Origin of the sequence: Dysgonomonas sp., from assembly GCF_035323175.1 — a bacterium.
Classification (GTDB): Bacteria; Bacteroidota; Bacteroidia; order Bacteroidales; family Dysgonomonadaceae; genus Dysgonomonas.
Genome location: NZ_DAOKYH010000014.1, coordinates 1 through 57,671, shown reverse-complemented (window position 1 = coordinate 57,671; position 57,671 = coordinate 1). Strand labels below are relative to the sequence as shown.

At 38.2% G+C, this 57,671-nt stretch carries 43 protein-coding genes and 2 pseudogenes (1 of these 45 running past the window's edge); 27 read left to right on the top strand and 18 right to left on the bottom strand.

Features of this window, described 5'->3' with window-relative positions; translation table 11 throughout:
* The 4 genes in view from PKC55_RS14340 to rbsK are tightly spaced (at most 44 nt apart) and all read right to left on the bottom strand, a layout consistent with a single transcriptional unit that may run on beyond the window.
* On the bottom strand, positions 1 to 1,219 hold the 5' portion of the coding sequence (locus tag PKC55_RS14340; protein WP_324373529.1) for an ADP-ribosylglycohydrolase family protein. It extends 758 nt beyond the left edge of the window; 1,219 of the gene's 1,977 nt are visible here — the first part of the coding sequence; it begins with the start codon at positions 1,217 to 1,219; its stop codon lies beyond the left edge, outside the window.
* Between the two features lie 11 nt (positions 1,220 to 1,230).
* Positions 1,231 to 2,742: a RagB/SusD family nutrient uptake outer membrane protein gene (locus PKC55_RS14335; protein WP_291125807.1), complete on the bottom strand. Its 1,512-nt coding sequence runs from the start codon at positions 2,740 to 2,742 to the stop codon at positions 1,231 to 1,233.
* A gap of 19 nt (positions 2,743 to 2,761) precedes the next feature.
* Positions 2,762 to 5,695, bottom strand: a complete 2,934-nt coding sequence (locus tag PKC55_RS14330; RefSeq protein ID WP_291125804.1) for a SusC/RagA family TonB-linked outer membrane protein — start codon at positions 5,693 to 5,695, stop codon at positions 2,762 to 2,764.
* 44 nt (positions 5,696 to 5,739) lie between these two features.
* Positions 5,740 to 6,648: a ribokinase gene (gene rbsK, locus PKC55_RS14325; protein WP_291125801.1), complete on the bottom strand. Its 909-nt coding sequence runs from the start codon at positions 6,646 to 6,648 to the stop codon at positions 5,740 to 5,742.
* An 809-nt stretch (positions 6,649 to 7,457) separates the two neighbouring features.
* Here rbsK and PKC55_RS14320 point away from each other — a divergent pair.
* Positions 7,458 to 8,981: a BT2802 family ribose utilization protein gene (locus PKC55_RS14320; protein WP_291125798.1), complete on the top strand. Its 1,524-nt coding sequence runs from the start codon at positions 7,458 to 7,460 to the stop codon at positions 8,979 to 8,981.
* 355 nt (positions 8,982 to 9,336) lie between these two features.
* Here the strand turns inward: PKC55_RS14320 and PKC55_RS14315 are convergent, their stop codons facing one another.
* The 4 genes from PKC55_RS14315 to PKC55_RS14300 form a co-directional block, all read right to left on the bottom strand.
* Positions 9,337 to 9,891, bottom strand: a complete 555-nt coding sequence (locus PKC55_RS14315) for a hypothetical protein (protein WP_291125795.1) — start codon at positions 9,889 to 9,891, stop codon at positions 9,337 to 9,339.
* Between the two features lie 34 nt (positions 9,892 to 9,925).
* Entirely contained in the window at positions 9,926 to 10,864 is a 939-nt protein-coding gene (locus PKC55_RS14310) for a relaxase/mobilization nuclease domain-containing protein (RefSeq protein ID WP_291125793.1), read from the bottom strand.
* Entirely contained in the window at positions 10,830 to 11,315 is a 486-nt protein-coding gene (locus PKC55_RS14305; RefSeq protein ID WP_291125791.1) for a plasmid mobilization protein, read from the bottom strand. The genes PKC55_RS14310 and PKC55_RS14305 overlap by 35 nt, the downstream gene beginning before the upstream one ends.
* A gap of 107 nt (positions 11,316 to 11,422) precedes the next feature.
* Positions 11,423 to 11,953 (bottom strand): DUF3408 domain-containing protein, encoded by a 531-nt coding sequence (locus PKC55_RS14300; RefSeq protein WP_291125789.1) that lies wholly within the window; start codon positions 11,951 to 11,953, stop codon positions 11,423 to 11,425.
* Between the two features lie 657 nt (positions 11,954 to 12,610).
* Here PKC55_RS14300 and PKC55_RS14295 point away from each other — a divergent pair.
* From PKC55_RS14295 to PKC55_RS14285, 3 genes are read left to right on the top strand one after another with little or no spacing between them, the layout of a single operon-like run.
* Positions 12,611 to 12,919 (top strand): helix-turn-helix domain-containing protein, encoded by a 309-nt coding sequence (locus tag PKC55_RS14295; protein WP_291125786.1) that lies wholly within the window; start codon positions 12,611 to 12,613, stop codon positions 12,917 to 12,919.
* 2 nt (positions 12,920 to 12,921) lie between these two features.
* Positions 12,922 to 13,212 carry a DUF3876 domain-containing protein gene (locus tag PKC55_RS14290; RefSeq protein ID WP_291125783.1) on the top strand — a complete coding sequence of 97 codons (291 nt, stop codon included), beginning with the start codon at positions 12,922 to 12,924 and terminating at the stop codon, positions 13,210 to 13,212.
* Positions 13,213 to 13,247: 35 nt separating this feature from the next.
* Entirely contained in the window at positions 13,248 to 13,550 is a 303-nt protein-coding gene (locus PKC55_RS14285; RefSeq protein ID WP_291125779.1) for a helix-turn-helix domain-containing protein, read from the top strand.
* Positions 13,551 to 13,822: 272 nt separating this feature from the next.
* Here PKC55_RS14285 and PKC55_RS14280 read toward each other — a convergent pair whose 3' ends face one another.
* The 3 genes from PKC55_RS14280 to PKC55_RS14270 are packed head-to-tail and all read right to left on the bottom strand — an operon-like array spanning position 13,823 to position 16,761.
* The gene (locus PKC55_RS14280; RefSeq protein ID WP_291125776.1) at positions 13,823 to 14,179 is read right to left on the bottom strand and encodes a virulence RhuM family protein; all 357 of its coding nucleotides are present in this window, start codon (positions 14,177 to 14,179) and stop codon (positions 13,823 to 13,825) included.
* A complete protein-coding gene (locus PKC55_RS14275) occupies positions 14,169 to 15,497 on the bottom strand; it encodes a site-specific integrase (RefSeq protein ID WP_291125773.1) in 1,329 nt (442 codons plus the stop codon). The genes PKC55_RS14280 and PKC55_RS14275 overlap by 11 nt, the downstream gene beginning before the upstream one ends.
* Positions 15,498 to 15,513: 16 nt before the next feature.
* Complete coding sequence (locus PKC55_RS14270; protein ID WP_291125770.1) at positions 15,514 to 16,761, bottom strand: site-specific integrase; 1,248 nt, start codon at positions 16,759 to 16,761, stop codon at positions 15,514 to 15,516.
* Between the two features lie 724 nt (positions 16,762 to 17,485).
* On the opposite strand from PKC55_RS14270, the gene PKC55_RS14265 reads away from it, so the two are divergent.
* From PKC55_RS14265 to PKC55_RS14180, 18 genes and pseudogenes are all read left to right on the top strand, one after another.
* Positions 17,486 to 21,541 carry a hybrid sensor histidine kinase/response regulator transcription factor gene (locus tag PKC55_RS14265; RefSeq protein WP_291125767.1) on the top strand — a complete coding sequence of 1,352 codons (4,056 nt, stop codon included), beginning with the start codon at positions 17,486 to 17,488 and terminating at the stop codon, positions 21,539 to 21,541.
* 119 nt (positions 21,542 to 21,660) lie between these two features.
* Positions 21,661 to 22,560 (top strand): AraC family transcriptional regulator, encoded by a 900-nt coding sequence (locus tag PKC55_RS14260; protein ID WP_291125764.1) that lies wholly within the window; start codon positions 21,661 to 21,663, stop codon positions 22,558 to 22,560.
* A 231-nt stretch (positions 22,561 to 22,791) separates the two neighbouring features.
* Positions 22,792 to 25,827 (top strand): SusC/RagA family TonB-linked outer membrane protein, encoded by a 3,036-nt coding sequence (locus tag PKC55_RS14255; RefSeq protein ID WP_291125761.1) that lies wholly within the window; start codon positions 22,792 to 22,794, stop codon positions 25,825 to 25,827.
* 20 nt (positions 25,828 to 25,847) lie between these two features.
* Positions 25,848 to 27,512: a RagB/SusD family nutrient uptake outer membrane protein gene (locus PKC55_RS14250; protein ID WP_291125758.1), complete on the top strand. Its 1,665-nt coding sequence runs from the start codon at positions 25,848 to 25,850 to the stop codon at positions 27,510 to 27,512.
* A gap of 22 nt (positions 27,513 to 27,534) precedes the next feature.
* Positions 27,535 to 29,244, top strand: coding sequence for an IPT/TIG domain-containing protein (locus tag PKC55_RS14245; protein WP_291125754.1), 1,710 nt, complete (start codon positions 27,535 to 27,537; stop codon positions 29,242 to 29,244).
* Between the two features lie 71 nt (positions 29,245 to 29,315).
* Complete coding sequence (locus PKC55_RS14240) at positions 29,316 to 31,889, top strand: beta-mannosidase (RefSeq protein WP_291125751.1); 2,574 nt, start codon at positions 29,316 to 29,318, stop codon at positions 31,887 to 31,889.
* A 33-nt stretch (positions 31,890 to 31,922) separates the two neighbouring features.
* Complete coding sequence (locus tag PKC55_RS14235) at positions 31,923 to 33,428, top strand: calcineurin-like phosphoesterase C-terminal domain-containing protein (protein WP_291125748.1); 1,506 nt, start codon at positions 31,923 to 31,925, stop codon at positions 33,426 to 33,428.
* Positions 33,425 to 34,540 (top strand): glycoside hydrolase family 26 protein, encoded by a 1,116-nt coding sequence (locus PKC55_RS14230; protein ID WP_291125745.1) that lies wholly within the window; start codon positions 33,425 to 33,427, stop codon positions 34,538 to 34,540. The genes PKC55_RS14235 and PKC55_RS14230 overlap by 4 nt, the downstream gene beginning before the upstream one ends.
* Before the next feature lie 10 nt (positions 34,541 to 34,550).
* Entirely contained in the window at positions 34,551 to 35,849 is a 1,299-nt protein-coding gene (locus PKC55_RS14225; RefSeq protein ID WP_291125742.1) for a family 43 glycosylhydrolase, read from the top strand.
* A gap of 18 nt (positions 35,850 to 35,867) precedes the next feature.
* The gene (locus PKC55_RS14220) at positions 35,868 to 37,562 is read left to right on the top strand and encodes a glycosyl hydrolase (protein WP_291125739.1); all 1,695 of its coding nucleotides are present in this window, start codon (positions 35,868 to 35,870) and stop codon (positions 37,560 to 37,562) included.
* Positions 37,563 to 37,571: 9 nt separating this feature from the next.
* Entirely contained in the window at positions 37,572 to 39,365 is a 1,794-nt protein-coding gene (locus PKC55_RS14215) for a glycosyl hydrolase (protein ID WP_291125736.1), read from the top strand.
* 126 nt (positions 39,366 to 39,491) lie between these two features.
* Positions 39,492 to 40,664 (top strand): annotated as a pseudogene (locus PKC55_RS14210) (glycoside hydrolase family 130 protein).
* A gap of 20 nt (positions 40,665 to 40,684) precedes the next feature.
* Entirely contained in the window at positions 40,685 to 42,088 is a 1,404-nt protein-coding gene (locus PKC55_RS14205) for an MFS transporter (protein ID WP_291125733.1), read from the top strand.
* Between the two features lie 12 nt (positions 42,089 to 42,100).
* The gene (locus PKC55_RS14200) at positions 42,101 to 43,267 is read left to right on the top strand and encodes an AGE family epimerase/isomerase (protein WP_291125730.1); all 1,167 of its coding nucleotides are present in this window, start codon (positions 42,101 to 42,103) and stop codon (positions 43,265 to 43,267) included.
* 17 nt (positions 43,268 to 43,284) lie between these two features.
* On the top strand, positions 43,285 to 44,433 hold the full coding sequence (locus PKC55_RS14195) for a sialidase family protein (protein WP_291125727.1): 1,149 nt from the start codon (positions 43,285 to 43,287) through the stop codon (positions 44,431 to 44,433).
* A 45-nt stretch (positions 44,434 to 44,478) separates the two neighbouring features.
* Positions 44,479 to 45,276 (top strand): annotated as a pseudogene (locus PKC55_RS14190) (glycoside hydrolase family 26 protein); the annotation flags it as partial.
* A gap of 315 nt (positions 45,277 to 45,591) precedes the next feature.
* Entirely contained in the window at positions 45,592 to 46,524 is a 933-nt protein-coding gene (locus PKC55_RS14185) for a glycoside hydrolase family 43 protein (protein ID WP_291125866.1), read from the top strand.
* Between the two features lie 8 nt (positions 46,525 to 46,532).
* Complete coding sequence (locus tag PKC55_RS14180; RefSeq protein ID WP_291125724.1) at positions 46,533 to 47,672, top strand: aldose epimerase family protein; 1,140 nt, start codon at positions 46,533 to 46,535, stop codon at positions 47,670 to 47,672.
* 64 nt (positions 47,673 to 47,736) lie between these two features.
* On the opposite strand, the gene PKC55_RS14175 is transcribed toward PKC55_RS14180, so the two are convergent.
* The 3 genes from PKC55_RS14175 to PKC55_RS14165 are packed head-to-tail and all read right to left on the bottom strand — an operon-like array spanning position 47,737 to position 49,787.
* On the bottom strand, positions 47,737 to 48,984 hold the full coding sequence (locus PKC55_RS14175) for a relaxase/mobilization nuclease domain-containing protein (protein WP_291125721.1): 1,248 nt from the start codon (positions 48,982 to 48,984) through the stop codon (positions 47,737 to 47,739).
* A complete protein-coding gene (locus PKC55_RS14170) occupies positions 48,974 to 49,330 on the bottom strand; it encodes a MobC family plasmid mobilization relaxosome protein (protein ID WP_291125718.1) in 357 nt (118 codons plus the stop codon). Before PKC55_RS14170 ends, PKC55_RS14175 begins: the two co-directional genes overlap by 11 nt.
* Positions 49,320 to 49,787 carry a hypothetical protein gene (locus tag PKC55_RS14165; protein ID WP_291125716.1) on the bottom strand — a complete coding sequence of 156 codons (468 nt, stop codon included), beginning with the start codon at positions 49,785 to 49,787 and terminating at the stop codon, positions 49,320 to 49,322. Before PKC55_RS14165 ends, PKC55_RS14170 begins: the two co-directional genes overlap by 11 nt.
* Before the next feature lie 669 nt (positions 49,788 to 50,456).
* Here PKC55_RS14165 and PKC55_RS14160 point away from each other — a divergent pair.
* The 5 genes from PKC55_RS14160 to PKC55_RS14140 all read left to right on the top strand — a co-directional run bounded on the left by PKC55_RS14160 (position 50,457) and on the right by PKC55_RS14140 (position 53,185).
* Positions 50,457 to 51,233 carry a ParA family protein gene (locus tag PKC55_RS14160; RefSeq protein WP_291125713.1) on the top strand — a complete coding sequence of 259 codons (777 nt, stop codon included), beginning with the start codon at positions 50,457 to 50,459 and terminating at the stop codon, positions 51,231 to 51,233.
* The gene (locus PKC55_RS14155; RefSeq protein WP_291125710.1) at positions 51,233 to 51,706 is read left to right on the top strand and encodes a DUF3408 domain-containing protein; all 474 of its coding nucleotides are present in this window, start codon (positions 51,233 to 51,235) and stop codon (positions 51,704 to 51,706) included. Before PKC55_RS14160 ends, PKC55_RS14155 begins: the two co-directional genes overlap by 1 nt.
* The gene (locus tag PKC55_RS14150) at positions 51,706 to 52,293 is read left to right on the top strand and encodes a hypothetical protein (RefSeq protein ID WP_291125707.1); all 588 of its coding nucleotides are present in this window, start codon (positions 51,706 to 51,708) and stop codon (positions 52,291 to 52,293) included. Before PKC55_RS14155 ends, PKC55_RS14150 begins: the two co-directional genes overlap by 1 nt.
* 297 nt (positions 52,294 to 52,590) lie before the next feature.
* Positions 52,591 to 52,899 (top strand): helix-turn-helix domain-containing protein, encoded by a 309-nt coding sequence (locus tag PKC55_RS14145; protein WP_291125705.1) that lies wholly within the window; start codon positions 52,591 to 52,593, stop codon positions 52,897 to 52,899.
* Complete coding sequence (locus tag PKC55_RS14140; protein ID WP_291125703.1) at positions 52,889 to 53,185, top strand: helix-turn-helix domain-containing protein; 297 nt, start codon at positions 52,889 to 52,891, stop codon at positions 53,183 to 53,185. Before PKC55_RS14145 ends, PKC55_RS14140 begins: the two co-directional genes overlap by 11 nt.
* Positions 53,186 to 53,496: 311 nt before the next feature.
* On the opposite strand, the gene PKC55_RS14135 is transcribed toward PKC55_RS14140, so the two are convergent.
* The 4 genes from PKC55_RS14135 to PKC55_RS14120 form a co-directional block, all read right to left on the bottom strand.
* Complete coding sequence (locus PKC55_RS14135; protein WP_291125701.1) at positions 53,497 to 54,318, bottom strand: KilA-N domain-containing protein; 822 nt, start codon at positions 54,316 to 54,318, stop codon at positions 53,497 to 53,499.
* A 136-nt stretch (positions 54,319 to 54,454) separates the two neighbouring features.
* Positions 54,455 to 54,811, bottom strand: a complete 357-nt coding sequence (locus tag PKC55_RS14130) for a virulence RhuM family protein (protein WP_291125699.1) — start codon at positions 54,809 to 54,811, stop codon at positions 54,455 to 54,457.
* On the bottom strand, positions 54,811 to 56,031 hold the full coding sequence (locus PKC55_RS14125; protein ID WP_291125698.1) for a site-specific integrase: 1,221 nt from the start codon (positions 56,029 to 56,031) through the stop codon (positions 54,811 to 54,813). The genes PKC55_RS14130 and PKC55_RS14125 overlap by 1 nt, the downstream gene beginning before the upstream one ends.
* A 40-nt stretch (positions 56,032 to 56,071) precedes the next feature.
* Positions 56,072 to 57,301, bottom strand: a complete 1,230-nt coding sequence (locus PKC55_RS14120; RefSeq protein ID WP_291125695.1) for a site-specific integrase — start codon at positions 57,299 to 57,301, stop codon at positions 56,072 to 56,074.
* Positions 57,302 to 57,671: the final 370 nt, after the last annotated feature.

Here is a 57,671-nt window from a genome sequence, read left to right as displayed (position 1 = left end):
GAGGATTAGGTCCTACACAAAACTCCAAAGGAGGATTAAACGTAGCTTCAGTTTTTATTATCAATTTTGCTTTGTCGCCTTGACCAACCAATTTACCGCCTTTTTGTTCTACCAACTTTATTGCCATCTGTGTCGTATTAGAAATAATATCGGAGATTTTTGAATCCGGAATATCAAAACGAGTGATGTTGATATACTTATCATTAAATGGTTCTTTCCAATCTTCAACCGGTAAATACAAATCTTTTGGTAGTCCTTTCAAGCCATTAATCACACCTAACAATCCGCTCAAAGTTGCAGCCTGATTGTCTGCATCAAATCCCATAGCGCAAGAGAGGTCTAATGTGTATTGAAAATCGCCTTTGCCGTACAACATCGCCAAAATGGCACATGCTCCGTTCAAGTTTGCATTCCATATTGTTTTAGTCATGTCAGGTTCGTCGACATAATATTTTTGAGCCATCTCCTTCCATGCGTCTTGCCACTTCGGGTATTTTTTGTGAAGCGCAATCATATCGCGCACTGTGTTGGCATATCTTCCATCTTGAGGAAGTTCCTTAAGACCAATTTCAATCAGTTTCTTTATATCCTTTTCAAAAAATGCGGCAGCATACATTGCTCCATAATGAATCGTAGGTTCCACTCCCCATTCATCGCTTGTTATGCGGGCTGCCCAATCCGATTTTTGAGCTGCATATTTTACCATTCCGGGCGCAGTGTATGCCCATATCTCATTTATCAACTGAGGATCTATCTGGTACCAATGCGGATTTATCGATTTCATTCCGGTAAACGGAGGAGTATATCCAAAATGCATCAGACCCAATGTTGCACGATTGGCTAACCACACTCTGTCTCGGATATGATACATCCATGCTTCACGAAGTTGCTCATACGATGGTTCTATCCCGTGCTTTTGCATTTGGAGGAGATAGAAGTATTCGATATCTGTATCATCATCAGAAAATGCTCCATCACATTGTTTAAGCTTATCTATATTTTTTGTATATCCGTATGGAAAGTTTTCCGGTCCGGGGGCATTCACGTATTTGTTTTCGTGTGGAAGGCCATAGATGTTTCCTATCATTTGACCAACCCAAGCTCCTGCTATTTTATCTTTTAACTCAGCTACAGATATTGATTTCGATTTAGTTGCAAATACCTGCCCCGAGACAAAGAGAGAAACCGTTAAACACAATACAATTTTTCTTATTTTCATCATTACTATACTTATAAAGGGTTTTGAATTAGATTAGAATTAGTGTCGAGAGCTGTTTGAGGTATCGGAAATAATTTCTTATTGGCATCCGAAACGGGTTTGCTCCACCACGCTTTTCCCCATGCCCCAAATCGAATTAAATCTTGTCGGCGATGTCCTTCCCAAGCAAACTCACGTCCAAACTCATTCAACAACTCTTGAGATGTGATATCTGCTTCAACGTAGACAGGCATGCTTGCTCGGATTCTGATTTTTTGTAATTGAGTATCGTTCAGAAAACTTCCTACATATCCATTCTTTCGCCACAGTGCTTCCATTTTTGTGTATAATACATCAGCATATCTGAATAGTACAAAGTCGTTTTCCATGTCAGTTTCATCAAACTGCAAATCTGTTTGATATTCATATTTACAGATACGTGCGCCTTCCCATTTTTTCCGGCTTGTATATACGGCAATGTCAGGTGTATAAATAAATGATTCTCCGTCTATAACGATAGGATTTCCTTGTTTATCATATTGCTGTCCATACAAGAACGAATCTCTTCGTTTATCGGCTGCATCAAATTTTTTGAAAAAGTCTGGTTGACAAACAAATCCATCCCACATATTACCTTTAAAATCAAACGTTGCTCTACTTGCATCACTCAACGACAGTGTATACCAATAAAAACGTTCTTTGGTTAAAACTTTATCGTAAGGAATCACAAAAATATTCTCTTTCGAATTATTGTTGTTCACTTTGAAATTTGTGAAAAAATCATCTTCAATCTGATAGTTTCCTGTTGATATTATTGCATCGCAAGCATCAATCGCATCTTGCCATCTTTCTGTTCCTACCCATTCTTTTGAATTGAGATAAAGTTTTGCCAACAACATATTTGCCATACCTTGTGTTACCCTTCCATAGTTTTTAGAAGTGGGTGTGCTCTCAAGATATCCGATGTTATCTTTTATTTCTTTTTCGATAAACTCGAAAACAAATTTTCGGTCTTTTTGCTGAGGAAGATTCTTATCCGTAAAATCAGTAGTGAAAGGAATATTTCCCCAATTGTCCATTGCCCAATAGTAAAAATATGCACGTAAGATTTTAATTTCGGCTATGATTTTATCCTTCCCGTCAAAATTGATCGGAGATTCTTCTGTTTCATATAAAACTTCATTACACGCACTGATTCCTCCAAAAACAAACTCCCATGATTGTCTCAATATTTTATTAGAAGGATCAATCTGATGTGTTTGAATTTGTCTCCATCGTCCTTGTTCGTCCCATTCTCCATTATCTCTGGCTGGTATTACCAACTCATCTGAAGCATTTTCGGTCAAAGACCATAATTGTTGCTCTTCGGGATATTTTTGCAACTTTGTGTAGGCTCTTCCGGCATTCATCAACAAAGCCTCTTCGGTTGTAAAGAACTCGTTCATCGGAATGTCCGAGAAAACCTCCTCGTCAAGGTTGGTGCATGATGTATTGAGTAATATTAGCCCCAAACCAACTATTATAATTGATAATATCTTTTTCATGATTTACTTGTTTTATTGATTAAAAGGTTATATTCAATCCCAATGTGATTGTTGTTGTTCGCGGATAATATGAAAGATATTCAATACCCGGAGTTAATCCACTCAACGCAACTTCAGGATCTAATCCTTTGTATCCTGTTATACAAAAAACATTCTGAGCAGTTGCCGATACATTCATTTTGGCTATAGACTTGCATTTAACAGGAATGTTGTATCCTAATGTAACATTATCCAACTTTAAGAAAGTTGCGTCTTCCAAATATTTTGAAGAATACATAGCCGCTCCCGTAAATTGAGGGGTTTCGTACTGTGTGTGAACAACATTTTTCAAACCTATTGTTCCCCAGTTTTCATAATACAATCTGTATGTATTTAGAACCTTTCCTCCAATAGATGAACGGAGCGAGAAGTTTAGATTCCAGTCTTTATAATCGAAATTATTTGTAAGCCCTATCGTACAATCAGGATAGGCATTGCCTATTGTTTCCCAATCTTTTGGATCAACCTTACCCATCGGATCTGCATTTTTGAAAAGGTCTTTTCCGTTTTCATCTAAACCTAACCATACCGGTCCATAGAATGTTCCGAGGCTCTTACCTTCTTGCATACGTTGGCTGTTTACTCCAATGGTTCCTCCAATCCAAGCAAGATCAATATACGATTTGCTAAATTCGCTGTTTGATAGTTTTTTAAGTTTATTCTTATTCATACTATAAGTTAAACCTGTTGTCCATGTCAAATTATTTGTTTTTACCGGTACTCCATTGATTGTGAATTCGAAGCCAACATTGGTGATTTCACCCACATTCGTAAACTTTTCTTTGTATAGATTTGGTGGAACAGACACATCATATGAATATAGAAGATTTTTTATGTCTCTATAATAAACGTCAACCGTTCCTCTCAATCTATTATTCAACAAAGAAAAATCAACGCCGACATTATATTCATGCTTCATTTCCCATTTCAAATCAGGCTCAGGATTACTTTTGGGCTGATATGTATTAATCCATTCTCCGTTGTAATAAAAGCTTCCTGCTTTTCCCATCAAAACTAATGATTTATAACTCGAAAATCCTTGATTTCCAGTAACACCATATCCTGCACGAAGCTTCAAGTCATTGATAAGCTTCACATCTTTCAGAAAATCTTCATTATTGATACGCCATCCTAGGCTTATAGCCGGAAACCATCCCCATTTATTGTTCTTGCCAAATTTAGATGAGCCTTCTCTACGCATAGAAATCGAAGCTAAGTATTTATCGCTGTAGTTATACATTGCACGACCAAAAAATGCAATAAGATTATTTTTTTCTTTGTAAGAACCCATGCTTGCCGTTCCTTTTTGCAGACCGGTTCCCATTCCAATATTATTTGTTCCATACAGATCAGTGTCATAACCTGAATTTATCATGTATGAATTGCTGCTAATCTCTTCTTGAAAAGAGTATCCTCCAATAATTTGAAAATTATGTTTGCCGATGTTTTTCAGGTAATTGAGTAGCATTTCGTATTGAATGTTTTCATAGTTTCCATTACTTATTTCAGCCTCTCCGTTTTTACCGATAATGCTTGGATAATACTTCGTTTTATACGAGCGATCTTCCCATGTTGAAGATGAATATGATAGGAAGTTACTCCATGTGAAGTTGTCAATTATTTTTACTGTTGCGCGTCCACTACCGGTAAAATCAGCTGTTTTTCCTTCTCGTTTTCGCTCATTTAGCATTGCTACAGGGTTGTAATAATCCAATCCCGGAGTCATAAAGTATCCACCTGAATAGGTGTTGGTAGCGTCATATACCGGAGCAGTAGGATTGTTTATAAATGCTTGAGCAAACAAATCCTGATTTGCCGGATTGTATTTTCTTACCGAATAGGTTGCATTAATATCTAATATTAATCTATCATCGAATCCTTTTTGTATAATATTTGTCTTTATCAAATACTTCTTTAGATTGTTGTCTTTGAGAAGTCCTTCGTTTTGTTCCAAATTGAGAATGGTTCGGTGAGAAAACTGATCCACACCTCCGGACAAAGCTACACTATGCCTCTGACTGAATGGCGTACTTCGTGTAATTTCCTTAAACCAATCAGTATCTGCCCCATATAAATTTGATTCTTTTCCTGTAGTGTAATTCTTTATTGCGTACTCAAATTCCGATGCATTCAAGTTCTCCACTTTTTTAGGTGCAACTTGAACAGAAAATTGACCATTATACTCAACTGAGGCTTTCCCTGACTTAGCTCTTTTTGTAGTAATAATAATTACACCATTCGTTCCCCTCGTACCATAAATAGCAGCAGCAGATCCATCTTTAAGAATGTCCATTGATTCAACTTCTTCGAAATTGATATTTTTCAATTCTCCACCTATTACTCCATCGATAATAATCAGTGGACTTTGAGTAGCTGTCAGAGTGCTGGTTCCGCGAAGTATTATTTCATAACCGGATAACGGGTCTGCACCATTGGGTTTTAGAACCGATAAGCCAGCTACTTTTCCTTGTAGTAAACCCATAGCATCCGAAAAAACACCTTTATTAAAATCGTCTGTTTTTAAGGATGCAATAGAACCTGTGATCTCTTTCTTGCTCCTCGAACCGTAACCAATAACAACAGTTTCTTTTAGCAAAGAATCAAGTTCTTTCATTTTAATGATCAATGGCTTATTTCCTGGCTCAACCTCTACGGGTTCAAAGCCTATGTAGGAAAATAAGAGAGTAGGTTTTGACACAGACGAAGTTATTGAGAATTTTCCGTCCGCATCAGTTGTTGTTCCATGACCTGTTCCTTTTATTGCAACAGTGACACCAATCAGAGGCTTGTTTTCCGAATCATGGACTACACCAGTGTAGACTTGACCTTGCAGTGTTTTTGCATTTATGTTCGGAATAATGGTCAACAGCATCAGTAAAATTAAACAGGCTGTTTTTAAAAAATTTGTTCTCATATATTTTGGGTATTTAGATTTGGTTTGGTCTACTAAACCTCGAACTATTCCAATGATGTTAATTCTCTGCGATATGGGATAGAAGATTGGGCACCCATTCTCGTTACGGTCAAAGCAGACGCCTTAGATGCCATTTTCACAGAATCGAGAATACTCATTCCTTCGGCTATGCCCACACATAATGCGCCATTAAAAGTGTCTCCGGCAGCTGTTGTATCCACGGTTTCAACTTTATACGAATCAACTTTGTGAAAAGTATCGCCTTCTTTTATTAAAGCTCCGTCTGTTCCCAAAGTTATTACTACATTTTCCACGCCTTTCTCGCTTATAGCTATTGCAGCATTTTTTGCACTCTCTATATCTGTAACCTTGATGCCTGAAAGTATTTCTGCTTCAGTTTTATTAGGAGTTATCAAATAAAGTTTCTCGATCAGAGATACCGGTAAAGATTGTGCCGGAGCAGGGTTTAAGATAATTTTAATGCCTTTCTCTTTTGCTATATTTGCTGCATAATCAACTGTTTCGATTGGAATTTCGAGTTGCATTAATAAAATATCTCCACTCTCGATTTCTGTTCTTGCACCATCCATGTCTTTTATATCCAGATGCGCATTAGCTCCCGATGCTACTACAATGCAATTTTCGCCATGAGCATCAACCGAAATTAAAGCTACGCCGGATGGATGATTTGCTTCGGAAAAGATAAAATCGGTATTAATATTTTCGGAATGATATAGCTCTACTGATTGCTTTCCAAAAATATCATTTCCTGTTTTAGCGATAAATGTCACCATTCCGCCCATTCTTGCGACCGTAACAGCCTGATTTGCACCTTTTCCTCCGGGATTCATCAGAAATGTCCCCCCTAATATTGTCTCTCCCGGAACAGGTAAACGATCAGATTTAATTACCATGTCGGTATTACAGCTACCTATTACAATTATTTTTTTCATCGTTTGATTTTATGGTTATTAGATTACTTAGATTATTACTCTTTTGGAATATCACAAAATTACGGTGATTTAGCACCAAACATTTCCAAAAACGATCAATTATAATAATTTCAAAACAAGATTTAATGTTAATATTGATATTAGTTTACTGTAAATTAGATGTTTATAAATTTATATTAACACTATAATTATGAAAAATGCATTTTTTTGACAAAAAACACATTATATTATAAATACATAAAAACCACCCAATCTATAACGTGATTATAATCAGATGTTTGTATATTTTAATCTCTTATGTTTTCACAATGAGAATATATTTATATGTAAATAAAACGAAAAATAGTTTACGGAATGATTGTAGCCTATTATGACTGTTTTATCTTTATATTAAATATGTATATATTTAAATATCAATAAAATATAACGAAGAAAAGAAGGTTATAACTTACCTATGGATGAAAGAATATTCCATAATAATTTCAAAAACATATTATACAACATGTTTTTTCTAATGAAAATTCTATAATCGAATGTATTAATATTTTATCCATTCATAAAATCATCTATTTCCGATCAACACAGATAACCGTCTTAACAAGGCAGTTCTTTGTTCTAAAGCCTTTTTTACACTAAACAAATGAAGTTGTGTTTCATTTTCTATTATATCTTTGTTAAAGACTTTGTTCATAAAAAATGGTCTTTATATGTTACGTTACAATTACTAAACCAATGTGTCTTCATTATTCTAAAAAAATTATATGAACTTGAATCACAACATTATTAATACTTAAAACACCAACGACTCTATGTTGAAAGCAGAAGCATTAATATTACTTGTCAATTCTTTGACTAAATCAGAAAAGAAAAGTTTTAAGACTGTCAGCAAACCTTCTGATTATCTTGATTTATTTGATCTCATAGAAAAGAATAGAGATATTGCGATTGAGGAGTTGCGCTACCAATTCTCAGAAAAGAAGCCAAAATCTAATTTTGACATTACCTGTAGCTATTTATATAAACTATTATTGGATACACTCTTATCCTTACGTGAAAGTCAGGACAACGTAACGGCAATGATGAACCAACTTCTGAAAGCCCGTATTCTTTTTGATAAACTACTTTTCGAAGAAGCTGTTAATCTTCTGAAACAAGTGAAAGAGAAAGCTATTCTATATGAAAACGAATACATCTTTTTATATGCCTCCCGTTTAGAACTGGAATATCTTTTGTTTTTAAACTTTCCCTATATATCAGAAACTGATCTGCTAAATAAACACTTACGAATAAATGAATCTTTGAAACGAATAAGGCGTGTTAATGAGCAATCTGTACTTTATGAACTTATGAAGCATCGGGGACTATATAAAGATAATATCAGATCGAAAATACAGAAAGATACATTTAATGACCTATTGGTTAGTGAGATGAGCTTAGTATCATCATCCAATGCAAACTCTTTCGAAATAAAAAAACTACATCAACTGTTTCAATCAGCATATCTCATCAGTGTTGGCGATTATAAATCAGCTTTGCACTCTTATTACGAGCTTAATAAATTGTTTGAGGAAAATAAACATCTATGGGCAAATCCTCCAATATATTACCTCACAGTGTTGGAAGGAATTCTTGATAGTTTGAGAGGAATAAAAGAGTATGATTCAATCCCGTTTTTTCTGGAAAAATTAGAAGCCATTGATAATGTTTCTGTTAATTTTCAGGCGAATGTCTCTGCCCTCACATTTTTATATAAGCTGTTTCCGCTCCTGGATCGGGGTAATTTTCAGGCATCAAAAAACCTCATGGAAGAATACAAGGAGGCTGTGATAGAAAAGGTACACCTCTTAAGCCTGACCCGACAAGCCGAAATTAGCCTATATGTGTCCCTTATTCATTTCGTACTACGTGATTATAAACTCGCTCAAAAATCAATACTACGAGTTCTTACTCAAAGCAAGAGTTTCTATTATTTACCTCTATACCGAACTATTAGGCTGGTAAATCTTATGATACAAAATGAACTTGGGCATCTCAGCGACTTCGAATATGAAATAAGATCGATAAAAAGAGAGATTTCTAAAATACAGAAAGCATACAAAGTAGAACATTTGATGCTCAAAACATTATCGAAGCTGGCTAAAGGCATATTCTTTCATCAAAGAGAGAAAGAATGGTTAAAGATTCAAGGCGATATACAAGCAATTCAGAATGACGTGTTTGAAATGCAAATATTGAAATTATTTGATTTTTCGGCATGGATAGAATCTAAAATTCGAAATATCTCCCTCTCAAAAGTTTTACAAGATCGAACTTTAAACGGAGACTCAGCATAGCTTTGAACGTTTGATTTTTTACTTTGCAGACTTCTTTTAAGTTAAAAACAGAAAGAGCGAACTCACAAAAGTTCGCTCTTCGCTATTAAGATTCAGGCTGATTAATCAATCCTCTCTTTTTTTAATCTAGGAATAAAGTTAAAAGTATCTATTAGACACAGGTACAGAACGCAGTCGTAGCATCTGTTCTTGGACGTCAGTATGGATTTGCCAAATATCTTTTAGGATGTCCCTATTAGTATCTTTTGTGATTTTATGCATTTCACTTTACTTTATTCCGCAAAGATAGTAAATTGGATGAGTTTTTACCCGCAAAAACTCTCTTTTTATTGAATTGTTAATGACACGAGCAAATTTACTTCTTATACTTTATACTTGTATGAACTACATTTCTTAAGCTATCCACTTCCGATTGCAACTGTCGTATGACGATATGCTGCCTGTAATACCCATCTATCAGAAGTGAATATTCGTTCTGCTGCTTCATGCAAAATAGGGTCAGGATAAATACCAGTATACCAAGAACCGTTATAACAAAAGATGTTTTCCTGACTTTGAAAAATCTGAAATCAAAATAAAATACCTTATCTGTTTCTTGCAATTCGACAGCCTCCCTTTGCTGCTTCCGTATCCGGCTTACGATATTCCATATCTTTTGGAAGATTTCGGTTATCGCCCCGATGTTCTTCTTATTTGCGTCAAAATGAGAGTCGCTTGACCGTCCGAGGATGGTAATTTCATCCTTAATTTTCGTGATTATCTCCTCTTTTACTGCTGTAAGATCTGGTTTACTCCCTGCCGGCTCTTGGGTTGGAACCGGTGATTCTTGTTCTTCGGATAGTTTATCCAGTTTCTTGTCCATTTCCGAAAGCTTTACCCATAAAGCCTCGTTTGATACTGATTGTGCCATATTTATTCTAAATTTAATTTGTTAATTACCCATTTTATTGTCTGAACCCCCTGCGCTTTTGGGGCTTCTTTTTCTTTTTTAATGCTTGTTGGCGTAAGTATTCCGCTTCGTTCACATCCTGATTTGACGGCTGGAAATTGAACAGACCACCGATACCCGATATAGCATCCGCCGCGCCCGATATGATGGTTTCCGAAAGATTACTATTCGTTTCTTTTGGAACGGAGATTTGTTGTTCCTGAACATGCTCGTTTCCGTTCAACAAGTCATCCAACTTGGAATAGCTAAATTTCCTATCCACCTCCGAACCCTTAAAACAATGTTCTCCTTTCTTAAATAAAATACCTTGCACCTCATTCGTCTGCCCTTTATACTTGTAGTCTATGGATATTCCCCGTTGTTTCAAGGCGTATTCGAACTGTCGCCAGTCTTTCACTTTAGGAAGAATATCTTTAACTGCATGGTAAATTTCATGCTTGGTTTTCTCTGCTCCTTTCAGCTTTTGAACGTTCACATTCTCTTTGCCTTTTCCGTAAGTCAGGTTGTATTTATCCTTGAGTTGCTTACAAACCTTCTCGTTCCGATAATGATCGTTCTTGTCGGAAATGGTTTTTCCATCGTTATCCACTCGATTAAAGACGATATGACAATGCGGATGACTGGTATTGTTATGCCGGACAAGAATATATTGCGTATTCTCAATTTTCATCTCTTTCATATATTCCTTTGCTAACCGCTCTATGAATTGATCCGTCATTCGCTCCTTATCGTCGGGAGAGAACGAGAGCGGAATATGTCCAACACATTTGGATAGATTGGGATTAAGCAAACTCTGCATATAAAAGCTATTGATAATGGATTCTTTATCGATAGCCAATACGCCTTCGCTTGCTAAAATAGTTGCTTCTTTATTCTCTAAAACATAAGAAACGCAGCCCTTAAAGCTTCTTCCTTTTACTATTTTTCCAATCATCGGATAGCTTATTTATGATGGTTTGTATGTCTTCCAATACAGTTTGAGCTTTATTTTCAAGCCGTTTCGTGCTTAGAAACTTGGCTGTTTTTGCAAGTTGGTTCAGGTTGTTCCCGATAGCCGACAATTCCCGAAGGATTTCAATATCTTCTTTTTTGAGTGGTTCTTTGATTACTCCGCTAAGAACAGCATCATGACAATAAACGCTAAGAGGAAGACGGACTTTGGCGGCCCTATGTCGAAGGGCATAGAGTTCCGGCTCGGAAAAGCAGACTCCAATGGTCTTGCTCTTCCGGCTTACGGAACTTTTCTTTGGTCGTCCGCCTTTCTTCCTCTTATTATTATTGTCTTCTACCAATTTCGATTTATTTAAGAATCGACTTTTTCTAAAAGCTGCCGACCAACGGGAGCAGTTTTCCCTTTGGCGATAAGCCAAAGCGAGGGTTTTCATGCAATGAAAACATAACCTCGCTCCGCTAACTGGACATGGAATGTTCCATTCAAAGCTAAGTCGTAGATACTACACAGACTTACTTTACAATGGATAGAAGCTAAACATTAGAGCTTCTTCCACATTTCCACATCATCTTGATAGATTTCCAGATGATGACGGGCAAGGTTCTCGATAAAGCCCGATACACTCATTCTCCGTCCTCCCAACTTACGGACGATCTCATCCAGACTATCTCGCACCTTCCGGCTGATAAATACAGGTTTGCGGTCTTCGAGTTTTGGAACAGACAGGAATGCTTGCTGATATTCCTCCGATGATTCCTTGCGCTGCTTATTACTGGTACGTTTTATCGTGGAAGGTGTATTTACCACCGGTTCTGTTTGCAAACTATCCTCTGTACGAATACTGTCTTCTGTTTGGATAGTTTGTTCAATATCTCTATTGGTGTTCTCTTTATATGCACCAACGCCTACAACATTGAGATCATCTCTCCCAAGAAATTCTTTCAGAAGTTCGTCTTTGTTTTCATTCTCGGACTTTGGGATAGCGGATTTCCCTCCAACCGAAGGTAGAGGTGACCAGTCTTCGGGCATTGTCTTTTTTTGCTGATCGTTGTCAGTTTGTTTACTGCTCATAGCATACTATATTAAAAAAGTGAATACTCCGGCTCTTTTTACTATAGAGAGCCGATTGTCAGTTGCAAATAAACTATTATTAATCAGGAGTGTTAATAGACTTGTTTTGTATGGTGTATTCTGCAATATCTTTCTGCTGTATTGGGTGTATATGTAGTGTATACTTCACCGTCTCGCACATCCAATAGAGGTACATAACCGAAATACGATATGTAAACATGGAGTTTTTTCTGCTGGTATCCAGTATAGCATCTCAATGGGCTGAAAAACTACTTTTTTACTAAAAATTGATATTCAAAACAAGAAAATGAAGTTACACGATAGACAACCCCAGCCATAAGCTACCACTTGATTTAAAAGCCATTGAGGGGTAAATATTTCTGCTTTACTTCGTATCCAAAGAAAGAAAAATTACAGAGTGTCGATACCGATTGCTGCCAAATCGACGCCACTGACTACCACTTGACTATAAACCTATCGAAAGGTGAAATTTTCTTTTTTACTTCGCAGCAGAATGATGAAGTTATCACAGTGTAAGTATTTTGGCTATAAGTAAAATACAACCTAAAGGTGCAAAGGATTCTATCCTTTGGATAGTGATAATCGAATAGTTTACTTTTGGAGCAAATACGACTAATAATTTAAAATATAGTGTATATGGAAATAATAAATATCGAAGCAAAAACATTTGAAGCAATGCTCTCAAAATTTGAAAGTTTCGCTACCCGAATGGAACATCTTTGCCATCTGTATGGCGACAAGGAAAGTGAATGGTTGGATAATCAGGATGTATGTATGCTTCTGAATATCTCGCCTCGAACCCTGCAAACGCTTCGGGACAACGGAACACTGGCATATTCCCAGATCAATCACAAGACCTACTATAAGCCCCAAGATGTGGAAAAAGCACTGCCATTGGTGGAGCAAAAGCGTAAACAAGCCAATCAGCAGGGAAAGGAACTGTAAGTATGGAAGAATATCAAAACTATCGGAGCTTCCCGGCAGAATGGTTGGGAGCTTGGGAAAGCGTCAACGGTAATCCCGATGTATATATTTTTCAGGGGTATAACGACAACTATTACCTGCTAGCCTACCATTACGATAAGGAATCGGAACGGGGAAGTTTTTCCTGTTATGAAATTGATTCGGATGATGAGGGTTGCTATGTTGGTATGGGGATTAAACGGAGCAAGATAGAATCAGAGAAATCGCCTTTTGGTCTGCATATTACAGGCTGGGGCAGCTATATGAAATATTAAACAGAGTCGAATATAAATCAATAAAAACCAAAGTTATGAGTAATCAATTAATCACACCGGAGAGCAATGAACGTGTAAAATCATTTTTTCTTTCACTGGATCGGCTGGCTTCGCTTATGGAGCGATTGTTTCCTGTCCGCAAGCCTACCTTAAACGGTGAAAGCTTTTATACGGATGAAGAATTGTCGAAGAAACTAAAACTTAGCAGGAGAAGCCTTCAGGACTATCGAAACGAAGGACGTATTCCATACATCAAACTGGGCGGTAAGATTTTATATCGTTCGTCAGATATTGAAAAGCTCCTACAAGATGGCTACAAGGAGAGTTTCAGGAAGTAGTTGTTGCTGTCCCCTCCATGATTATTTTTTCCTTTTTTCAACTGATAAACATTCTCCGACAGCAAGGGAATAAATTAGGCAGGACTATTTTGGTAAATACTCTTTTGAGGCACGAGAAAGGAAGATTTGGCAAAATACCCGAAGGGTTTAGTCTTGACGTTTTATTCCCTGCTTTTATATTTGTGTTCAGATGAAATAAGGTATATTAAAAACGGCAGGCTATAGTTTAGATAGCCTGCCGATAGTTGGATTAAAAATTGATGTCGGATGTCTTAATTCAATATTGAATTTTGAATCGGTAATATTAGTATTTCAGTAATTCCCGCTTTAGCTATTTTTCTAAGTAACCATTTCCGAAAAACATCGGCTTCTCCTGATTGTACCCGAAAAGCAACAGCAGTAACCATCTCCAAGCCATAATAATCAGGATATATTTTTGAACCCTCATAAGTACAACTCCCAGAATAGTCTCCACCGACAACGCCAGATTTCTCAATATCCCGAATAAGCTTTTTTGCGGTTTGATAGTAAATGCCAAACAAATCGGCGATTTCCGCAATGTTCATTTTTGTTTCACCCGGAACGGTTATTATTCCATTATCTGATAGTATGATTCTTCTATTTTCCATGATTGTTTGGTTTTGATTGCACTGTTTTGCATTGATTTGCTTCATTTTCATTTACGGCATAGTCCGACAGTTTATATTTTCCGCCAATGCGACTGCTCAACTTCTTCACATCCTCATTCACTTTTTGACGAGTGAGTTTGGCATAAATCTGAGTGGTTTTGATGCACTTATGCCCCATCATCTGGCTAACGGTTTCGAGTGGAACACCTTGTGAGAGCGTGACAAGGGTTCCGAAATTATGTCGGCTTTGATGGTAGGTAATCGTTCTCTCAATTCCACACAACTTGGCTATCTTTTTCAGATTAACATTCATGCAAGAAAGGACTATCATATTAAAGATTTTGTTTCCTTTTCGCTCCGGTTTATATTTCTCCATAATTTGTAATGGCACATCCAATAGAGGAATATTACATGGGCTGCCTGTCTTTTGTCGTTTGATCTTAATCCAAAGGCTGCCGTTTTCTTCATGGATATGCTCTTCCGATAAGTTACACATATCCACATAGGACAAACTTGTAAAGGTTGCAAACAGGAACATATCCCGTGTATGGCATACCCGTTTGGAAGCTATCGAAACATTCATAAACTTATCCAACTCTTCCCTGGTCATGTGCCTGCGTTTTCGGGGTGGTTGCTCGGGAATGTAGGCTGCAAAAGGATTCTTATGCAATGTTCCCTGACTGATTGCCCTGCGGACTATCTTTCGTAGCATAATCGTATAGGAAGAAACAGTATGTGCTGTAAATGCCTGTTCGATACGCATAAAAGAATCAAATTTTTCGATAAAAGAGAGCTCCAATTGCCTTAGCGGAATATCCTTCGCATGGTAGTGTATACGTAAGAAGCTTTCGGTTTGATTATATACCGAAATATAGTTCCGCATGGTTTCCGGTGAACGGGTAACACCCACTTGCTTGGTATATTCATCGTTATGTTCCCGAAAGAGTTCCAAGAGATTCTCTTTTTTTCTTCCGATACCGCCTACGGCATTTTTAACAAGCTCTGCCGTGATATAGCCCTGTTCATCCAGTATCTGTTTGTAATACCGATTAATCTTTTCTGTTAATTGTTTTATCTGATAGTTTGCTTCGGCTGCATGGCGGCTTCTGCCCTTCAAGCGATAGCCTTTAGCATCCCAAAGTTTCGGATCGACATCTAACCCGACAGAAAATTGAGCCATTTCCGCATTGATGGATATTCTACCCATCAACGGACACATGCCGTTCTTCTTTACCTTCTGCCTGTTGATATAAAACATAACGGTAAAGGTGCTGTAAGCGGTGTTTGTATGATTTCTGTTTTTCTTTTCTGTATTCATAACGATTTTCCTTTCACTATTGTTGAATTGCATCCACTACAGTACTGTCCGCCAAATGAAATTTATCGGACAGTCGTTCATTTAACACTTGCATATCTTCGCCGATTTTCTCATTGCTGACCTGTGCATAGATTCGGGTGGCTCGCCAGTCGGTATGTCCAAGTAATTCACCTACTGTTTCCAATGGGACTCCTTGTGAGAGAGTAACTACCGAAGCATAGCAGTGACGGGCTTGATGGAAGGTAATCGGCTTATTGATATTGCATTCCGCTGCAATTCGTTTCAGATAGATATTGGTTTTACTGCAACTAATCATCGGAAATAGTTTACCTTCAGTAGCTATTCCTTTATATTTCTCAATTAATTGCAATGGGATTTCCAACAATGGTATATGGCAAGGTGCTCCAGTCTTTTTTCGTTTGAGATGAACCCACTGAACCCCATCTTCTGCTGTAGAAAGATTTTTTACTATCAAATTACGCATATCACTGAATGCGATGCCTGTAAAACTCGAAAACAAAAACATATCCCGAATAAAACTTAGGTTCGGACGGGAGAGTTTGGCTTCTATTAAGATTTTCAACTCTTCGGCTGACAGTGATTTGGGAACAATGGCTTGTGTGATATACTTGTAATCAATAAACGGGTCATTACGCAAGAGTCCGTTATTTATCGCCATCTTGACGATTCTTCGCAGGTGAACGATGGTATTGAGTATCGTTCCCGAGGAAAGGCGGAGATCAATCCGTAGATAATAATCGTAATCCGATACAAAAGAGGGAGTTAATGCCTGAAAGGAAATATCGCTGATCTTATATTTTTTCCGCATAAAACGTTTCAGATGCCCCAAGGAAGTCAGAAAGCGTTTATACGTTCCTTCCGCACGGTTTACACCTACATTTTGTGAAAATTTCTCATTGTGGGCTTCAAAATAGCTGATTAGCGTGTCCTGTTGGGATGCTATGCCTTGAAAAGCATTTTTCACTTCCAAGGCAGAAACATTTTCCTTGTGAAATGAAAGTTCTTTATAGGCGGAATGGATGGCTACGCATATCTTGTTCAGGGATGCGTTGATGGACAAAGCTGTCTTGCTTTTTCCGATAGCCCTGCCTGATTTAGTATCCCAAAGGGATACAGGGACATAAATTTTGGCACTGAATTGTACCATTGATTTTCCGATACGGATACGTCCCAAAATGGGAACTGTTCCGTCTGCTCTTTCCTCATTTCGTTTGAGGTAGAAGCTTACTTTTACTTCTTGCATAATTAACTCTTTTACAGGTTACAAAATTAACTGTTATAGAGCTAATCAACGTTACGCAAGACATTGTGAATTAGAGAATAAGGAACTGACTTCGAGGACAAAACTAACATAACATAGCTTTGTTTGTCAGAATCGTTCCAAATCGTTTACTGTTAGAGGAAAATCCGTTATTTGAATAAGTTGCCACAGTTTAAAACAGGTAACGCATTCGTAACGGAACCTCTTCCTAAATACATAATATCTTGCTTTTTTACTGCTTGCAGCGGAGTGAAGATTAATGAAGTTTAAACCAATGGATCAGATACTTACGACGTTTTGCCCGTTCTTGCGTTTTTGGTGCAGAGTTTAGAAACGAGCGACCTTCCATACTCTACTTTATTTTGCATAAATACAAAGAGCAACTTTTGATTACAAATCTAGAAAAAATCAGAAAAAATCTATTGACATTTTAAGCTTATTTCTGCACATACGTTCGTATAAGTAAAAAAACGAATAGTCTGTATTATAGGAGATAAGTGTTTTTTGCTTCGTTTTCCAACTAGCGAATCTCTTTAATTTTTTTTTAGACAGAAACATTAAGATATTTTTCATCAGATACTTCTGTTACATCTTATTTTTACTTTCTAGGATAAAGGTTAATTAAAGTTTTGGTTAATTTCGATTAGAGTTTACATTAGTATGTATATATTTGGTCGATAATTTTATTGATAAACCTAAACCTACTGTGAAAAAAATAGCACTGATTCATTTTCTAGTTGTTGGATTTATTCAATTAATGGCTCAGACACAATATCAAGAGCCTAAGATTTTTTCTATCCAAGACGGGCTTTCCAGTTCAAAAATAAATAATACAATAGTACAAGATGAAAAAGGATTTATTTGGATCGGATCTGAATATGGTCTCAATAAATTTGATGGCTATCGCTTCGATACATATAAAAACAGAGAAACAGATTCTACATCCATTGCTAATAATATAATTACTGCTTTATTCTATGATTCCTTCAAACGGTTGTGGGTTGGGACAATGATGGGGTTACAATACTATAACCCTCAGAAAAACGATTTTAAAACAGCATCCTTTGGTGAACAGAAAGATATAATAGAGAGGAATCCGGTTATATGGATTATGGAAGACTCTCAGAAGAATATTTGGTTCAGTGTCGAAAATAAAGGAGTTATAAAGTACTCATTAAAAACAAATCAGGTTGTTTTATACAAGTCAATATTCAATGGCGGAGAGCTGTGTAGCAATTCGATAAGAAATATTGTGGAAGATGATAACAGGAATATTTGGTTCGGGTCGCTTGATAATGGAATTACAGTTTACCAGCCAGGAACAAATAGTTTTCATCAATACAATACTGTCAACAGTAATTTACGAACCAATTCAGTACTGAGAATGCGACCCTTAAAATCCGGAAAGATGTTAGTGTCAACTCTAGGAGCAGGGGTTTATATTCTCGATAAACTGTCCGGGAAATTCATAGAAACTCCTATCAATGCAACGGCTTTTTCTATGATACAGGACAATGATAATAGTATATTGGTAGGTACAGAGGGGGATGGGCTATGGTTCATTGACGCGGATGGCAAAAATATATATCGTCATCCCGCCATTTCATCGCAAATGAAAGAAATAATTAATAGCAAGATTCATTGCCTGTTTTTTGATAACAATGATGATTTATGGATTGCCATGTATAATGATGGTATCTGCTATCTGCGTAAAGAGCCTCCGGGTTTTGTTAACTATAAGAGAGATTATGATAATTCAAATTCGTTGAGTTATGGACAGGTAACAGGCATTACATCTGATAAAAGAGGTAATATATGGTTTGCTACTGATGGGGGAGGACTCAATAAATATAACAAATCAGCCCAGACTTACACACACTATCGATATGGGCAGGGGAGTAAACATTCATTAACAGATGATGCTGTTGTCAGCGTTTTTTGCGATAGTAAGGGAATAATATGGGGGGGAACCTATACTGGGGGATTGTGCAAATTTGATGGTATATCAGGGCTTTTTGTTTCTTATAAGCATATTAAAGGTCAAAATTCGCCTCCAGGGAACTATATAAAATGTATTGTTGAAGATCAAAAACAAAACCTATGGTTAGGTACAGATGGCTCCGGAATTAGTTACTTCAACCCGGCTAGCGAAAAATTTGTAAATTATTCAAAATTGAAATACCGTGAATTAATATCAGATAATATAACCTACCTATATCTCCAAAATAATACAACACTATGGATCGGCACACATTCAGGAATCTGTAATCTTGATATTCCCACTCAAAAATTTAAAAGTTATGATAATAGTATATTCATTGCCACACCCTCTGTTTATAGTATAGTAGAGGATGCCGGTAAACAACTCTGGATAGGGACCTCGTCAGGACTTTATCGATACGATCCGGATAAAGATACTTTCATAAAAAGGGAGTTACCCAACGAGTTGCAGAATTCGATAATCAACGCCATAGTTCCATATGAAAACCGTCTATGGATGTCTACAAACAAAGGTATTATCAGTTATGACACGAAAGAGAAACAAATAAAAAACTTTATAAGCAATAATGATTTGGGTGGGACAAATTTTATTCGGTCATCTTCTTATCTAAGCCCTTGGAGTGAGATTTTCTTCGGAGGAGGTAAAGGTGCTTATTCATTTTTTTCCAACGAGATCAAAGAAAACGAATCTCTGCCTAAAGTATATATAACAAGCCTGAAAATATTTGATCAACCTGTCTATGTTGGGCAGTCCTATAATGGACGGACAATACTAGAAAAGTCTTTGGACGAAACAGATATGATCGTCTTAAAACACAATGAAAACAGTTTGACCCTTCAGTTCTCCGCCCCAATTATTCAATATCCGGCATCTACATCTTACCTCTGTTTTATGGAGGGAGTCGATAAACAATGGATGCGTTTGGATGCTGATCGGCAAAGTATTACCTATGCAAATCTGTCTCCCGGTATTTATACATTCAATGTGTATGCAAATCGAATTTTAGATACACCTATAAAGAATGTAACAACATTGACTATCGAAATACTTCCACCTGTCTGGTTAACATGGTGGGCAAAAGTTTCTTATATAATATTAGGTATCCTATTGCTATCCCTTGTTATGTGGGTCATCTATATCCGATTGAAAGATAAAAATGAATTGAATATAGAGCGGCTTAAGGCAAAAAAACAGGAAGAACTCAACCTGACCAAAATGCAGTTTTTTACAAACATATCACATGAGTTTCGCACGCCGCTGACGCTTATCATATCTCCGCTGAAGGAGATAGAGCAAACCGAGCCGAATCAGAAACGAGCACATCTGATGAAGATGATGTTACGCAACGCCGATAGGTTGTTGCGCCTGATAAACCAAATACTGGATTTGAGAAAAATAGAATATGATAAAATACAAGTCCATGCCCGCCCTATTAATCTTGTTTTGTTTGTTCAGGATTTTGTAGGGTTATTTACCGATATTATCGACCGGAAACAAATATCCGTATCATTCAATTATGAGGCAAGGGAAATCCCCATTTGGTATGACCCGGATTTGCTCGAAAAATGTTTGTACAACTTATTATTTAACGCATTAAAATATACTCCCGATGGGAACAGTATTTTTTTGAGCATAAAACAGAAAAACGATGGAAGCGTTTTGTTCTCGATTCGTGATACCGGCTGTGGTATTGCCCCCGAAGACTTACCCCATATATTCGACCGTTTCTATCAGGGTAGTTTTTCTCAGAACTCAGGAACAGGGATCGGGCTTCATCTGGTCAAAACAATTGTAGAACTGCATCATGGAAAGGTTTGGGTGGAGAGTGAAGTTGGTGTCGGTTCTAACTTTACTCTATATATACAGGCTGGTAAAAACCATCTGGCCCCTCAGGACTATGACGATACTCCATGGTCATATATAGAAATAGAGCAAGAAACAGTGGTAGCGGATAACTATGTAGAAGATACGGGTAAGGGTGCAGAGCCGGATAACCCATTGATACTTTTGGTCGAAGATGAATATGATATGCGTATGTATCTGCATCACGAACTATCGGTTTTCTTCAACATCGTAGAAGCAAATAATGGACGGGAAGCCCTTAATAAATTGCAACATTTACAACCTAACATTATTGTAACGGATGTAATGATGCCGGAAATGAGTGGTATTGAATTTACCAAAATTGTAAAAGAAAATATAGAAACCTGCCATATTCCGGTTGTATTGCTAACTGCAAATGAAGGGTTGGAGCAAAAATTGGAAGGTATAGAAACCGGAGCGGATGCTTATATTACGAAGCCTTTTGATGCCAATTATTTACGCATCCGCATAATAAAGTTACTCGAAACACGTAAAAAAATACAAAAGAAGTTTAGCCGTTTATTAAATTTAGAAGCACAGGAAATAGATGTAACTGACCCAGACGAATTATTGCTACAAAATAGTATCAATTATATACGGGCTAATATTTCTGAAACAGATTTATCTGTAGAAGATATGGCAAAAAAACTGAATATAAGTAGAACGAATCTTCACCGAAAAATAAAAACATTAATTGGGAGCAGCCCCATCGAGCTCATCCGGATAATTCGAATGAAACAAGCTGCATACCTACTTGAAAAAGGATCTTTGACTATTTCGGAGGTTGCGTACGAGGTCGGATATAATTCCCTTTCCTATTTCAGTAGTAGCTTTAATACATATTGGGGTCTTTCTCCTAGCGCTTATATAAAGAGCAAGCAAACAGATGCGGAATAGTATCTGAATTTTACAGACAGGCACATTTCTTAAACAATCAGATACAAATCTGAAATGTTTCTTTTTTATAGGATCGTATTTTTGCTGATCAAGAAACCAAGCATTAATACCCTATTACCATGAAACAAGGCAATCATGATTTTACTACCGTCCAGGAAATAACCCCTTTGTCAGAAAAGGACTGTTTCTACATCGCAGACAGACATAAAACGGAATTTACATACCCCATTCATACCCATGAAGAGTTTGAACTAAACTTTGTAGCTAATGCGTCAGGAGTCAAAAGAATAGTAGGAGACTCTATTGAAACTATCGGGGAATATGATTTGGTCCTGATTACAGGTAAAGATCTGGAGCATGTATGGGAACAACATAGGTGCGAGTCTAAAAAGATAAGAGAAATAACAATACAGTTTTCCCAAAATCTTTTCTTCTCAAGCCTTCTTGATAAAAATCAATTTCATTCGATTAAACAAATGCTCGAGAAAGCACAAAAAGGGCTTAGTTTCCCTATGCAAGCTATTATGACTGTATATAATATGTTGGATAAATTGGCTGGTAAACAAGGTGGCTTTTACTCTGTAGTCAATTTTTTGATTATTCTCTACGAACTTTCTCTTTTTTGCGACGAGGCTACAGTATTGTCAAGTTCATCCTTTGCCAAAATCGGAATTCATTCCGATAGTCGTAGGGTCCAGAATGTGCAACGATATATTAATGACAATTATAGAGATGAAATACGCCTGGAACAATTAGCCGATTTAGTAGGAATGACCCCTACCGCATTCAGCAGATTCTTTAAAGTTCGTTCGGGTAAAGGCTTATCTGATTATATTATAGATATTCGTTTAGGGCATGTTACACGCTTATTGATAGATTCCACAAAGTCAGTTTCTGAAATCTGTTACGAGTGTGGATTCAATAATATATCCAACTTCAACAGGATATTCAAAAAAAGAAAGAATTGTTCACCTAAAGAATTTAGAGAAAACTACCGGAAGAAAAAACTCCTAATTTAAAATTTAACACATGTCAAAATAGTACTAAAGTGTTATATGATAATACAATTTAATATTTAATAGCTGTTTGTAAAATGCTGATTATTATACGTGTGTGATTAAAATGGGAGGGCAAGATAAGAGTGTTGTCAATTGATAATATTATACTTGATACCAAGTGTTTTCATTAATAGCTTTGTACACTATCTTAAATATCGTAAAATTAATTGAATCTAATTTTATTTCTAAACCATGAAAAGAATCCTTTATTTATTTTTTTTATGTTGCCTGATACCTTGCACTATATATGCGCAAAGTAGTCAGATAACAGGAACAGTTACGGACTCGAGCGATGGATCTCCATTGATAGGTGTTACTGTGGCCAATCAAAATCATGTGGGTACATTAACCGACATTGATGGGAAGTACTCTATAGACACCAAGCAAGGAGATGTTCTTACATTCTCTTTCCTTGGTATGCAAACTCAGACCGTAAAAGTAGGCTCACAACGAGTGATAGACATTGTATTAAAAGAAGATAATCAGCTACTGAATGAAGTGGTAGTAGTTGGATATGGTACTATGCGTAAAAGCGACTTGACAGGGTCTCTATCATCATTGAAATCGGATCAGTTAACACAGCTTTCAGCAGTAGACGTTACTCAATCTATTCAAGGTCGGGCCTCTGGAGTGAGTGTAATCAATAACTCTGGAGAACCAGGAGCCGGGACAAAAATACGGATCAGAGGTACTGGCAGTGTCAATAATTCCGATCCTCTTTATGTTGTAGATGGATTCCCAGTTTCCGATATCAGCCATATAGCCCCGCACGATGTGGAATCAATGGAAATATTAAAAGATGCATCTGCTGTAGCGATTTATGGTTCCAGAGGAGCAAACGGTGTTATTTTAGTTAAGACTAAAGGCGGGTCCTTTAATAAAAAGACACAGGTTAATGTCAATATTTTTGCAGGTTTGACTGAGGTTGACAAAAAGATAGATATGTTAAATGCCGCAGAATACGCTACATTGAAGTTGGAGGCATATAAGAATGCCGGTATTAATCCGTCATTATCCTCACAATCTATTTTAGATTATGCTATTGCAAATAATACCCGCGGGACAAACTGGCAAGATGAAATTATGCGAACAGGTTCTACTCAGAACTATAATGTGAATGTTTCAGGTGGTTCAGAGCGTAATAAATATGATTTTGGAGGTACATATTCGACAGAAAAAGGCATCGTGAAAAACACATACATGGATAAATTTATGTTCCACCTAAATAATGAATATAAATTGTTCAACAATGTAACTGTCGGGATAAATGCCTCGTATACAACCTATGAAAAATCAGGAAACGATGGAGATTTCTATTCTGGATCGATAACTCAGGCTTTGAAAGCTGATCCTGTATCTGCAGCATGGGATACATATACTAACGAGTTTGGAGAGATTTATTTTTCCTACGGACGTAATCCTGCACAATCGGCTTATGAAAATAAATATAGAAAAACTCAAGAAGATCGCTTCATCGCGAATGCATATTTACAGATAAATGATATAGGATTAAAAGGGCTTTCATTCAGAGCACAGTTCGGAAAACAATTTGCATATGCCAAATCACGTAACTATTATCCGGTATATTATATAACAGCTGATCAGCAACGAAACAAAAGCTCTCTTACCGAGAACCGTAGTGATAACACATATTGGAATACAAATGAATATTTCAGTTATGTTAATGTTTTTGGAAAACATAGTGTAAATGCGACATTGGGAGTTGAAGCCCAAAAATCGAATTCAAACAATCTATATGTAAAAGTATATGATGTCCCTGAAAATGAAGATTTACGTTATCCGAATATGTCTTCAAACAAAGAAAATCTTGAAGTTTCGGGCGGAGCAGGTCATAGTGCCTTATTATCAGGATTCTTCCGTCTAAACTATAGCTATGACAGTAAATACCTTTTCACAGGAACATTCAGAGCTGACGGAACATCGCGGTTTAAGAAAAAATGGGGATATTTTCCATCGTTCTCTTTAGGATGGAATATTATGGAGGAAGAATTTGCTAAAGATTTTAAACAAAATACATCATTCTCTCAACTCAAGCTTCGTGGAGGTTGGGGACATGTAGGAAATCAAGCCAGTGCAGGCGACTTTGATTATCTGGCATTAATGACCAATGGTTACACTGCTGTTTTCGGAGGATCACAGGTAGATGGTGCTATACAACAAAAATTGGCTAATGAAGAGCTCTCTTGGGAAACTTCAGAACAATATAATATCGGATTAGACTATGGATTACTCAATGGAGCCTTGTCTGGAAATATCGATTATTTTATTCGAAACACCAACGATATGATACTAGATACTCCAATTCCAATCTATGCTGGAATGTGGAGACCTAAAACCAATGCTGGATCGGTACGAAATAGCGGTTTTGAGTTCAGTCTAAATTATGAGAAAAGCATAGGGCAGGATTTCACATTCAATGCTGGAGGGAATATTTCATTTATAAAAAATGAAGTCACATCTTTAGGAGGAGGAGAACCTCTGTATGGACAATATTCCAAAACAGAAGTCGGTAAAGAAATCGGTTATTTCTATGGATTACAATCAATGGGTATCTTTAAGACTGAAGAGCAGCTAAACTCTTATGTCAATGAAAAAGGAAGCCCTATTCAACCTAACGCATCACTGGGAGATGTTCAGTTCAAAGATCAAAATGGCGATGGAATTATTGATGATAATGACAGGGTGTACTTAGGCAGTGCAATGCCTGATTTTACTTATGGTCTAACACTATCGGCAGCATACAAAGGATTAGATCTTAATCTATTCTTCCAAGGTTCACAAGGTAATAAAATAGCAAATTATATGTATTCTGTATTATATAGTACAAGTATGCGTGAATGGAGCAATTCTAAAGACATGATGAATCGTTGGACTCCTGAAAACTCTAACTCTAATTTACCACGCGTACACGATGGAGATCCGAATCAGAACGATCGCTTTTCGAACAGATACGTGGAAGATGGGTCCTATTTTAGATTAAAAACTTTACAGCTTGGATATACTTTACCTAGTGTTATTTCTAAAAAAGCATTCCTATCCAAAGCAAGAATCTATGTGTCAGCCGACAATCTGTTCACAATCACTAATTATTCAGGCTACAATCCTGAAATAAGCGATCTATGGGGTAATCCTCTTAATGCTGGTGTAGATATGGCAACATATCCTACTCCAAGAGTATTCACTATCGGATGTAACCTTAGTTTCTAATCAAAAATTATAGAATAACAATGAAAAAGATATATTACTTGGTATTTGTAGTAGGGCTTATTCTGACCTCTTGTAACGATTTTTTGGAATTAGACCCTCTGGCACAAGAAAATAGTGGTAACTACATGAACAATGAAGAAAATGCGATTAAAGTAATTAATGGTATATACGACATATTATCTCAAACCGAAGGGCGTGGTCCGGATGGTATTTGGATGTCACACCATTATGACTTTCATTTTGCAAGTATAGCTACCGATGATGCTGTGAAAGGAAGTAAATTAAGTGATTCGCCCGAGTTGAGTGACATAGAGTCATTTAATGCAAAAGTAGGAAATTCTATTTCTGATGCATTCTGGATTCACGGTTTTTGGGGAGTTTCGCGTTCTAATTATGCAATAAAGAATCTTCCTGAAGCTACTATTAATGAGGGTCTCAAAAGTCGTCTATTAGGAGAGGCTTACTTTCTTAGAGCTTATCATTATACTTATTTACTGCACCACTTTGGAGGAGTACCTCTCTTCACGGCACCTTTAAATCCTTCTGATTTTGGGAACTCCCCAAGAGCATCATTGCATGAAACCTTTGAATTTATAAATACGGATTTGATAAACGCAATTGAACTACTTCCCGAAAAAAGTGGATATGCTGCTACGGACCTAGGAAGGGCAACCAAAGGTGCTGCAAAAGCTTTTCTTGCCAAATCTTTGATTTATCAGATAGGTATAGATAGCGAAAGTACACATACATGGAATGAGGTCTATAAACTAACATCCGAAATTATCAGTTCGGGAGAATATAGCTTAGTAGCAAATTATGCACTCTTGTTCGAGCACGAAAATAAAAATACAAGTGAATCTATATTTGAAATACAGGCCACAGAAGGAACTGCTTCCGACCCTCCGACATCGGTAGGGAATGCATATTCGCTCTACCAAGGCAATCGAGTATCTAACCCCGATGCCAATTCGGGATGGGGCTTCCATAATCCTACGCAAAATCTAGTTAATGCTTTTGATCCTACAGACCCACGCTTATCTTGTACCGTGTATGGCATAAGTTTCAATGGTCAGGTACTTTATGGTGTGGAAATGAAATTTGACAGAGCAGAACAAGGTAGTAATTATCTAAACAGAAAAGCGACTCTTCCTTCCAAACCAACACTAGACAAAGCAGCTGACAAAAATATTCTTGTAATGCGCTATGCGGATATTCTTCTAATTCATGCTGAAGCATCTTACTATATAGGACAAGAAGGTGAAGCACGCCAATACCTGAATATGGTACGAGAAAGAGCCCGTAACAGTTCGTATTGCAAAGGTTACGTTGATGGCAGCAAGGATACTTATGTGATGCCTTCGAGCACGCCCAAAGTACCTAATATTACAAGTTCGGGTGAAACACTGCTTGATGCTATTATAAACGAACGAAGGTTGGAATTAGCAATGGAATCGAACCGTATGTGGGATTTGATCCGTACTGGAAAACTGATTGATGTTATATCCAAGGCAAAAGATGCTGATAATGCAGGTAACGGAGATAACGAAGAAGTAAGGCATGAAGGTATTGGCAACAGAATTAAAAATCATGCATTGGTAGGCAAAGATGGTAAATATATCCCTGTATTACCTATCCCTCTGACTGAAATTCAAAATTGGGGAATAGAACAAAATCCTAATTATTAAATATCAAAATAGATATCTAAAGATGAAAAATAACATATTATATAGATTTATATTCGGAGGAGTAATCTTGTTAGTTACACTATTTACAGGTTGTAAAGAAGATGATTTCTCGAAGGATTATGATATAAACCTACCTGTTTCCGAGATTGTAGACTTCAATCCCAAAACAGAAGTTGTCGATGGGCTAGTAACTTTATATGGCGAAAATATGAATATGGTAACATCTGTCTCCATAGGTAATTCAACTTGTCAGATTATAAGCCAGGAGGAAGGTAATCTTGTGTTCAAGGTTTCGCGTACAGCTGATATAGGGAATATCAGTATCACGAATAAATATAAGAGGGAATCAGTTTCCATAGACAAATTTACACCTAAATATTTGGATGTTAACATAACTTCATGGCCTACCGAAATAGAAAGAGGATTGACCATCAATATCATAGGTGAAAATGTAGATATGATTCAAACCGTTAAGTTCGAAACGATTACACTCGCCAAAGCATCTGCATCACCTACTACGGCAACTTACTCCACTGCAAACCTGACCTTACCGACAAGCGGGGTGCTTACAGTAACAACCAAAACAGGACAGGTGTTGACCTCTTCTGTGATAAATGTAGTAGAACCTAAAGACACCTATATACCTGCACCAAGTATACTGTTATTCGACTTTGATACAGTAGATCCTACAATTGTAGCTGGTGATGCCAGTGGAGCTGGTGCAACCTTTACTGCAGGTAAAAATCTGAGTGGTATTTCTCCATTCTTTGGAAATTATTATTCGATAAAAGCTCTGCAAGGTAATGGATGGAACGGTCAGTATCAATATCTGGAAACAACAAATAATGGCACAGGGTTCAACCTTTCTACTTATACCGATCCTCATATAACTTTCCTTGTAAATACCAATGGAAAGAAAGGATACTTCAATCCAGCCTTAACAATTGGCGGAAGCACCGAGGATAAACACTTTACTGGTCAGGATGGTGAATATACAGACAATTACAGTATTCAGACTGCCGGATGGGAATGGAGGTCATATAGCTTGTCAGGTATGGGCTTTGCAAATATAAAATCGACAATAGATAAGATTTCACTGTTCATAAGAGGCGGAAATGTAGGCAACGGTAACACCGAAGCTTTTGAACTGAATATAGATCAAGTGATGATTACCGACGGACCATTAAATCCTGTGGTTGTATTCGATATGGAAACAATGCCAGTATTCACAGGAGGAACAGCCAGTCAAAATGGAGGTTCAAGTGTCACAGTTATCCCTCAGGCTCTTAAATATTTGACTGTAAAAGACGGAAATGTATCTTCTTGGGCAGGCAAAGGTTCTATCACAAAGGCCGATAACAATGGTAGCAAATTCGAATTGAACAAAACATTTTACGTCAATTTCTTGGTTAATACAGGCAATGACGGCGCTTCGGGATATTTCCAGATGATATTTGAACAAACCGGAGGAACTAAATTAGGACTTCACTTCAAAGGAGACAATCCATATAAGGATGACTATAAGTTTGTTTCTACAAACGGAAAATGGGAATGGAGGTCTTATAAGATCGACCCTAAAGGTCTTGAAAATTGGGGTTCTGTACCTGAACTAAGCCTTACTAGTCCATTCAGTCTTACTGTTGATTTCTCTACAGGTAATGTATCTGGAAAATATGAAACAAACTTAGATTATGTAATACTCACAAGTGTACCGTTAGATACTGCGTACTAAGAAAAATGAGATCTTCATGAGAGCATCTCCCTTCTTATAAGAGGTGCTCTCTTATTTTAATCGGAAATAATATGAACCTTAAGAATATATTTTTAGTGGCAACTTTGATTTTCATTTCTTGCAACAGCCTATTTGCATCACCGATACAAATAGAGTTGAACAAAGAGTGGAAGTTTAAACAAGGTCGTCTCAATAACTGGTATCCAGCAACTGTTCCAGGGGTAGTACATACTGACTTGATAGACAATAAAATTATAGAATACCCTTTTTTCAGACTCAACGAAAGAGGTCTGCAATGGATAGACAAAGAAGATTGGATTTACGAAACTATTTTCGATTTATCGGAAGATATTCTAAATAAAAATAATATCGAGATCCTTTTTAAAGGCCTAGATACTTATGCCGATATATACCTCAACGATGAAAAAATATTAGCAACAGACAATATGTTTCGTCAATGGATGGTAGATATAAAAGGAAAAGTAAAAAGCAAGGAGAATATATTAAGAGTATATTTTCATTCACCTATCAAAGTGGATATGCCCAAATGGGATGCATTGCCATTTCATTATGAAGCAACTAACGATCAGTCTGAAAATGGAGGATTATTTAATAAAAAATTAAGTGTATTTGCCCGTAAAGCGGGTTATCACTATGGATGGGATTGGGGGCCGCGGTTGGTAACTTCAGGCATCTGGCGTCCTGTTGTGATAAATGCATGGAGCGATGCCCGAATCAATAATGTGCAAGTAATACAGGAATCGGTTACAGCAAAAGAGGCTAAAATAAAAACGATAATCGAAATCCTTTCCGATAGAGATATAACGAATGTAACGCTAAAAGTATCGGATAGCGATGCTAATAAGCTATTAGGTTCAGTAGAAACTAATCTGAGTAAAGGGTTAAATAAAGTAAAAGTTGATTTTACGATCTCTAATCCAAAATTATGGTGGAGCAATACACTCGGAAAGCCGCATTTGTACAAATTTAATACAGAGATTATTTCTAACAATGAGGTTATAGATAATCAAATAGACAAAATAGGTATTCGCTCGTTAAGACTGGTCCGTGAAAAAGATAAAGATGGAAAATCTTTTTATTTTGAACTTAATGGTGTATCTGTTTTTGCAAAAGGAGCAAACTACATTCCATGCGATAATTTTCTCCCGCGTGTAACAAAAAATATTTATAAAAAAACAGTATTGGATGCTGTAAATGCAAATATGAATATGCTTCGTGTTTGGGGCGGAGGTATTTATGAAGAAGATTATTTTTACGACCTGTGTGATGAATACGGAATTTTAGTTTGGCAGGATTTTATGTTCGCTTGCAGTATCTATCCGGCAGAAGGAGAATTTTTAGAAAATATTCGCTTGGAAGCTATTGATAATGTTCGTCGCTTGCGCAACCATCCGTCTATTGCCATCTGGTGTGGTAATAACGAATGTCAGGATGCGTGGTTTAATTGGGGATGGAAAGACCGTCACGAAAAAGAAAATCAGGCTCATGCTGACAAAATATGGGAACAGTTTAAAAATCAGTATTATAAGGTTCTTCCCAAAGTTGTCGAAGAATACGGATCCGGTATAGCTTATACTCCATCATCACCCTTTGCCGATTATGGTGTTGGAAGTAATGACCATGAGGGCGACCGCCATTATTGGGATGTATGGCATGGTAAAAAGCCTATTGCCGATTATAATAAAGAAAAAAGCCGGTTCTTTAGCGAATATGGCTTCCAATCGTTCCCTGAATTTGAATCAGTAAAAATATATGCCCCTGAAAAAGAAGATTGGAATATAACTTCGGAGGTAATGATGGCACATCAACGGGGAGGCGATCATGCCAATAAATTAATTGAATCTTATTTGTTGAATGAGTATTATACACCTAAAAATTTTGAGTCGTTTCTCTATATCAGTCAGATTTTACAAGGTGATGCCATTAAAACAGCAATAGAAGCACATCGACGCGATATGGGGTATTGTATGGGGACGCTCTTTTGGCAGCACAATGACTGTTGGCCGGTGGCATCGTGGGCCAGTCGCGATTATTACGGACGTTGGAAGGCACAACATTATTTCACACGAAAGGCGTATGATGATATTTTGGTGTCGCCTATAGAAAATAATGGAGTGTTGGATGTGGTTATCGTATCAGATAGATTGAAAAATACTAACGGAACTTTAACTGTAAAAGCATTAAATCTGTCTGGAAAAGAGATAAGCTTGCAAACTATAAAACTTAACATAAAAGCAAATAGTAGCAATAAGGTCTTTTCAAAAAAATTGGAAGAATTAATAAACGATATAGATAGAAGTAACATTGTAATACATGCTGAGTTTGTAGGAGACAAAGTTTATAGTAATAATTATTTTCTAGCGAAACAAAAGGATATCAATTTCCCTGAAGTAACTATTTCTTCGAAAGTAGAATCGGTTGATGGTGGTTTTGCTGTAACTCTCACCGCTAACAAATATGCTCGGGGAGTATTTATGTCTATCGATGGGATAGATAACTTTTTTGAAGACAATTATTTCGATATTTTGCCAGGAAAGAGTGTAACAACGAAAGTCGCAACCGCTTTGTCATTAAGTGACTTTCAAAAACAGTTCAAAATACAATCACTGGCAGATATGCGATAAAAACTGATAGAAATAAATTACAGAAAAATGTTGATGAACTTGAAATATAAGATAGTATTGCTGGCCTTGATTTGCTCGACATCGGTTTTGGCCAAAGACGTACTGGTAGGTTATGTATTCGAAGACCTCAATGCTAATGGGGTTATGGATGCCGGAGAAAAAGGTATTGGCGGCATATTAGTATCCAATCAGGAGGATATTGTAGTTACCGATATTTCAGGTAAATACGAAATCAGCACGAAAAAGAATCAATACATATATGTCATAAAACCTGCCAATTACGCATTCGCAACCAACGTTGATAATAATTGGAATTTTTATGTCAATGTTGCCCAAACAAACAGAACGCATAATTTCGGGTTGACAAGCAAAGAAGTTACTTCCAACTTCAGCACATTAATGGTTGGTGACCCACAAATGAGAGGAGAAAAGCCTATCAATGCCTTTAAAGAAGACATTGTGACGGAAATGATGCATTATGATGTTGATTTTGCCTGTTTTCTGGGAGATATTGCCGATAATGATCTGTCGATATATGAACAAGAAAAAGATATTATACGACAGTTGCCATATCCCACATTTCATTTATTCGGCAATCACGATATCAATGAAAAAGCCTCAACTGCATTAGATGCCTCTGATGTTTTTAAAAGATCGTATGGCCCCGATTATTATTCATTCAACGAAGGAGATGTTCATTTCATTGCTCTCAATAATGTTCTCTATAATGGATGGAATAAAACAGATAATAAGCGAGGAAATTATTTCGGAGGGTTAACGGATCGACAATTCAACTGGTTAAAATCAGATTTGAAATATGTTTCTAAGGACAAATTGATTGTGATAATGAGTCATATTCCCTTTCTACAAGAATATTGTTATCCTCAAGAGATTCAAAGACTATTTTTACTGTTGGAAGGCAGGCCGCACTTATTAGCATTGTCAGGTCACCTGCATTACATCGAAAATTGTTTTTTCCGCAAAACCACATATTGGAACTCTACAGTACCATTTCAAAGCATAACTATTGGGGCGGCTTGCGGTGGTTGGTGGACGGGCCCGATGGATGAACGGGGTCTACCTGTATCTACCTCCGTTGATGGATCGCCTAACGGGTATTACAAATTAGATTTTGAAGGGAATACATATAAATATTCATTTGTCCCAGCCAGCCATCGCACCGATTTTCAGATGCGAATTACCGCATCATCGGAAACTCTTGATTCTGGGAAATTGAATAATGAGTATCTCTCGATTAATATATTTACCGCTACGCCCGATGCTGCAGTAAAGGTGATTATAGATGGCAGAGAAGAGCAGATGGCGACAAACTATACAGGGAAAGATTTATTTATTCAGAATACATATGATCAACGTTATAATTTTGATAATTGGCAACCTGAAATACAAGAAACAAAACACTTGTGGAAAATAAGTTTACCCCGGGACTTATCTCTCGGAAATCATCGGATAAAGGTAGTTGCTACGGATATCGATGGTAATGAATATGTAGGATATAAAATAATAGAAATTAAATGAAAAAAAGAATAAAATATTTTTTTACAGCCCTACTTGTTTTTTGTTTCTTATTACCAGCCACAGCACAAAATATGGTTGATAATAAAGCAACACAAGAAACAAAGGCTTTATATAGAAATCTGCAACTGCTACAAGGAAAGAGCATACTGTTTGGGCATCAGGATGATACAGCCTATGGTATAGCGTGGACAGGTGAAAAGGGGCAATCTGATGTAAAGAAAGTTGCAGGAGACTATCCCGCTGTATACGGATGGGATTTGGGGCATATAGAGACCGGTGATTCATTAAATATTGACAAAGTACCTTTCGACAGAATGTGCCAGCTTATACTTGAGGCATATGAACGAGGTGGAGTCAATACTATTAGTTGGCATTTGCAGAATCCGCATACAGGGAACAGCTCATGGGATGTTTCATCCGATAAAGTTGTCAGTTCTATATTACCTGGAGGCCAAAAACATACAATGTACATACAATGGTTAGATAACTTGGCTGAGTTTATCCGCTCCCTTAAAACAAAAGATGGAATTTCTGTTCCTCTGCTGTTCCGTCCTTTTCACGAACATACCGGAAGCTGGTTTTGGTGGGGGAAAAATCTATGCTCAAAAGATGATTATGTTGCACTTTGGCATTTTACGATAGAATATCTTCGGGATAAAAAGCAGTTACATAATTTGATATATGTTTATTCTCCTGATTTTGTGTCGAATAAAGAAATGTATTTTGAGCGATACCCCAATGATAATTATGTAGATGTATTGGGGTTAGATCTCTATCATCGCGAGGGGGAGGTTAAAGCCGCAGAATTTATTTCGAATGTAAAAAGAATAATGAAGATGTTAAACGATTATTCAAAGGTAAGTGGTAAACCCTATGTATTCAGCGAAACCGGTTCAAGTGAGCTTCCTATGGATGATTGGTTTACAAGCGTTTTGTATAAAGCTCTGACCCCTAATAAACCCGTTTATGTATTAGTCTGGCGTAATGCTTACGATATTCCAGGACATTATTATGCTCCTTATCCGGGACATCCTGCGGGAAAAGATCTGAAAAAATTTATGGAATTATCTGACATCCTTTTTGAAGGAAAATTACCAAATATGTATAAATGAAATATTAAATATGAAAAAAATACTTTTAGCTTGTTTGCTTTTTGTTTCGGAGTTTGTTTCAGCTCAAAATCCAATAATTCCTGGCTACTATGCCGATCCGAGTATCCGATATATGGATGGAAAATATTACCTATCTATTACCAGTGATGGTTATGAGGATCATAACGGCGAACCTTTTATTTGGGTATCCGATGATCTGGTAAACTGGGATGTAAAATATTTGGATATAAACAATCGCTTCTTTTGGGCTCCTAGTATGTTGAAAGGAGATAATGGTAAATACTACATGGTTCATCAGCAAGGAGTCGATTATCTGGCTTATATGATGGAAGCCTATTCTCCCTTAGGTCCCTGGAAGCAAACCTTTCAGATACGGGATTTTGATGTCGAATTGTTTCGTGATCCGGTATCTAATAAGATAATGGCAATAGGTTCGTGGAAGAATCTTATAACATTCGACAACGATGTTAATTCGCCGACCTATATGAATAAAATAGTAAGTAGCGATCCTATCGAGGGTGATTTTACCGATTTCACTGAAGGGCCATATCTGTTTTTTAAAGATAAAAAATACTATATGATGTGGGCAGGTGGACATTGCTGGCTTGAAACATACAATGTAAGGTATGCTATGGCTGACTCTCCTGCAAAGACCTATCGTGAGCCAACAAAAACTCCTATTTTGGATACGAATGAAGAGAAAAAAATATATGGTCCGGGGCATACCTCGGTTATCGAAATAAACGGAAGATGGTTCTTATTCTATCATCGTCAGGATCAAGGACGCTATCCGACATGTAATTATAGATTTTCGTGTGCAGCAGAAATGTTTTTCAACGCAAAAGGTGAAATTATAAAAGTAGAACCGATTGATGATCTTTCATCACTTGGGCTGGACAAATCACCATACAAAAATATCGCATTGAATAAGACCGTTACCACTAATTCTTTAGTCGCAAATTATCCTCCGACACTGGCTGTGGACGGAAAAAACGACTCCCGTTGGGAAGCCGAATTAGGTGAAGATAAATGGATTACTATCGATTTGGGTAGAATGGAGAATATATCGAAAATTCAGGTCGATTTCGAGTATATGGATAAGTTTTACCTATACAAAATCGAATACTCGGATGACAATGATACTTGGCAAACTTATGCAGATTATACAAAACGAGCAAAGAAAGCATATGAGACTAGAACTTCTGAAAAAGAGGTTACTGCCCGTTATGTGAGAATTAGCGTAAAACGAGCTGAAGCAAAATCTGCTCACATCTCTATTTGGGAAGTGAAAATTTTATCAAAGAAATAACCTTTAAAATCTAAAACTATGAAAAAAATATTTTTTCTATTAATGTCATTGAGTTGCTTGCTAAGTGCTTGTAGTGATGATGATAAAGAAAATACAGAATCGGTAAAATCTCCAAAATTTTTGTTTTCCACACCGGCCAATCAAAGTTCGAATATATTATTAGATTCCGAAGTTTCGGTTGTCTACAATACACCTATTGTAGTGGATGATAACAACAGCATTAAGGTTAATGGAGCGAATGCAGTAGTAACCGTAAACGATCGTAAACTGGTATTTAATATCTCATTAGAAAAGAACGAGACCTATGAAATTGTAATACCTGAGGGTGCTGTGAAAAATACTGTGGGTGAGCCAGCCTCAGAGGTAATATTATCTTTCTCTACCGTATCTGATACAAAACGCATCGAAGCAGAAGATGCGAACTTATCGGGTGGTGCGGTTGTAGAGAACTCTCTTTCCGGATTTTCGGGAACAGGATATGTAAACCAGAAGGATGGTGATATCACATTTAAAGTGGTGATGCCCGAAGCCGGAATGTATAAAGTCGATTTTCGTTACTCGAATGGAAATAGCCGCAAAGAAAACGACTTGGTCGTAAATGGTATTCAACTGTCAACAATAAGCTTTGATGCAACAGATGAATGGAAAACACTTGGTGTAAATAAAATCAATCTTAAGTCGGGCGAAAACATCATTACCGTAAAGAAAAACTGGGGCTGGATCAATCTTGATTATATTGAAATTAGCCCTATAGATGCTGATATACCATTCAATATTGTAGCAGACCTCGTAACAAAGTCACCATCAGCCGAAGCTGTAAAATTATACACTTTTTTAAAAGATAATTTTGGAAAAAATGTTATATCAGGAGCTATGGCAAACTACAGTACAGGAACTGAAGAAGCTCAATGGATGTATGACAATACAGGAAAATGGCCGGCATTGACAGGATTCGATTTTATAAACTACACACGTGACTGGAGTAGTATAAACTTCACCGAATTGGTTGATAATTCAAAAGATTGGTGGTCGAATAATGGATTGATTACACTTATGTGGCATTGGCGCGATCCGTCAAAAACAACAGATGGGTTTTATACAAAAGACACTTCTTTTGATATATCTAAAATCAGTGATACTAATTCGGATGAATATAAAGCAATGATTACAGATATAGATGAAATAGCAATTTATCTGAAACAATTACAGACTGCCAAAATCCCTGTTTTGTGGAGACCGTTGCACGAAGCGTCGGGAGCTTGGTTCTGGTGGGGAGCCAAAGGTGCCGGACCTTGTAAAGAATTGTGGAAAGTGATGTTCGACAGATTGGTAAATCACCACCAATTGAACAACCTGATATGGGTATGGACCAGCGACAGTGCCGGTAGCGCAATCGATTGGTATCCGGGCGACGAATATGTTGATATCATAGGTATGGATATTTATCCGGGCGAAAATCAACATGGATCACAATATGTGGCATTCGATAAAGTGAAAGATACGTTTGCAGGAAAAAAAATACTGACTCTTAGCGAATGCGGATCGATTCCAAACATTGATGCCATGTTTGAATACGGGGACACCTGGTCTTGGTTTATGCCATGGAATGGAGATTACACACGATCGGACAAACACAATGGGGCTTCATTTTTTACAGATCTTTTTAGTAATGACAGGGTGATTACCAGAGATCAAATGCCAAACTTTAAATAATAATGAAACATGAAAAAAGTAAATTTTATTTTATTATTACTTTCCATATTATTTATAACGGCCTGTAATAATGATGAAAAACCAGAAGACATGTCTTCCGATTTGGTGATGCAGGCAAAGTCTGCACAAAGTAATCGCTACGAAGCAGAATATGCATTATTGTCAGCAGATGCTGTTATTGAAAATAGCATAGCAGGCTATTCCGGTTCGGGTTATGTTAATCAAAAATCAGGCGATATTTCTTTCAAGGTAAATATTTATGAGTCAGGTGAGTATAGTATTGTTTTTCGTTATTCCAGTGGTGACGAATATAAAGAAAATGACTTACAAGTAAATGGAAACACTATAGCTACAGTCAAGTTTAAAGCAGCCTCCAGCTGGCAAACAATATTACAGTCAGACATAATACTTCAGTCGGGTGAAAACACCATAACAATTAAAAAAAACTGGGGCTGGATATATCTGGATTATATAGAAATTGTATCGCAAGGGCCTGTGAAATATGAAGCGGAACAGGCTTCGTTAACTGGTGGAGCTCTAGTAGCCAATTCGTTTGGAGGCTATTCGGGTGCAGGATATGCAGATCAGCGGGGCGGTGATATTACTTTCGATATCACAGTTCCCTATAATGGCCAATACACTCTCGGCTTCCGTTATTCGAACAGTAATGAATATAAAGAAAATGACCTTCTTGTAAACGGGCAGTTCATTCAGATACTAGCATTTAATGCCGTTAGCGACTGGAGCATGCTCCAAGTAGGACCAATCAGTTTAAATGCCGGAACAAACACTGTTACTGTACAAAAAAACTGGGGCTGGATATACTTGGACTATATGGAAGTGTCAGCTTATCAATCAGTCAGTTTTAATATTGATGCAGCTTTGGTTACTAGAAATCCTTCAGCCGAAAGTGTAAACCTTTACAATTTCCTGAAGGATAACTTTGGGAAGAAGACTATATCAGGAGCTATGGCAAATTATAGTACAGGTCTGGAAGAAGCGACATGGATGTATGAGCAGACGGGTAAATGGCCGGCATTAGCAGCCTTCGATTTCATTAATTACACAAGAGATTGGGGAACAATTAACTTTAACGAATTAGTCGATAATTCCAAGGCCTGGTGGGCTAATAATGGTATCGTTTCTCTACTATGGCACTGGCGTGACCCTTTGTGGGTCAATGATGAGTTTTATACAGAGAAAACATCTTTTGATATTAGCAAAATATATGATACGAACTCTGCCGAATATAAAGCGATGATCAGAGATATAGATATTGTAGCTCAATATTTGAAGCAACTGAAAGAGGCTAAAGTACCTATTCTATGGAGACCATTGCATGAAGCTAGCGGCAAATGGTTTTGGTGGGGAGCAAAAGGTAGTAAACCATACAAAAAACTATGGGTTATTATATATGAACGTATGGTTAATTACCACGGGCTTAATAATCTGATATGGGTATGGACAAGCGAGGCTGATGATCCGGACTGGTATCCGGGCGATGATTATGTAGATATTGTAGGTATGGATATTTATCCCGGCGAAAGCCAGCATGGCTCACAATACGTGAAATTTAATAAGGTTAAAGAATTAGTAAATGGCAAAAAGATTATCGCTTTGAGCGAATGCGGTTCAATTCCTGATATTGATTCCATGTTCAGCAAAGGGGATACCTGGTCTTGGTTTATGCCGTGGAACGGAGATTTTCTTCGTTCCGACAAACACAATGGAGCATCATACATCAAAAATGTATTTAAAGACAGCAGAGTTATTACAAGGGACCAAATGCCTAGTTTGAAGTAGGCTGTCTATTTCGATAAGCTCCATTTATAGTGTAAATAGTGTGTAATCAGATATTTGTATTCTATCCCGTTGCATAAAGGGTAATGGGATAGATTATCTAACGAAATAATTATAAAAAAAGAAGCAATGACCGAACTATTTAACAAACGCTTACAATCTGTTACGGCAGAATACGAAAAATTAATAAGCAGAAAGAACAAGGCTGTATTGCCGGGTAATGGCATTTACGAACGTTATACTTATCCTGTAATCACAGCCGAGCACACGCCCGTCTGCTGGCGTTACGATATGTCTTCCGAAAGTAATCCTTATTTTATGGAACGTTTCGGGATTAACGGGACATTCAATGCCGGAGCTATTAAATGGAAGGACAGATATCTGCTTGTAGTACGGGTTGAAGGCAACGACCGTAAATCGTTCTTTGCCATAGCTTAAAGCCCTAACGGGATAGATAATTTCAGATTTTGGGATTATCCGATAACGCTTCCTGAAACAGAAGACTCGGATATCAATGTTTATGATATGCGCCTGACGGCTCACGAGGATGGATGGGTTTACGGAGTATTCTGTTCGGAACGTAAAGATCCCAATGCTGCAGCAGGAGACCTGTCATCGGCTGTTGCTGCTGCGGGTATTGTTCGCACCAAAGATCTTAAAACATGGGAGCGACTTCCCGACCTTAAAACAAAAAGTCAGCAACGCAATGTTGTATTACACCCCGAGTTTGTGAATGGCAAGTATGCTTTATACACCCGTCCTCAGGATGGATTTATCGACACCGGCAGTGGTGGAGGCATCGGTTGGGCATTGATTGATGATATAACAAATGCGGTTGTTAAAGAGGAAAGGATAATCAATCACCGTTACTATCATACCATAAAGGAATTGAAAAACGGTGAAGGTCCACACCCGATAAAAACACCTAAAGGCTGGTTGCACCTGGCACACGGTGTTCGCAGTTGTGCTGCCGGGTTGCGTTATGTGTTATACCTTTACCTGACCGATCTGGAGCAACCCGATAAATTGATTGCTGAACCGGCAGGTCATTTAATGGCTCCTATGGGTGAAGAACGTATCGGCGATGTATCTAACGTATTGTTTACGAATGGATGGATTACCAACGAGGATGGCACAGTGTATATCTATTATGCATCGAGCGATACACGCATGCATGTGGCTGTTTCGTCAATAGACCGCCTATTGGATTATTGTTTGAATACACCTGCCGATGGATATCGCTCGGCAACATCGGTGCAATCTCTAACTAAAATCATAAAGAATAATTTGGAGTCTAAATAACTCCTAACCACAGACAATCCATGATAAATACAGATAAAGTAAGACTAAAAGAAAAAATAGGCTATGGATTTGGCGATGCAGCCTCATCTATGTTCTGGAAACTATTCGGCATGTACCTGATGTTCTTCTATACCGATGTATTCGGTATGGAAGCTAAGGTTGTAGGAACAATGTTCCTTGTCACCCGCATCTGGGATTCAATTTTCGACCCCATCATCGGCGTCATTGCAGACCGCACAGAAACCAAGTGGGGCAAGTTCCGTCCATTTATCCTTTTTCTGGCTATTCCCTTTGCCGTCATCGGGATATTCACATTCTATACACCCGAATTTGGCACCACCGGTAAGATTGTATATGCTTACGTAGCCTATTCGTTGATGATGATGGTTTATTCGGCTATCAATGTGCCTTATGCCTCTTTACTTGGTGTTATAAGCTCCAACCCCAAAGAAAGGAATGTACTTTCTACTTTCCGTATGGTGTTTGCCTATATCGGCAGCTTTGTTACTTTACTGTTGTTTATGCCGATGGTCAATTATTTCAGTAATGGCAGTAAAATCATTTCAGACCAGCAATATGGCTGGCTGATGGCTGTGGTGATAATCGCAATAGCCTGTGCGATCCTTTTCTTCTTTTGCTTTGCCTTTACAAAAGAAAGAGTAAAACCGATGAAAGAGGCACAAACACCTCTGAAAGATGATTTGCGTGATCTATTCAGGAATAAACCTTGGTGGATATTGTTGGGGGCAGGGGTTTCGGCACTGATATTCAACTCTATCAGGGATGGTGCTACAATCTATTATTTCAAATACTTTATCGACGAAGAAAACTTTGGAACAATCAGTCTTTTAAATATTCCTTTTGTGCTCAGTGGCTTATATCTGGCTTTAGGGCAGGCAGCCAATATAATCGGGGTAATCCTAGCTGCGCCTGTAAGTAACCGTATCGGGAAGAGGTACACCTACATGGGGGCGATGCTAATAGCCACCGTACTTAGTATCGTTTTCTATTGGTTGGGTAAAGATAGTCTGGTTTTGATCTTTACGCTGCAAGTACTTATAAGCATATGTGCAGGAAGTATTTTCCCGCTGTTGTGGTCTATGTATGCCGATTGTGCCGACTATTCGGAACTAAAAACTGGGAACCGGGCCACAGGTCTTATATTTAGTTCATCATCTATGAGCCAGAAACTAGGGTGGGCGCTAGGTACAGCGCTGACTGGATGGCTCTTGGGTTATTTCGGATTTCAGGCAAATCAGGCGCAAAGTGCCGAGACCATAAACGGCATAAAGATGTTCCTCAGCTTTTTGCCTGCGGTAGGTACGGTATTGTCGGTTGTATTCATTTACTTCTATCCACTGACAGAGAAGAAGCTTGAAGAAATAACGACCGAATTGAATAAAAAGAGAGAAGGACAGTTTTAAAAATATTCGAAGATGGAAGGATTCAGAAACGAACTAACAAATAATATACTGTCATTTTGGGTTGATAAGATGCAGGACAATACACATGGCGGATTCTATGGTTGCATAGATGGGAACGATATTTTGCACAAAAATGCAAACAAAGGAGCTATCCTGAATTGTCGTATACTATGGACTTTTTCTGCTGCATACCGTCTCTTTCGTGCCCCACAGTATTTGACGATTGCTAAACGAGCTTTCGATTATATACAAATCTATTTCATAGACAAGGAGTATGGCGGAGTATATTGGGAGCTGGACTGTGAGGGTAATCCTGTAAATACAAAGAAACAGACTTATGCGCAAGGGTTTGCATTATATGGCTTCTCAGAATACTATAGGGCTGTTGGCGATGAAAATGCTTTGGAGCTGGCAAAAGAATTTTTCTACCTGATAGAAAAAACTAAAGACAAAAACCGAGGAGGATATTTCGAGGCTTTCACTCGCGAATGGCAAGCGATCGACGATATGCGTTTGAGTGAAAAAGATGCTAACGAGAAAAAGACAATGAATACCCATCTGCATATATTAGAACCCTACACTAACTTGTGCCGTATTTGGAAGAATCCTCAGTTGCAAGCTGCTCAAAGGGAGTTGATAGAAATATTTATGCGTCAGATACTCGACTACAATACATATCATCTGAATCTATTCTTTGATGAAGATTGGCGGGTGAAATCTACAGCTATTTCCTACGGACATGATATCGAAGCTGCGTGGTTGTTATACGAAGCCGCAGAGCTGTTAGCGGATAAACCTCTGTTGGATGAAATAAAAATACTTTCGTTGAAGGTGGCAGATGCCGCATCAGAAGGTATACAGACAGATGGTAGTCTGATTTACGAAAAAAATGGAGATCATACCGATTATGAACGTCATTGGTGGGTACAAGCCGAAGCTATTGTGGGCTATATGTATGCTTATAAATTGTCGGGAAATGCTAGTTATAAACAGAAAGCTGTTGATGTCTGGGAATATATAAAAGAAAACCTGATTGATAGAGAAAACGGAGAGTGGTATTGGAGTCGGCTTGGAGATGGGGCAATCAACAGGAAAGATGATAAAGCCGGTTTCTGGAAGTGCCCTTATCATAACGGACGTATGTGCATGGAAATGATAGAAAATTTTAGTTCTAATTAAACCTTATTTTATATATAATGAAAAGGATTTTATTTATCGTAGTAGCTCTTGTGCTTGCCTCTATGGTGAAGGCTCAGGATTCTGATAACCCTCCTGGAATAGTAATTAAACATGTTTCATCCCAAACGCAAAAATATATAGGTTCACCCAGCATTTGCATTATGCCTGATGGGGATTATATTGTTTCGCATGACGAGTTTGGTCCTAAATCGAGAGAGTTCGAATCGGCTAATACATACATCTATCGATCCCAAGACAAGGGATTGACCTGGGACAGTATTGCCCGGGTGCATGGGCAATTTTGGTCAAACCTCTTTCTTGTGAATAAGGACTTATATATCATGGGAACTAACAAGCATCATGGTAACCTGATTATAAGAAAGTCGGTAGATGGAGGACATACATGGACAATACCTTATGACGGACAGAATGGCTTGATTCTGGAAGGCGAATATCATACTGCCCCCGTGCCGGTCGTGTTTCACAAGGGACGTGTATGGAGGGCTGTAGAGTATGCTACTGCCAAAACTACCGAATGGGGCAAACGGTACAGTGCAATGATTGTTTCAGCTCCAATCGACTCGGATTTGCTCAACGCCAAAAATTGGATCAGATCAAACCATTTGGGATATAATGCAGATTATCTCGAAGGGCGCTTTGCTGCTTGGCTTGAGGGTAATGTCGTGGTTAGTCCCGAAAATGAGGTAGTGGATGTTTTGCGAGTGAATCAGCATGAAGCAGGAGAAGAGAAGATTGCAATTGTTAAAGTATCCGACAGTTCAAATGTTTCTTTCAGTCCTCAAGATTTTTATACAATGCCCGGTGGGTCGAAAAAGTTTACAATACGCTACGATGACAAATCGAAAAAATATTGGGCTATAGTGAATGATGTGCTGTCGGCATATAAGGACAAAAATCCGCATGCTGTGAGAAACCATCTATCTCTGATTTCTTCTCCCGATCTGAAAAATTGGTCTGCCTGCAAATCTCTTTTATTCCATCCCGATAGTGATAAGCACGGCTTTCAGTACATCGATTGGGTATTTGACGGAAATGATATTATATTCGTATCTCGTACAGCCTATGATGACAAGGACGGCGGTGCCAATAATTATCATGATGCTAACTTTCTGACTTTCCACAGAATAGAGAATTTTAGGAAATAAGAAGAACCTTGATTAAAAAAAGTCTGAAACTATAAACCAAGCCTGATGAAGAAAATCTGTCTTTACATTACTCTATCTCTATACACTATTGCAGGGATAGCTCAATCCGACAAGGACATAATAACGGTAGATAAGAAAGTGACTGCCGGGACTAAAGCTCTTTATTTTAATTTGTTGAAAATACAAAATGAAGGGGGAATCATTTTTGGTCAGCAGGATGCCACTCTTTATGGGCGCAGTTGGTCGGGGGAGACTGATCGGAGTGATGTGAAAGATATCACGGGTACACATCCGGCAATGATTGGTTTAGACCTTGAGAGCATTACCCGACAGGACGATAAGGAGCTAAGGACACGACAAACTCAGCAGCTCGTAGAAGAGGTGAAAAATACTTATAGAAGAGGCGGGATAATTACTTTTTCGTGGCATATGCGGAACCCTGCCAATGATGGTAGTTTTTATTGGGAAAAGAACCCTGTAAAAGCTGTATCTGATATATTGCCCGGTGGTAGTCTGCATGAAACCTATAAACGATATCTGAAAACTGTGGCTGAGGTTTCATCTCAGTTTGTGAATGATAACGGAGAGTTGATCCCTATTATTTTCCGCCCTTTTCACGAATTCGACGGTGAGTGGTTTTGGTGGGGAAAGGGACATTGCACCAAGGAAGAATATATCTCTTTGTGGCAATTTACGATTGATTACCTCAAAGATGATTCAGGTGTACACAATTTTCTTTATGCTTTTTCGCCCGATTGCAGGTATACAACAGCAAGCGAATATCTTGATTATTATCCCGGCGATGAATATGTGGATATTTTAGGAGTGGACAATTATTGGGACTTCAGACCCGATGGAGCAAACAATCCTACATTGGCAGAGTACAAACTCAGAATAGTATCGGATATTGCTATCTCTAAAAATAAGGTGGCTGCATTTACCGAAACTGGTTTGGAGGGTGTCAAAGATCCTAAGTGGTATACCACTAAGCTACTACCTGTTTTACGAAAGGTGAAGCTTGCCTACGTTATGGTATGGCGAAACGCAAATGATATGGAGTACCATTTTTATACTCCGACCAAAGGTCATCCTGCCGAAAAAGATTTTCTCCTGTTTTCTAAGGAACCTAATATATTGTTCGAATCCGATTTGAGCGATATGTACAAAATCAGCTCATCGGATATTACAGGCAATCCTATTTTTAGGGGTTGGTATGCCGATCCCGAAGCCGTGATTTATGACGACAAGTATTGGGTATATCCAACCTATTCCGGTGCAACCTATACCGATCAGGTATATCTCGATGCTTTTTCATCCCCCGACTTGGTGAACTGGACAAAGCATAGCCAAGTTTTAGACACTATTTCTGTCAAATGGATATGGAGAGCCATGTGGGCTCCTGCGGCATTCGAGAAGGACGGACGTTATTATTTGCTGTTTGGGGGGAATGACATCCAAAACGATAATGAATATGGCGGTATAGGTATTGCCGTAGCCGACAAGCCCGAAGGTCCTTTCAAGGACTATTTAAGTAAACCTCTGATAGATAAGTTTCATAATGGGGCGCAACCCATCGATCAATTCGTATTTAAGGACAGTGATGGGTCATATTATCTGTATTATGGAGGCTGGAGGCACTGCAATGTGGCAAAGTTTAATGATGACTTTACCGACTTTGTAGCCCTATCTGATGGTTCTATATTTAAAGAAGTTACACCTGACGGTTATATAGAAGGACCGTTTATGTTTATTCGCAATGGTAAGTACTACTTCATGTGGTCAGAGGGTGATTGGGTTGGACCTGACTATTGTGTGGCTTATGCCATTTCCGATAACCCTTTTGGTCCATTTGAAAGAATAGGAAAGATATTACAACAGAATCCAAAGATAGCAACTGGTGCAGGACATCATTCTGTTGTTCATGAACCGAAATCAAATAAATGGTATATCTTTTATCATCGCCACCCTTTGGATAGAGAAGAAGGATATTGCAGAGAGACTTGCATTGAGGAGATGCAGTTTGATAATAAAGGGTTTATAAAGCCTGTAATTATAACCAATGTGGGAGTACATAAAAATGAGTTAAAATAAAGACTGAAATGAAGAAAATAGCTTCTTTTTTTATTATCGCAATATTACTTATAACAGCTTGTGCTAGAAAAGTGAGTCAAAAACAGGATATAACTTTATCAGGTTTAAGCAAAACGAATTTTAGAACAGAGGTCGATGGCAAGCAGACTTACTTATTTGTTTTATCCAATAAAAAAGGGATGGAAGTTTGCATTACCAATTTTGGAGGACGAATTGTCTCTATCATGGTTCCTGATAAAAATGGACAAATGAAAGATGTCGTTTTGGGATTTGATTCGATTCAAGATTACATCAATACACCGAGCGATTTTGGAGCCTCTATCGGACGGTATGCCAACCGTATAAGCAAGGGGCTGTTCGAACTTGATAATGTAAAATATCAATTGTCAACTAATAATTTTGGACATTGTTTGCACGGTGGTAGCAAAGGGTTTCAATATGTAGTATACGATGCAGTCTTGATAGACAACAGAATTCTCAAACTAAGCTATTTGGCTATAGATGGGGAACAAGGTTTTCCCGGAAATATGTCTTGTGATGTTTTATTTACACTAACTGAGGATAATACTATCGCGATCAAATATAGTGCTACTGCAGATAAACCTACAATTGTTAATATGACAAATCATTCGTATTTTAATTTGGATGGGAATCCTAATATTAAAAATACGGATTGGCTGCTAACTCTCAATGCAGATAACTATACCCCTATTGATTCTACTTTCATAACTACCGGAGAAATCGTTACAGTTGAAGGAACACCTTTCGATTTCAGAAAACCGATGGCTATCGGTAAGAGAATAAATAACGAGAATCAACAATTAAAGAATGGAAATGGATATGACCATAATTGGGTTTTAAATACAGGTGGCGATATTTCAAAAATTGCAGCGACATTAAAATCTAAAGAAACTGGCATTATATTAGATGTATATACTACAGAACCTGGTATTCAATTGTATACTGGTAATTTTTTAGATAGTACAATCGTCGGTAAAAAAAGAATTATCTATCAACAACGAGCATCTGTTTGTCTTGAGACTCAGAAATATCCCGATTCGCCAAACAAAGAGAATTGGCCCTCCCCAATACTTCGTCCTAAAGGAAAATATGAGAGTGAAACAATTTTTAAATTTTCAGTAGAATAGACTTTTTGCTGAGTCTTGTATTTACTGTAGACTATACTATATCTATTTTGTCTTTTGTATAAACTCATCCTAATTTGGGCCCCAGTTTTCTTTTATCCGACTGTTGACTTTGTTTTTGGCTTTTATTTTCCTTATTCACTTTCGATATTCTCGGGTCATTCCATGATTCTATATACTTTTTATCCCTTTTATTCTCTTTCCAGAGATACGGATATGCAAAATCATGGCCTCCCCACCACTTGACTTTAGCTTTAGTGACGTGGCCTGCTTCTATAAGCATTTTATCCCGAATCCGCATTTCATATTTCCCATATTTGACAAAACCGTCAGGATTCTCCTTAGATGAAAAAGCTTTGTCCTTTTCATTATTGAGGAATACATAGGAAGAAAAATTTCCAGTACTATCCTTCTTTTTTATCCCTTCCAGATAAATAAAACCACCCTCTTCCAGAATTTGCCACTGCTGTGGTGTTAATTCTACTCCCCCAATAGAGTGTCCCTTCGGTTTATTTTCCGTTTGGGATTGTCCTTTTCGAGCTTGTATTTCTTGTTGCTTTTGCTCCCTTTTCGCCTGTTCTTGTAGTAATCTAATATTCTCCTCAAATACCTTTTTTAGATTCCCGAAGCTAAATTTCCGGTCAATTTGCGAACCTTTAAAAGCAATATTATTATACCGAAATGATACACCCTCAATCTCATTCGTTGTCCGTTTGTACTTATATTCAAGCTTAACCCCGAACTTCTTAAGCGAAAACCGCAGGTCTGCAGGATTCTTACAATCCGATAAAACAGCTTTTATAGCATCATAGATATAATACTTCACCTTATCCGGATCATTGAGTTTCTCTCTTTTAACCTGATCTTTTCCTTTACCATAAGTCAGGTTGTATTTATCCTTTAGCTTCTTACAGGTCTTGATATTCCGCTTATAATCGTTATTGACAGATATCAGTTTTAAGTCATTGTTAATGCGGTTATACACAATATGTAAATGTTCATTGTCTGCATTATGATGACGAACAATGATATATTGTGTGTCTTTAATTCCCATTTCCTGCATATATTCTTTAGCTAGTTGTACCATAAAATCATTGGTCATCCGCTCTTTATCCTCCGGTGCAAACGATATAGGAATATGCCCTACAGGCTGCTTTATTTCTTTCCTACCTGATCGCTGCATAGCAAAACTGCGGATCATATCTTTGGCATTATCAGCCCAGACTCCCTCTGCTTCCAATAGTTCAGCCGTTTCATTCATCACATATTGAACACACCCCTTAAAAGACTTTCCTTTTATGTTTTTAGCGATCATCCAGTAGTTTTTTGATTCTGGTAGTTATACTTATTACCTCCATAGCCGTATTGATAAGGCCTGATTTATTGGCTTGCCTGGCTATCTGGTTCAGGTTATTAGCCATCCCCGAGAGTTTACGCATCAAATCCAAATCTTCCAGAGAGAAGCGTAGTTTAACACTTCCCTTAAGTACCATTCCCCGTGCATACTGTGTAGCTTTCATACCCAGCTTTCCGGCTTTCTCTTTCACGGACTTAAAATCCTTTTCGCTCAGTTTGAGATTAATAGAGCAGGATAATTTCTCTTTCTCCTTCTTGGGACGTCCGCGAAGAGTTTCGCCATCTGGTTTATCTTTATTTTCCATAACTGTTTCTTTTAAGAGTATGGAAAACCATCAAATACATTTTTGCATCTGAGCGGGATGTAACGCAAGCGACCACCGGGAGATGAAGTGGAGTCTGCGCCTGCAGCCCGGACTTTTTGCGACCGCCGGGAGCAAAATCCGTAGGCTGCCCGGTGACCTCAGAACAGGCGACCATCGGGAGCGTGTTTTGAAGCGGATGATAAATCCTTAGGGTACAGGATTTATCTTCTGCGTGGTCACAGCCCCCTGCAAGGGCAAGGTATGCACGAAGGTTGTCCGAAAATGTGCGTAGCGATTTTCGGGTAACCCGTGCGATTACCTTGCTACGAATACTATCGAAAAAAAACGAATGCGGCAGCGATTCGCTTTTTTGAGACTTGAAAACGTTAAAAGGAAAATTGTTTTCAACCATACGGCTCAACTTAGAAGCCGTCAATACTCTTTTTTCTTCGTTCATGGATCTGATATTTTTAGTGATTCAGACCACGAAGAAAACACAATTTTCGACTGATATTCAATATCCTACATCAGTCGGTTGCTTGTGCTTAATCCTGCTTCACATTGCTTTTTGCGGGGAAAATAATCGGTGCGGACTACTCCAATTTGCCGACCTGAAAAATCAAATAATCAGTCAAAGCATTTTCAACAAGTAAAAATTCGGGCGAACATCTAAACCCATCAAAAAAGGCTCTCGTTCTGAAAAATATTGCTGCAAAATAAAGCATACCATTGCAGTAGAATCCGACACTATCCATTGATAAATAGAATGTTATATATTCGCACTTGAAAGATTGAAAAGTGTATAATTTGCAAATCTTGCAAGAAGAAAAATCGGTAATTTTCAATTTGTCGATAAAATTGGAAAATCTGTCGTTTTTCGGAATTGCAGTTTTGAAAGTTGCTTTTAAGTTTTGAGAACTTGGAAATTATCAAACTTGACAACTTGGTGATTTGGTCATTTGTAAACAAGATAATTTGAAAATTTTCATGATAAATGTAAAAGTTGACGGTTTGATAAATCGAAAAACTGACAGTTAGCTACCCAACTTTCAATAAAAGCGTAAAGTTTTAAAAACTTATAAACTTACAACTATCAATATGTATCATTCTAAAAATTGAAAACAAAATGAAAAAAGAACCGTTATTTATCGCCTTCTCCACCCAAAAAGGTGGCGTGGGCAAAAGTACATTTACCGTACTGGTGGCGAGCTACCTGCATTACCTCAAGGGGCTAAACGTTGCCGTGATCGACTGCGACTATCCGCAATGCAGCGTTTACGAGATGCGTAAGCGTGAGATTCGACAATTGGAAACCAACTTGTATTATCAATCCAAAGCCATTGCCCTGTTCGACACACTTGGCAAACAGACTTACCCGATTGTCTGTGCCAAACCCGAAGAGGGTATCGACAAGGCTCGTGAGTTTTTAGCGAATGAACCTACCGCCTACGATGTAGTATTTTTCGACCTGCCTGGAACAATTAACAACGAAGGTGTAATTTCTACTTTTATGGCGATGGACTACGTTTTTGTGCCGATGTTGCCCTCCCGCATGGCAACGGAAAGTACGCTCTCGTTTATCATTCCTGTCCATGAACTCTTGACAGAACATAAGGATCTGAACCTGAAAGCCATTCACCTATTTTGGAATCGGGTGGATGGGCGGATCAAAAAAGAGTGGTTGGAGTATTACGAGGAAATAGTTAGGCAATTTGAGTTGCCACTATTGAAAACAGCTATACCACAATCTGTCCGCTACGATAAGGAGCAGTCCATTGAGGGTAGCGATGCGGTGTTCCTATCAACCATATTCCCCGCCGACAAAAATTTACTCAAGGGCAGCAATCTGGATTTGTTGGTCGATGAAATATTGGAAATTATTCACCTTACACCTGAATCATAATGTCAGCAGAAAATAAATACAAAGAATTACTATCGAAAGTGCATCAGGGTGTGCCGGCTGAAAAGTCGAAAGAGAAAGACAGACCAAATAACGAAGAGGGTAAATCTGTCGCAGAGGTAAAGGTGGTGGCAAATGTAGTAGAGCCAGCCTCGATACCCGCAGAGGCTGTGCTTAAATATGAAGAATCACCTATGAATTCTATTGCCACCACCAAACCTGCGGAGAAACGAAAACGAAAAACCTGCGGCGACTATCAAGGTGTGTTCTTCAATCGTATAGACTTCACGCACCGAAAACCACTCTACATCACGGCTACCACCCATCGACGATTGATGCGGATCGTTCACCTGATGGACGAATCGAAAGCCACCATCAGCAGCTATGTAGAAAATATTATACTGAACCACTTGGAAACATTCAAGGAAGATATTGATACGATCTATCAGAATAACAACATGAACCCAACAGAATAATGGAAGCGTTTATAAAATTCTATGTATTGGTAAGCCTATGGTTTTGGGCAGGTATGCTCCTGAGCGCACCGCTTCGCAAGGCGTTCGGGGAAATGCACTGGCGATTGTTGGAACGAGTCTACGATGCTACTTTGGGGCAAATAGAAAAAGCCATTAAAAAAGTTATCTATTGGTTTTCTCAGAAGTTTACAGAAGCTAAACGTTACATGGAGGGGCGTACTTATGAGCTGCGTGTAAAGGTTGCCCGTTCGCTGGTAAATAAAGAACTACTTGAAGAATTGACACAGAAAAACTTTATTGCAGCCATTTCAAGAGCAAGGCAGATGGATCAGGGGGATTCGGGAATATGCTATGAGGAACTTGAAAAATTGGGGCATTTAATTGCTGGTAAATCCGTCAATGAGGAGAAAACGGAATCTGCCGTAAAAACAGCGTTCAAACTAAGCGACACCGTTTTACTACAAGATATTATCACGAATATGCCACGTGCACAGGAACGTATCCTCTTAGCCTTTGAGCAGGCGGAGGGGAATGCTCCCTACGATTCCATCAAAAACGAAGAGTTCCGAAAGTTTATACGGGAGTGATGAACTATTCGCAAAATGAACAGCCTTTGAATTTATTTTCGGAGGCTGTTTTTATTTCATAAAATACTTCTTTCCAGCGAAAAAATTACCGAAAATGAAAAAATATTCTCCTCGACCCCGGACAACCGCAGCCAAATGCTGCCACCCCTTTGCTGTTTGCTGTTTAGCGTATTTTTTGTATATATATTTACAGAATATTGGATGCGCCTCGGCAATCTTCAAGCAAGCTTGGATTGCTCTCGGCTTTCACAATATTTGAGCATCGAAAGAAAATTATAAACCATAAAAATAAAGAACATGGAAACAACGTTCGGCGTAAGCCAAATTGTAAATGTAGAAGCCCAAACATGGGAAGCAATGATGAGCCGCTTTGAAGCGTTCACGCAGCGAGTAGAAACCCTGTGTGAGGGTCAAGACAAGAGCCTACAAAAGTGGCTCGACAATCAGGAGGTGTGCCAGATTCTGAACGTCAGCAAAAGAACTTTGCAAACCTATCGGGACAATGGGACGCTGGCTTATACTCAAATCAACCACAAGGTATTCTATAAACCCGAAGATGTAGAAAAAGTCATAACCAATTTAAAATTAAAGAAAAATGAGAAGTGAAATTATTACTAAGGACAATGAGAAGGTTAAACGATTCTTTCAGTCACTCGACCGAATGCTCGACAAAGTAGAGAGCGTGATTACCAAGCACCGCCCCACACTGAAAGGTGAGCGTTTCTTGACAGATGCCGAAGTATCAGAACGACTTAAAGTGAGCCGCAGGACTTTACAGGAGTACCGAAGCACAGGAAAAATCCCGTACATCCAACTTGGCGGTAAAACACTGTATCAGGAATCTGATATTCAGAAATTACTCGATACCAACTACAACAAGGCATTTGAGTAGCTGATAATCCAACAGACAGAACTCGCACCACAACCTCCGTACTGATTATTTTTTCTTTTTCAATCGGTAAACACCCCTCTACTGGCGAAGAATAAATAAGGCAATACTTTTGAGGAGAATACGCTCGCCCGTAGGGAAAGAGGAAGATTGTCCGAAAAACCCGCAGGGCTTGGTGTTGCCGTTTTGTTCTCGCCGTTGAAATTTGTGTCCGAATGAAAAAGAAAAGGATTTTACTCTATTTTCACCTGCAATAAACTAAATAGGCTTCAGTATTGATCCGAAGCCTATTTAGCCTTGTATGCTATTTATCTTTATTTCAATAATTTACGATTCTCAACATTCTGCAATACCCGCATTTGTTGGATTGCTATCTGATTCAATTTTAGCAACCTTTCTTTTTGAACCATCCCCTCATTGATAAATACAGCGTTGATATTCTCCATGTTCGACAAGCAAATCAGCTCGTTTATGGTTGCATAGTCTCGAATATTACCTTTCAAATCGGGGTTAGACTCCCGCCACTGCTTGGCAGTCACACCGAACATTGCCACGTTCAACACATCGGCTTCATTAGCATACACAATTGATATTTGTTGCGGTGTCAACTCATCGGGAATAAGATTGTGCTTAACCGCATCGGTGTGGATATGGTAGTTGATTTTGGACAGTTCTCGCTTCGCCGACCAACCGAGTTGCTGCTGTTCCTGCTCTTTGAGGCGTTGGAACTCTTTAACAAGATAGAACTTAAATTCTGCACTTAACCAAGTGCCAAATTCAAAGGCAATATCTTTATGAGCAAAAGTTCCACCTCCGTACCGTCCTGGTTTGGCAATAATGCCGATTGCATTTGTTTTCTCAATCCATTGTTTCGATGATAAAACAAATCCGTTTCCGCCGCTTCCATTTTTAATGTTACTGAATTCCGTTACATTAAAATCGGGGTTATTGAGACGTTCCCAGATTCCCATGTACTCAATAGTATATCGTGTACTCATCCAATGCGAAATAACTAAACCCGTGGCTTCCGCATTTTTGAACTTTGCCATATCTGTAAGAGAGATATAATCTTCCTTATCTTTAGTTATCAAGCTGATTTCAGCATTGTTTATGATAATAGATGTCTTTTTTGCCATAGTCCTTACGATTTATTTAGCCCCTTATTTTCGAAGGGTCAAGGATTGATTTCACAAAATTAGTTGAAAATATTGGTATTCATTATGTTTATTGCTTTTTTAAGTGGGCGAATTTGACCACTTAAAAGTAAACTTATCAGTTCAGTATAGCATTCTGTAATGGCAAAACAAGCGTTGTCGTTATACCATGCCTACCCACCTTATTTACTATCCACTGTCTGAATATCTCCGCCTTTGCCGACTGCACTCGAAACGCAACGGCCATAACCATATCCAAACCATAGTATTCGGGATATACTTTCACTCCCTCGACTGTGCAGCTCATCGAATAGTCGCCATCGGTAACACCTGTTTTTTCAATCGCTCGAATAGTCCGTTTTGTCGATTGGTAATATACTCCGAACAGTTCGGCGATCTCACAAATGTTCATTTTGACGTTGTTCGGAACGGCTACCGCTCCGCTGTCGCTTATTGTGATTAATTCTCTTTTCATTATTGTACGGTTTTTGTTGCGTTATTTTGCATTGTTTTTCTTCGCTCCATCAATTTGTCCATATCCTTAGAAATTTTATCGTCCGTTACTTTGGCGTAACCTTGCGTTGTGGAGATATTGGCGTGTCCCATCATTTTGGCAATACTTTCAATGGAAATACCCGCTGAAAGTAAGAGCGTTCCGAACGAATGGCGACTTTGATGGTAGGAAAGACCCTCTTTCAATCCGACAACAACGCCTATTTGGTTGATGTCATTCCATATCACATCCCGATTTTTGGGTATGGGAAAAACGGGTGTAGCATCATCTTCTGTATTATAAAGTCTAAGAATCTGCTCGGCTATCGGATGTAGCGGAATAAATGCTTCCACATCTGTTTTTACTCGTCTTTTACGAATATACAATCGTCCTTCGGCTGTCTTTTCGATATGACGGGGATAAAGCCGTTGCATATCCACGTATGCTAATCCGCTGAAAGAGGAGAAAATAAACATTCTGCGTACCAATTCCATCATTCTACTGTGCATTGGGGTTTCCATAATCCGTTTCAAGTCATTGCGTCCTATGTATTTTAGTCTAGGCGGATCTTTCTTTTCGTATGCAACATCTTCCATCGGGTTGGCTCTTAAGATTTCTTGGTCAACGGAAATGTAGATAAGTCGGTTGAGCCAGCACAGGCAGTGGTTGATATGGTTCGAACTATACCCTAAATCTCGTCTGAGGAACAGCTTGAACGATTCACCGAACTCCTCGGTTATGTCCGTGAACGCCATATCATCTTTGCCTCTTGAGAGAATAAAATCACGTAAGTTAGCTTGGGTGGTCTTTGAGCCTCGAAAAGTAGACGTCGAGTTTATCTCAATAGAACGTATTCGTAAGCGTTCCCGCTCTGCTTCTCCTGCCTGTAACAGCATGGTCGGAACAGCATTTACTCCGACTATTGTATTCTTGAGCAATTCCGAACTCACAACTCCTGTCTTTTTGAGAATTGTTTCGTAAGTTTGTTCCAATTTCGCCCGAAATTCAGCTAGGCGACTATTGTCCCGCTCATTGCTGATTGCTCCTTTCTTGGCGTTCCAACTCTCGGGATTGCAATAGATACCCGATGAAAGAACGGTTTGCTTGCCGTCAATGGTGATACGGCATAGAACCGCTGTCGTGCCGTCCGCTTTTACTTTATTGCGGTTGATGTAGAATAGTATGGTAAATGTACTTCTCATTATTTTTTGTTTTAATTTCTTATTCTGTTTAATCGTAATTTTATAAAACCAGCTTCAAATCTTTGGTTGCTTCGATATACTTATCCATATCCTCGAAGAGCTTTTTCGGAGTAACACGGGCATAGATTTGAGTAGTAGTTATATTATTGTGCCCCAACATTCTACTGATAGTTTCAATGGGTACACCCTCTTCGAGCGTGACCAAACTGGCGAACGAGTGCCTTCCGGCGTGGTAGACAAGGTCTTGCGATAAATTTGCCATAATCCGTATGCCTTTCATATTGGATCGTAAGGTAGCATAGAGTTGTTTCGGAAACAGGGTTTCCCGAAACTCATCTTTATACTTTTCTATCAGAACCAAGGCTTCGGGCAACAGCTTAACCCGTGCCAATAGCTCATTTTTCTTTCGGCGGTATTTCAGCCACAAGTTGCCCTCTTCGTCTGTAAAGATATTCTCCTGTGTGATGGAAACCGTATCGGCATACGATGTACCCGTATAGCAAGCAAAGAGAAATAGATCTCGGGTGATAACATGAGAAACTCGTTTTTCGGAAATCTCAAAGTCTCGTATCTTCTCAAAATCTTCTCTGTTTAATGCTTTTGGGGTAGTCTCTTTTTGCTTGGGGAGTTTGTAATGAACGAAATGACACTTTTCAGAATGACCTTCTTTATAAGCGATCTTGCAAACTTTTTTCAGCAGAGCAAGATAATGGCGCAGTGTATCCATTGCCAACCCCTTATCTATCAATACAAATTCTTGAAACTCTCGGATAAATTGTTCGTTGAGTTGTCCAAATGCCAAATCGGAAGCATTGAAGTTCTTTTTGATAAATTCGACTAAGGCTCGGCGGGTATAGGTATACGTGGGAACAGTACCTGCCGCACGATCAATACCTACACGAGCTTTCAGTTCATTCGTAAGGCGGTCAAAGAGTTTTAACAGGGTCATTTGAGTGTCGACACTTCCCTGTAATAAATCCTTTACGGCTTCGGCATTGAACGGTAGTTTCTTTTCCAAAAGAGAATCATAAGCCCCATTGACGGCAAGTAACAGCTTATCCAACTTGGCGTTGGTTGCCACTGCCTCACGGCTCTTGCCGTTCAGACGGCTTTCCCGTGGATTCCACAACGATGGCGTGCAAGAGAGTTTGCAACTAAACTGCGACAGTGATCTGCCCACAGTGATACGCCCCATGATGGGGGTCTTGCCCGACTTGTCGGGGGAGCTTTTTTTAAGGTAAAGCAACACCTTGAATTTTTCTTGTTTCATTTCACTTATATTTTTTGTGGTTTATTGCAGTCGTCTTAACGACTGCAAAGTTACCTGTTATATAAGTGCTCTTTGGTATGCAAAATACTGTGAATCAGAGAATAAAAACCCGAACTATACTTCCTTGTTCTGCTTCCTGTTACCTATCCGTATTCGGTAACTAACCGGTTAACGATCTGGTAACGGAAAAGGTGCGTAATTCAGCTTAGTTTCTAGTTTTCACTTTACTGCAAAACAAGGAAAATCGCCTTATCCTAAACGTATTACCTATCAAACTTCTGTGTTCTGTTTTTGCTTGCTTTACCGTGAATTAATCACCTAGCACGTCACACATTTGCGAGTACAACCACTTTAGCTAAAGGTGTTTCTA

What these genes read in the sequence shown, in the direction of transcription:
- PKC55_RS14335 (WP_291125807.1), bottom strand. Translation starts at nt 2,742, where the DNA reads ATGAAAAAGATATTATCAATTATAATAGTTGGTTTGGGGCTAATATTA.
- PKC55_RS14330 (WP_291125804.1), bottom strand. Translation starts at nt 5,695, where the DNA reads ATGAGAACAAATTTTTTAAAAACAGCCTGTTTAATTTTACTGATGCTG.
- rbsK (WP_291125801.1), bottom strand. Translation starts at nt 6,648, where the DNA reads ATGAAAAAAATAATTGTAATAGGTAGCTGTAATACCGACATGGTAATT.
- PKC55_RS14320 (WP_291125798.1), top strand. Translation starts at nt 7,458, where the DNA reads ATGTTGAAAGCAGAAGCATTAATATTACTTGTCAATTCTTTGACTAAA.
- PKC55_RS14315 (WP_291125795.1), bottom strand. Translation starts at nt 9,891, where the DNA reads ATGGCACAATCAGTATCAAACGAGGCTTTATGGGTAAAGCTTTCGGAA.
- PKC55_RS14310 (WP_291125793.1), bottom strand. Translation starts at nt 10,864, where the DNA reads ATGATTGGAAAAATAGTAAAAGGAAGAAGCTTTAAGGGCTGCGTTTCT.
- PKC55_RS14305 (WP_291125791.1), bottom strand. Translation starts at nt 11,315, where the DNA reads ATGAAAACCCTCGCTTTGGCTTATCGCCAAAGGGAAAACTGCTCCCGT.
- PKC55_RS14300 (WP_291125789.1), bottom strand. Translation starts at nt 11,953, where the DNA reads ATGAGCAGTAAACAAACTGACAACGATCAGCAAAAAAAGACAATGCCC.
- PKC55_RS14295 (WP_291125786.1), top strand. Translation starts at nt 12,611, where the DNA reads ATGGAAATAATAAATATCGAAGCAAAAACATTTGAAGCAATGCTCTCA.
- PKC55_RS14290 (WP_291125783.1), top strand. Translation starts at nt 12,922, where the DNA reads ATGGAAGAATATCAAAACTATCGGAGCTTCCCGGCAGAATGGTTGGGA.
- PKC55_RS14285 (WP_291125779.1), top strand. Translation starts at nt 13,248, where the DNA reads ATGAGTAATCAATTAATCACACCGGAGAGCAATGAACGTGTAAAATCA.
- PKC55_RS14280 (WP_291125776.1), bottom strand. Translation starts at nt 14,179, where the DNA reads ATGGAAAATAGAAGAATCATACTATCAGATAATGGAATAATAACCGTT.
- PKC55_RS14275 (WP_291125773.1), bottom strand. Translation starts at nt 15,497, where the DNA reads ATGAATACAGAAAAGAAAAACAGAAATCATACAAACACCGCTTACAGC.
- PKC55_RS14270 (WP_291125770.1), bottom strand. Translation starts at nt 16,761, where the DNA reads ATGCAAGAAGTAAAAGTAAGCTTCTACCTCAAACGAAATGAGGAAAGA.
- PKC55_RS14260 (WP_291125764.1), top strand. Translation starts at nt 21,661, where the DNA reads ATGAAACAAGGCAATCATGATTTTACTACCGTCCAGGAAATAACCCCT.
- PKC55_RS14255 (WP_291125761.1), top strand. Translation starts at nt 22,792, where the DNA reads ATGAAAAGAATCCTTTATTTATTTTTTTTATGTTGCCTGATACCTTGC.
- PKC55_RS14250 (WP_291125758.1), top strand. Translation starts at nt 25,848, where the DNA reads ATGAAAAAGATATATTACTTGGTATTTGTAGTAGGGCTTATTCTGACC.
- PKC55_RS14245 (WP_291125754.1), top strand. Translation starts at nt 27,535, where the DNA reads ATGAAAAATAACATATTATATAGATTTATATTCGGAGGAGTAATCTTG.
- PKC55_RS14240 (WP_291125751.1), top strand. Translation starts at nt 29,316, where the DNA reads ATGAACCTTAAGAATATATTTTTAGTGGCAACTTTGATTTTCATTTCT.
- PKC55_RS14235 (WP_291125748.1), top strand. Translation starts at nt 31,923, where the DNA reads ATGAACTTGAAATATAAGATAGTATTGCTGGCCTTGATTTGCTCGACA.
- PKC55_RS14230 (WP_291125745.1), top strand. Translation starts at nt 33,425, where the DNA reads ATGAAAAAAAGAATAAAATATTTTTTTACAGCCCTACTTGTTTTTTGT.
- PKC55_RS14225 (WP_291125742.1), top strand. Translation starts at nt 34,551, where the DNA reads ATGAAAAAAATACTTTTAGCTTGTTTGCTTTTTGTTTCGGAGTTTGTT.
- PKC55_RS14220 (WP_291125739.1), top strand. Translation starts at nt 35,868, where the DNA reads ATGAAAAAAATATTTTTTCTATTAATGTCATTGAGTTGCTTGCTAAGT.
- PKC55_RS14215 (WP_291125736.1), top strand. Translation starts at nt 37,572, where the DNA reads ATGAAAAAAGTAAATTTTATTTTATTATTACTTTCCATATTATTTATA.
- PKC55_RS14205 (WP_291125733.1), top strand. Translation starts at nt 40,685, where the DNA reads ATGATAAATACAGATAAAGTAAGACTAAAAGAAAAAATAGGCTATGGA.
- PKC55_RS14200 (WP_291125730.1), top strand. Translation starts at nt 42,101, where the DNA reads ATGGAAGGATTCAGAAACGAACTAACAAATAATATACTGTCATTTTGG.
- PKC55_RS14195 (WP_291125727.1), top strand. Translation starts at nt 43,285, where the DNA reads ATGAAAAGGATTTTATTTATCGTAGTAGCTCTTGTGCTTGCCTCTATG.
- PKC55_RS14185 (WP_291125866.1), top strand. Translation starts at nt 45,592, where the DNA reads ATGTACAAAATCAGCTCATCGGATATTACAGGCAATCCTATTTTTAGG.
- PKC55_RS14180 (WP_291125724.1), top strand. Translation starts at nt 46,533, where the DNA reads ATGAAGAAAATAGCTTCTTTTTTTATTATCGCAATATTACTTATAACA.
- PKC55_RS14175 (WP_291125721.1), bottom strand. Translation starts at nt 48,984, where the DNA reads ATGATCGCTAAAAACATAAAAGGAAAGTCTTTTAAGGGGTGTGTTCAA.
- PKC55_RS14170 (WP_291125718.1), bottom strand. Translation starts at nt 49,330, where the DNA reads ATGGAAAATAAAGATAAACCAGATGGCGAAACTCTTCGCGGACGTCCC.
- PKC55_RS14165 (WP_291125716.1), bottom strand. Translation starts at nt 49,787, where the DNA reads ATGAACGAAGAAAAAAGAGTATTGACGGCTTCTAAGTTGAGCCGTATG.
- PKC55_RS14160 (WP_291125713.1), top strand. Translation starts at nt 50,457, where the DNA reads ATGAAAAAAGAACCGTTATTTATCGCCTTCTCCACCCAAAAAGGTGGC.
- PKC55_RS14155 (WP_291125710.1), top strand. Translation starts at nt 51,233, where the DNA reads ATGTCAGCAGAAAATAAATACAAAGAATTACTATCGAAAGTGCATCAG.
- PKC55_RS14150 (WP_291125707.1), top strand. Translation starts at nt 51,706, where the DNA reads ATGGAAGCGTTTATAAAATTCTATGTATTGGTAAGCCTATGGTTTTGG.
- PKC55_RS14145 (WP_291125705.1), top strand. Translation starts at nt 52,591, where the DNA reads ATGGAAACAACGTTCGGCGTAAGCCAAATTGTAAATGTAGAAGCCCAA.
- PKC55_RS14140 (WP_291125703.1), top strand. Translation starts at nt 52,889, where the DNA reads ATGAGAAGTGAAATTATTACTAAGGACAATGAGAAGGTTAAACGATTC.
- PKC55_RS14135 (WP_291125701.1), bottom strand. Translation starts at nt 54,318, where the DNA reads ATGGCAAAAAAGACATCTATTATCATAAACAATGCTGAAATCAGCTTG.
- PKC55_RS14130 (WP_291125699.1), bottom strand. Translation starts at nt 54,811, where the DNA reads ATGAAAAGAGAATTAATCACAATAAGCGACAGCGGAGCGGTAGCCGTT.
- PKC55_RS14125 (WP_291125698.1), bottom strand. Translation starts at nt 56,031, where the DNA reads ATGAGAAGTACATTTACCATACTATTCTACATCAACCGCAATAAAGTA.
- PKC55_RS14120 (WP_291125695.1), bottom strand. Translation starts at nt 57,301, where the DNA reads ATGAAACAAGAAAAATTCAAGGTGTTGCTTTACCTTAAAAAAAGCTCC.